Genomic DNA, 57,671 nt, shown 5'->3' on the forward strand with positions numbered 1-57,671 from the left:
ACGCCATGTTGCTGCGGCGCTGGAAACCGAAGAACATGAACTGACATCATCAATCCAGCCCCTGAAAGACAAACTCAGGGGCTTTTTTGTATCTTCCCTCCCTCCGGTTGACCAATACCGTTCTTTCTTAGAAGAACTCTGACCAATCATAAGAGCGCTAACTAGAAGAATAATGCTTCACCACATCTATCAGGCTGATGCAGTAGAAATAATTCAGTTAGACGGAAAACAAATAAGCTCTTCATAAGGTCAACCAATATATAAAATGGTTTGACAACTCCTCGAATCCATCCAATTCTTTCCGTTACATATCGCAGCCTCAGCATTCTATAGTTTCATCTCACGAATACATTCGCTGCGATCATCCGGGGGGAAGCATATGTTTACGAGAAAGATTGCCAAAGCCACAGTTCTGGGTGCAGCTCTGCTTGCAACAACTTCATTCGGCTACGCGAAGACATTGAAACTCAGCCACAATCAGGGACCAGAGCACCCTCTGCACATTTCCATGCAGCACATGGCAGACAAAGTTGCAGAAGCCACCGGCGGATCTCTCAAAATCCGCATCTACGGCAATGGCGCACTGGGAACACAAAGAGAATCCATGGAGTTAGTGCAAGAAGGCACCCTCGCAATGGCCAAAACCAATGCCAGCGAGCTGGAAGCCTTTGAAGAGTCATACTCAGCGCTGAACCTGCCTTACATCTTCGTAGACGAGAACCATTATTTCGATGTTCTCAGCGGCCCAATCGGTGACGACATCCTCGCAGCGTCAGCAGACAAAGGCTTTATTGGTCTGACCTTTTACGTGGAAGGTGCCCGCTCCTTCTACGCCAACAAAGAGATTCACTCTCCAGCTGATCTCAAAGGCATGAAGATCCGCGTCCAACCATCCCCCTCCGCAATCCGCATGGTAGAGCTGCTCGGCGGCAGCCCGACCCCAATCTCCTGGGGCGAATTGTACAGCGCACTTCAGCAGGGCGTGGTCGATGGTGCAGAGAATAACCCGCTGGCGCTGACCACAGCACGTCATGGTGAAGTCTCCAAGGTTTATTCCGATGACGGCCACACAATGATCCCGTCCATCGTAGTCATTTCAACCACGGTCTGGAATTCGTTAAACACAGACGAACAAACAGCAATTCGTGATGCTGCCAAGTCCTCCATGCACTTCCATCGTGCGCAATGGAACGAGATGACTAAGAAGCATATAGAGCAGGCAAAGTCCGAGCTTAATGTGAAGTTCATTGAGGTGGATAAAGCACCATTCATCGAAGCTGTTTTGCCAATGCATGCAGAAGCCGCAGAAAAATCTGAGAGAGTTGGCTCCTTGATCACACGCATCAAAGCATTGACCCAATAAGCCTTCTAATGGAATAAGAAAGGCCAGAGTACCAAGGCAAATCTCTGGCCTTTTGTCTCGCTTGCAAATCTGCTTTATTTAGTATCTTAAGCGTGCAGCAATCACTAAAAATCCGCCAAACCGCGCAGGCATGGGAGAATGAGCGAAATGGATGGTCAGCGTCGCCGCTATCAGGAAGTAGCTGAAGTCTTGCGCAAAGAGTTAGGCAACGGAACGTTCAAGGTTGGAGATCGCCTCCGCCCGGAGCGCCAGATTGCTGAAGAAATGAACGTCAGCCGCTCACTCCTGCGCGAAGCTATGATCATGCTTGAGATCGAAGGCTTGATTGATGTGCGCAAAGGATCAGGCACTTACGTTGTACGCCTGCCGGATGCGGAGCAAGTTACTCCCACTTCAAATCTGGAAGACATCGGCCCGTTTGAGCTCCTGCAGGCACGTCAGCTTATGGAAAGCAACATCGCAGCCTTCGCAGCCTCCATGGTCACCAAAGCCGATATCCTGCGCATGCGCGATGCTTTGGAGCGTGAGCGCGAAGACCTTGCAAAAGGCTCCGGCGGATATGAGGCGGACGAAGAATTCCACCTGCTCATAGCAGAAGCCACCCAGAACTCGGTACTGGTCGATATGGTCAGAAACCTCTGGCAACAGCGCACCCGTTCCAGAATGTGGGATAAGCTGCACGAACGCATCTTCGACAACACATACCGCGAAGAGTGGCTCAACGACCATCAGGATATCCTCGACGCTCTGAAGCGAAGAGACCCGCAAGCAGCAAAACAAGCGATGTGGCAACACCTTGAGAACGTCAAGAAACGCCTGATGGATTTATCAGACGTAGACGATCCGGCCTTTGATGCCTACCTGTTCCAGCAGGATCCGCTAACGCCCGCATAACCCGCCAACGGGCATTAATAGAGCACAATTCATAGTACCGTTGCCAAATGGGGATTATATCTTTGATAAATTCCCATAGACGTTTTGCACCCTTTACAGGCGGATGCGTTCGCGAGATGTTTACTACGTAAAATCAACAAGAGTGGGATGGAACAAGCTTCCACTTCGCACGCTGTGCATAGGGTGGCCCGGCAATCATGCACGAGATTGAGCTTAAGCTTTCTGTAGACGAAACAACTCTGGAGCAACTGGCCAAAGCAAAACCACCAAAAGGCTTTGCGGTCAGTGAGCAATCCGTGAAACGTCTCCGTTCCGTGTATTACGACACGCCGGACCACACGCTCAAAAAAGCCCGTATCTCGCTGCGCACGCGCCACAACGGCACCAACTGGCTACAAACCATCAAGCAAGGCGGCGGCATGCAGTCCGGGCTCTCCAAACGGATTGAGCTGGAACTGCCCATAGCCGGAATTGAGCCAGACTTCCATGTGATTTCTGATAATGAAATCAAGCAGAAGCTCTTATCTCTGCTTGAGGGCAAGCAATGGGGAATCCTGTTCGAGACCGCCATCACGCGCACTTTGACCTACTATACAGACAAAGCAGGTGCGAAGATTGAAGTGGCTCTGGATTCCGGCATAGCCAAAACAGCCACTAAAGAGCATCCGATCCATGAAGTAGAGCTGGAGCTGATGGAAGGCCCGGTCGAAAGCCTGTACAAACTGGCAGGCGCACTCATGAAAGATCGACCAATTCTGTTTTCCAGCAGTAACAAGGCAGGCATTGGCTATCGACTGGCAAGTGGTGAACCACCTGAGCTGCCCTCAGAAGCACTTCACTCCAACTACATAGAGTTGGAACCAGAAGACAACGCAGGCTCAGCCTTCCAAAAAATCCTCAGCGAATGCCTCAACCAGATTGTCGCCAACCGTTCTTGCGTCCTTCAGCAAAATATCTCTGAAGGCCCGCACCAACTACGTGTCGGACTGCGTAGATTAAGAAGTGCGTTCAATATCTACAAAGCAGCTTTCCCGGGCAACGAAACCATCGCAGCGCTGGATATCTCCGCAAAGCAATTGGCAACAACAGCAGGAAATCAAAGAGATATCGATGTACTGGTGGAAGATATCATCACACCGGTTATCCCGTTACTGCCAGACACGCACTCAGTCGAACCGCTCTTTGAAGCCATTAAACTGGCACATGTGGAAGCTCAGGTTGAACTGAGACAGGAGCTGATCGATCCAAAGCTCAACGGCTTCCTACTCCAACTGGGAGAACTGGCACACAGCTCAGCTTGGAAAGAGAACCTGGGACTAAGCGAGTTCAGGAAACTGGACCTACCAATTCAAACCTTCGCCCAAAATGCACTATCCAAGCGCTGGAAGGCCTGCGAAAAGCGGGCCGAGAACCTGCAGGACCTCACCATCGAGCAGCGCCACGACCTCCGCAAATCGCTCAAAAAAATGCGTTATACGGTTGAGTTCTTTCGCTCCCTCTATGAGCCAGAAGATCTGCGTATCTTCCTTAAGTGTCTGAAGCGCCTTCAAAATACCTTCGGCTATCTCAACGATGTGGCCATGGCTGATCGTCTGGTCGCAATGAAGCTTCCGCAATCCTTACAAAACAACGAAGTTTCAACGGTCATCGGTTTTGTCGCCGGTTGGCATCAGGCCAGAGCAGACAACGCATGGCTGGAAGCGCAGGAACGTTGGAACGCCGCCGTAGAAGCACCCAAGTACTGGCTCTAAACAAAAGACTAGTCATTTCTGACGGTTAGGTGCATTCGGTCAGCAGCCACATAGGCTCGACCAATTTGTATAGGCGCCCCACTCGCAATCACATTGATAGATTCCATCACGAGCACAGGCGATCCCTCGGAGATCTTAAGCAACTCCGCATTATGCGCACTACAAAGCGCCGCCGTAATCCGGGTTTCCTGACGCCGATAATCACCGAAACCATACTTCTCCATGATCTTGGTGATCGAGTTAGTCTCATTCAAATCTGAAGGCAGATTGGGAAAGCGAGACACTTCAAACCAGCGCGTTCCTGCGATAATTGGTGTGCCATCTGCGTAACTCACAGACTCACATTTAAACAGTGCAGTGCCTGGTTCAATCTCCAACAGTTCGGATGTGTAAGCATCTGCAATCACTTCGGTCGTGCGGAAGATATCCCCATAAACCTCCTGCGCCTGACCCGACAAGTTCTCCGAAAAGCGCGTGCGCGGACCGATGGGATAGACCAGCGGAGCCTTGGCAACAAAGGTTCCCCGCCCCTGATCTGAACGTAAAAAACCCTCTTCGATCAAAGTGGAAATCGCACGCCGAACAGTATGGCGGTTAACCTCAAAGCTATGTGCAAGCTCTTGTTCTGCAGGGATTTTCTCCCCCTCAGAAACCTCAGCTCGCGAAAGCTCAGAGCGCAGTACTTCAGCAATCTGCTTCCACATGGCAACGCCCGCACGTCGCTCAACAGGAGAGAATTCAAATTTCATCGCATTCGTCATGTCTTCGTCATGAAACAACACTAATCAGTTGGCGAGCAAAATATTTGTCTATACAACTAGACAACATTAGTTCTAGCTTAGCAACCAAATTCAGACGCGCGGATCCAATCTTTCGACAAACCCGCAAGGCGTCACCACACAATGCCAGAGAACCAGCGTGTTCCTGAAAGTTAAAGGGGCTGAAATGACGGCAAGTTCGCTCAAAGAGCAATCACCGGAAATTGCAGCTAGGCAGAATGCCCTGGGCATTCTGGCAAAGGCCTCAGCGCAAAACCTTGCAGAAGCCTGGAAAAACCTCGGTTTAGAGCCGAGCTACACGGTTATCCGCCCAGCAGAAATCGGGCTCGTGATGGTCCGTGGCCGCGCTGGTGGCACCGGCGCTCCCTTCAACATGTGTGAAGCGACCGTCACTCGCTGCGTCATAGCTTTGGACGACGGGACCACCGGTTTCGGTCAAACCCTTGGCCGCGAAAAACAAAAGGTTCTGCTAGCAGCTCTCATTGACGCTCTTTGGCAACAACAAGAACACCGGGTTCTTGTTGAGACGAAGGTTCTTCAGCCATTAGCCTCCGCTCAAGAACAAGCAGAAAACGAAACACGCGCTGAAGTCGCAGCCACCAAAGTTGATTTCTTCACCATGGTTCGGGGAGAATAATATGAGCACGCAAACAGCCTCCTCAATCTTCGCCAAAGCGCCTGCTCCGGGTCTGGCAGATCCAGTCCACGACGCCCAGTCCGTATTCCGCTCCGCCATGAACGCACTGGCGCAACCCGGAACTGTGCAACAGCTGGACAATCTCACACTTAGCCCTCCTGCTCCACTGTCTGTAGCTGCGACAGCGCTCGTGCTGACACTTTGCGATTATGACACACCGCTCTGGCTGGATCCTGCGCTCGCAACCAATGAAACCGTCAAGAATTACATCCGCTTCCACACGGCAGCACCCTTCGTTGAAAGCCCTGCAGAAGCCGCTTTTGCGCTGGTCTCGGATGTAAAACTGCTCCCTGCTATCGCAAGCTTTGCCGCTGGCAATGCGGAATATCCAGACCGCTCAACCACGATCGTTTTGATGGTCGATGAGCTCACCGAAGACGACGGTATCACGCTGAAAGGTCCGGGCATAAAAACTGAGAAGCAGTTCAGCATTGCTCCCGCACCAGCAATGTTTTGGCAGCAGATGCAAGACAACAGCACACTCTACCCACTCGGCATCGACATCATTTTTGCTGGAACCAATCAGGTCGTAGGCCTGCCTCGCTCCACTAAAATCACCGGTTTGGAGGCTTAACTCATGTATGTTGCTGTGAAAGGTGGCGAGAAAGCCATCCGAAACGCTCACAAGCTCATGGCACGGGATCGCCGCGGCGATACCAACGTGCCATCCCTGAGCCTCAAGCAAATCTCTGAGCAGCTTTACCTCTCTGTCTCCCGCGTGATGGCAGAAGGTTCTCTGCATGATGCAGAACTGGCAGCACTCGGCATCAAGCAATCTCGCGGCGATCTCATCGAGGCTGCCTTCCTGATGCGTGCTTACAGAACAACCCTGCCACGCTTTGGGTATTCCAAACCAATCGACACCGCTAAGATGCTGATCCGTCGCCGTATTTCCGCAACTTACAAGGATCTTCCAGGCGGACAGTTACTCGGACCAACCTTCGATTACACCCAGCGCCTGCTCGATTTCAAACTGGCAGCAGATGGCGAAGCTCCAGCACCAGAAGTGCAGGAGTTCGAGAAGGAAGAGGTCGTCCCACGCGTGACAGATCTCCTCAATGAGGAAGGCCTGATTGAACCAGATGAGCCAATCGCACCGGATGCTCCAGTAGGTGACATCACCCGCGAACCGCTCACCTTCCCAGCAGACCGTGATCTGCGTTTGCAGAATCTGGCACGCGGTGACGAAGGTTTTCTGCTGGCACTTGGCTACTCCACCCAGCGTGGTTTTGGCAGAACTCACCCGTTTGCAGGAGAAATTCGTCTTGGGGAAGTCGAAGTTGACTTCTTCATGGAAGAGCTCGGCTTCGAAGTTCCCCTTGGCACCATGACAGTCACCGAATGTCAGATGATCAACCAGTTTCAAGGTTCGGCTTCTACACCACCACAATTCACTCGCGGTTATGGTCTGGTTCCCGGACAGGGAGAGCGCAAAGTCATGGCAATGGCTCTGGTGGATCGCTCTTTGCGGGCTGAAGAGCTGGGCGAAGAAATAGACTCCCCAACGCAAGATCAGGAGTTCGTTCTGTCTCACTCAGACAATGTGCAGGCCACCGGCTTCGTTGAGCACCTCAAACTGCCCCACTACGTCGATTTCCAGTCAGAACTGGAGCTGATCCGCAAGATTCGCAAAGAGTGGCAAGGGAAACGTGAAGCGGCTGAACAGGAACTCGTAGCGGAGGCAGCACAATGACCGAGCGTGTTGAAACACAAGGCATCTCCGACGAGCACTACAACTTCGCTTATCTGGATGAGCAAACCAAACGCATGATCCGCCGCGCGATCCTCAAAGGCATCGCGGTCCCCGGCTATCAGGTTCCCTTCGCCGCCCGCGAAATGCCAATGCCATACGGCTGGGGCACCGGTGGTATTCAGGTAACAGCTGCAGTCATCGGCAAGCACGATTGCCTGAAGATGATCGATCAGGGGTCAGACGACACCACAAACGCCGTCGCCCTGCGCAACTTCTTTGTCGAAACAACAGGCGTAGACACTACCACAAAGACAAAAGACGCCAGCATCATCCAGACCCGTCACCGCATCCCGGAAGAAACGCTGACAAAGGATCAGGTGCTCGTCTATCAGGTTCCGATCCCAGAGCCACTCCGCTTTCTGGAACCGCGCGAAACCGAGACCCGTAAGATGCACGCACTGGAAGAATACGGCCTCATGCATGTGAAGCTCTACGAGGACATCGCAAAGTTCGGCCACATAGCAACTGCCTACGCCTACCCGGTCATGGTGCAGGACCGCTATGTGATGGACCCTTCCCCGACGCCAAAGTTCGACAATCCAAAGATGGACCAGATGGAAGCGCTCCAGCTGTTTGGCGCAGGCCGCGAAAAACGCATCTATGCCATCCCACCACATACCAAAGTGGTGAGCCTGGATTTTGAAGACCATCCATTTGAAGTGACCAAGTTCGACCAGCCTTGCGCCATCTGCGGGGCAGAAGAGGTCTATTTGGATGAGGTCATTTTGGATGACGACGGCAACCGCATGTTCGTGTGCTCTGACAGTGATTTCTGCGAGGAACGCCGCGAGGCCGGCCATGTCGGGCACCTTGGAACCAATCCTCTGGAAGCAGAAGGAAACGACTAATGTCTCTGGATATTCAAAGCTCTGAAGACTTTCCGCTGCTTCAGGTCAGTAACACGACAAAACTTTATGGCGGCCGCATCGGCTGTAAAGACGTCAGCTTCGATCTCTATCCGGGTGAGGTGCTTGCAATTGTAGGCGAGAGTGGCTCGGGCAAAACAACGCTGCTCAACTGCCTTGCAACGCGCCTCACCCCGACCTCAGGTTCGGTCAACTACCGCAATCGCATGGGCCAGATGCGCAACCTCTACGAAATGAGTGAAGCCGAGCGCCGCATGCTCATGCGTACCGACTGGGGTTTCGTCCACCAGCATCCAGCAGACGGCCTGCGCATGACAGTCTCTGCAGGGGCCAACGTTGGTGAACGCCTCATGGCAGTTGGCGCTCGCCACTACGGCAACATCCGCGACACTGCCACCGATTGGCTAGGCCGCGTCGAGATCGCAGAAGACCGCATTGACGATGACCCACGCGCATTCTCCGGCGGCATGCGCCAGCGTCTCCAGATTGCCAGAAACCTCGTCACAGCCCCACGACTGGTCTTCATGGACGAACCAACTGGCGGCTTGGATGTGTCTGTTCAGGCACGCTTGCTGGACCTCCTGCGCGGTCTTGTCGCCGACCTCGGTCTCTCCGTGATCATCGTGACCCATGATCTGGCAGTGGCCCGCCTGCTCTCACACCGTATTCTGGTGATGCGCCACGGTCATGTCATCGAAAGCGGACTGACAGATCAGGTACTGGACGACCCGCAAGAGAGCTACACCCAGCTCCTCGTCTCCTCCATCTTGCAGCCATAAGGACAAGACAATGACAAACACTCCGAAAACCAAGGTGCTTGTTTCCGACCTTGCCAAGTCCTTCAAGATGCACTTGCGAGATGGCTTGGAAATCCCTGTCGTCTCCGGTGTGAACTTCTCCGTTTCAGCAGGAGAATGTGTGGTTCTTGGCGGTCCGTCAGGTTCGGGTAAAAGTTCAATCCTGAAAATGATCTACGCCAACTACCGTTGCCAGAAAGGGCAGATCCTGATCACGGATGGTGATGAGATTGTCAACGTAGCCGACGCAACTCCACGCCGCATTATCCGCCTGCGCGAAACCACAATCGGTTACGTCTCACAGTTCCTCCGCGCAATCCCACGCGTCCCAGCACTCACGCTGGTTGCCGAACCTCTTATGGCGCAAGGCGTTGCAGAAGACGAAGCGTTTGAGCGCGCTGGCAACTTGCTTTCCCGCCTCAATGTGCCAGAGCGCCTCTGGCAGTTACCACCAGCGACTTTCTCGGGCGGAGAACAGCAACGCGTCAACATCGCCCGCGGTTTCATCGCGCACTACCCGATTCTTCTTCTCGACGAACCAACCGCCTCACTCGATGCAGCAAACCGAGCTGTTGTAGTTGAGCTGGTGGAAGAGAAGAAAACGCAAGGTGTAGCAATGGTCGGCATTCTTCACGATCATGACGTTCGCGATGCCATTGCGGACCGGATCATCGACGTAACTTCATTCGCGTCGGCTGCATAAAGCATATCCGAAAGCGGTATGCAGAGAAGGGAAACTCGCTCCATGATAAAGCACCCCAAAATTGCGGAGACGGTCATTGAGTCAACCGTCACCCATCGAGAGGCTGCAGTTGGCAAGCAATGCGAAGTGCTTGGCCCAACCTATCTGGAATATTGTGAGATTGGCGACTATTCCTACATTGGCCCGAACTCAACGGTTGCGGACACCACAATCGGCAAGTTCACGGCCATTGCATCCAATGTTCGCCTTGGCCCTCCCAATCATCCCCTGGAGCGGGTTTCCCAACATCGCTTTACCTACACCCCCGAATACTACCGCGAAGATAAAGAACGGGATCACCAGTTCTTTGCTGATCGCAGGGCTGCGCGTGTCATTATAGGCAATGACGTTTGGATCGGACACGGCGTAACCGTGCTACCCAGCGTAACGATTGGCGACGGCGCAATCCTTGCAGCAGGCGCTGTGGTGGCGAAAAGCGTGGAGCCCTACACCATCGTAGGCGGTGTCCCGGCAAAACCGATCAAGAGACGCTTCTCCAAGGAAGCTGCTGACCGGCTGATCCAACTCAAATGGTGGGACTGGTCAGAGGACATAATCTTCGAGCGGCTCCCTCTGTTTCAATCGATGACTGTGGAAAGGTTTCTGGAACACTTCGAACCAGCCTGAGGTGTCATAGGACTGACACCGTTTGCCCGGTACTTCGAAGCCCAAGGATATTCTGGATATGCGTTACTCAATCTATTTCACACACCCACAGTCAGCCACGCTCACGGAGTTGGGAAGCCAATGGCTCGGGCGCTCAGCCTTTTCCAATGAAAGCCTCGCACACCCGCACCTGAACGAGTTTGGGCCCGGGCACCTGCACTCAATCACCGAAGACGCACGTCGCTATGGCTTCCACGCCACCATGAAACCACCATTCCATCTGGCGGAAGGTAAATCGCAGGAAGATGCAAAAGCAGCTTTCAGCACGTTCGCCAAGCAAACATCTGCCTTCACCATCGAAGGACTTGCGCCAACCTTCCTCGGCAAGTTTCTCGCCCTGACACCGACGCAGCCGTCAGAACAGCTCAACGGACTGGCAGCGCAATGCATCAAACAGCTCGACCATCTTCGCGCACCTTTGAGCGAACAAGACATCGAACGACGCCGCAAAGCGAACCTGACACCACAGCAGGATGCCTACATGCTGGAGTGGGGCTACCCCTACATTTTCAAGCATTTCCATTTTCATATGACCCTGTCAAAACGACTTGAAGACGAGAACGAGCGCAAAGCTCTCAAAGCTGCCGCAGAAGACCACTTCAAGCCTGTCATTCATCAACCAATCTCCATTTCGCACCTCGCCCTCTGCGTTGAACCAGAGGCTGGGGCGCCATTTCAAGTCATTGAAATAAGACCATTGGAAGGACAAGTAGCATGAGCGATGTATTAGTCGGCGAAGCGCCACATCAGACATCAACAATGGTCGAGCCACACACACCAATGACCTTCACCAACGCAAAACTGATCCTCCCCGATCAGACGCTGGAAGGCACACTGGCAGTCGAAAATGGCATGATCAGCGACTTAAGCGACGGCAATACGTCCAATGCACTGGACTGCGAAGGCGACTACCTCATTCCCGGTCTTGTCGAGCTGCATACCGATCATCTCGAAAACCACTACAAGCCCCGCCCCGGCGTCACATGGAACGCAGTCTCTGCCGTTCAGGCCCACGACGCGCAGATTGCCTGTTCTGGCATCACCACCGTGTTCGATGCCCTGCGCGTTGGCATGGAAGACGACGCAGACCTGACTGCACAAGACATGCGGGCCATGGCGGATGCAATCGAGATCGGTCAACAAGAAGGCCGCCTGCGCGCTGACCACTACATCCACCTGCGCTGCGAGGTTTCCGCCGACAATTGTGTTGAAGGCTTTGAGCTGTTCAATGACGATCCACGCGTTCGTCTCGCATCCTTGATGGACCACACACCGGGGCAACGCCAGTTCACCTCTCTGGATCAGTTCGAGCTTTACTACAAAACCAAGAAGGGTTTCTCGGACGAGCAAATGCAGGAATTCATGCTGCAAATGCAGGCCCGTGCAGATCGCAACTCCGATAAGAACCGCCTTGCGATCGCAGACCGCGCCAAAGCTGCAGGCATGATGCTGGCCAGCCATGACGACGCGACCCTTGCCCACGTTGAGGAAGCAAACAAGTTTGGCATCAACGTCGCTGAGTTCCCAACCACCATGGAAGCGGCAAAGGCCTCACACGAAGCTGGCATGGCTGTGTTGATGGGGGCTCCAAACGTGGTGCGCGGCAAGTCCCACTCCGGCAACATTTCCGCCCGTGAGCTGGCAGAAGCCGGTTATCTGGACGTCTTGTCCTCGGACTATGTTCCAGTCTCCCTTCTGCAAGCAGCCTTCTTGCTAGCCCAGCAAATTGAGCGCATCTCCATTCCCGAAGCCGTACAAAAGGTAACCAAGATCCCGTCAGAGGCTGTGGGCCTTACAGATCGCGGCGCACTTGAAGTTGGCCGCCGCGCGGACCTGGTGCAAGTGCGAATGGTTGGCGACGTGCCAATCGTCCGTGGTGTCTGGCGCGAAGGATATCGCGTCGCATAGCACAGCTGATGAGAGGGGGATCTATCGTGACGGTTTTGGATACAGCTCAGGAGCAAGCAAAAAAGCTTGGCCCTGGCGCACTAATCATGGTCGTTGGGCCAAGCGGTGCAGGCAAAGATACACTGATTTATGGCTATAAAGAGCAGTGTGAAGGCGATACAAACATCATATTTGCCCGTCGCCTGATTACCCGTCCGGCAGATGCCGGCTCAGAACCGCACGAAGCAGTCTGCCACGAAGACATGTCGGAGCTCATCGATCAGGGACGCGTGGCATTGTCGTGGCCTGCTCATGGATTGACCTACGCTCTGCCGGAATGCGTCGATCACCACATCGCCAAAGGCGGGATTGCCATTGCAAATGGCTCACGAAAAGCCTTGGCAGAAGCCGTTGGCAAGTATGAGAAACTGCTGGTCGTACATATCACGGCACCAATCCACGTGCTCGCGCAACGCCTGTCCATGAGAGGCCGCGAAACCACAGAGGATATCGAGCAACGTCTGAGACGCGCAGATCTTTCGCTACCGGAACTACCGCATCTGGTGGAAATACAAAACACAAACGACCCTCAGGACGGCATCAAGCAACTGGAACAAGCAATCACGGCATTTATGCGCGGAGCTTTTTCATTGCCTCTAAGCCCAGCAGGTGCGCGGTGATCATGCCAAACAAAGCCGGAGCAAATTCGTACTTGAGTGGAGCAAATTCTGGCTCCTCGTAGAGTGTCACCAGAACTGGCGGTGGATTGGTCACAGGCCACAGTCCGGCAACGAACACATGAATGCTGAAGAAGACACTCATCGCCTCTTCCGCATCAAGCCACGGCAACCCTTTTTGCAAAGCGCTTGTTGCTCGGGCAGCTTCCACCAGCAAGGCGCGCTTGAAATCACGTACACAATCAATGGAGATATTCTTCTCCATTGTCGGAGCAATTTCACTCATCAGCTCACATAGCACCTGACGCGACGCGAACATTTCAGCAAGAAGCTTCGCCATATCAGCGGGAGCCATCTCACCGGGGACTTCCTGCTCCAGATCCTCAATCAGCTTGACAAAATCACGTAGCAGCAACTCAACCAGAATGGCTTCCCGCGTTTCAAAATACCGATAAATGTTGGATTTCACGATACCTGCACGGCTGGCAATTGCCTGCAAGGTCAGTCCATCTACGCCGTCCTGCTCAAGCACGCAGGTCGCGGCACGTATAAGATCATTATGGCGCTGTGCCTTCGCTTCGGCAGATCTGGCGCGCTGAAAACTCTGGTTGGTCATAGTTTGGTGATAGGTCTCATTCCAATCCATGTCAATTAAACTTGGCAAGGTCCATTGACAAACATCTGTCAGATCATAAGTTAAGAGAACAAAAGTCTCCTAACTATAAATTTACGGGATCGCCAGACAAATGTACCCGAAGATACCTCTGACCGTGAATGGTCAAAAACAAGAGATAGAAGCCGACCCGGAAATGCCACTTCTGTGGGCGCTTCGGGACATTATGGATATCAAAGGCCCTAAATTCGGATGCGGTATTGCAGCCTGTGGCGCATGCACCGTTTTGATTGATGGGGAGGCCGTGCGTTCCTGCTCGCAGCCGGTTGGAGAAGTCGAAGGTGAGATCACCACCATCGAAGGCATCTCCCAAGGCGATGAACTGCATGCCGTTCAGCAAGCGTGGATGAAACACTCCGTTCCTCAATGCGGTTACTGCCAGTCCGGCCAGATCATGGCTGCAGTCGCTCTATTGGAGGAAAATCCAGACCCGACCGATGAAGACATCAGCGATGCCATGACCAATCTGTGTCGCTGTGGCACCTACCCAAAAATCAAAGCCGCGATCAAAGACGCAGCACAAACGCTGGGAGCTTGAAGATGAGCCGATTGGGAAAATACACCCGCCGTGCCTTTCTCGGCCTTGGCGTTGCAGCTGCCGGTGGTCTTGCCGTGGGCTTCTATTTCTACCAAAAACCCTATGCAAACCCATTGGACGCCAAGAAGGCTGAAGGTGAAACACCGTTCAATCCCTATGTGATGATTGATCAAGACAACACCATCACTATCATCGCTCCACGTGCTGAGATGGGTCAGGGCATCCACACAACACTGGCAGCTCTGGTCGCCGAAGAGCTGGAAGTTCCACTTGAGCAGGTGGTTGTGGAACATGGTCCATCCAGCCCGGCTTATTTCAATGCTGCAATGCTGGAGGAATCCACCCCCTTCCCGTTTTATGATGAAAGTGTCTTGGCAGAACTTGCGCGCGGCTCGATGAAAATCGTCGCCAAGTTTCTCGGCCTGAACATGACGGGCGGCTCCTCCTCTACGACGGATGCCTTCGTGAAGATGCGTGAAGCCGGATATGCCGCAAAGTTCGTCCTGCTAAAAGCAGCAGCAGAACACTTCGGCACCTCAGAAGATAATCTCACACTTGCAGACGGTACCATCACAGACCCAGCCTCCGGCAAGTCTGTCACTTATGGAGAGCTGGCCAGCAAAGCAGCTGCGGTCTCACCTCCAAGCGAGATGAAGCTTAAGAAAGCCAGTGACTGGAAGATCCTCGGCAAATCGCAAAAGCGTGTTGAGTTGAAAGACAAAGTCACCGGAGGCCGCATTTTCGGCATCGACGTACAACTGCCAAACATGCTTTACGGCACCGTAAGAATGGCCCCGCGCAAAGGTGTCAGCCTCAAGAGCTACGACAAGACCGCAACACTCGCCATTCCTGGCGTCAAAGATGTCGTCGAAATCAGAACAATCACGGGTGAAGGTCTGGGCGTTGTCGCTGACAACACCTGGGCAGCGTTCAAAGGCGCTGAAGCCTTGGAGATCGAGTGGGACGATCCACTCTCCCTTCAAAACTCCGATCAAATGTGGTCCGCCCTTGAAAACGCACTGACGCAAGAAGCCACATTCGAGTTGGGTGGCACCGGATCTGATGCAGAGGTCTTTACATCTATCCCGGAAAGTGAAGCCGTATCAGCGCAATACCGTGTCCCATTCCTGGCCCACGCCACGATGGAGCCAATGAACGCGACAGCCCAGCACGACGAAAACACGATCCGTGTCTGGACTGGAACACAGGCTCCCGGCCTCATTCAGTCTGTTGTCTCCAGTCACTTCGACATGGACAGCGCCAACATTGACGTTACCACTACCCGTCTCGGTGGAGGCTTTGGACGTTGTCTGGAAGTCGACTTTGCGCTCTATGCTGCAGTCATTGCCAAAGCAACCGCACCAAATCCAGTAAAAGTGACTTGGACGCGCGAAGAAGACACGCAGCACGACACCTACCGTCCAATGGCGATTGGCCAGTTCAAAGGTCAGGTGACACCGGATGGCACGTTAAAGACCATGGACATGCAGGTGGCTTCCCCATCCATCATCCAGAGCGTAATGCCACGGATCTTCCCGGGTATCAGCCCTGCAGGTCCAGACAACACAGTACTCGATGGCGCCTTCAATCAGCCGCTGGATGTTGAAAACATCCGCTGTCAGGCTCACGTGGCAGATCTTCAGGTGCCTATTGGTTTCTGGCGCTCAGTCGGCAATTCCGTCAACGGTTTCTTTCATGAGAGCTTTATGGATGAAGCTGCACACAAAGCTGGCAAAGATCCACTTGAGTTCCGCTTGGCTCATCTAACCAGCGATGAATTCCGGCCAGCACGGGAAGCCTTGAAGCGCGTCGCAGAAATGTCCGGCTGGGGTACACCGCTACCCGCAGGCAAAGGCCGCGGCATCGCCCACGTTCTGTCCTTCGGTACGTGGACCGCACAAGTGGTTCAGGTTGATGTCACCGACAACACTGTCACTATTGAGGAAGTCTGGGCCGTTGCCGATCCGGGCATAGTTCTTGATCCGGGTATATTCAAGGATCAAATCATGTCCGGTATCAACTTCGGGCTCAGTCAGGCGCTGGGACAGGAAATCACATGGGTTGATGGCGAGATCGAACAAGCAAACTTCGACACGTTCGATGCCATGCGCATGCATCAAGCTCCCAAGATCACCATTGAGTTGCTGGAGAATTCTCCACGAATGGGTGGTGCAGGCGAACCTGGTACACCACCATCAACGCCAGCATTGGCAAATGCAATCTTCGCAGCAACAGGTAAGCGCATCAGGCAGATGCCACTCAGCAACGAGATCGACTTTATCTAAAGAGCGTTCCGTTTGATTGTATTCAATCAAACGACAAGAATTCGCTCAAAACAAAAAAAGCCCAGAGCATTCACCGCTCCGGGCTTTTCATTTCTGTATGGAGGCTTGATCAATCGGAGAGGAAGCCAGCTGGCATACCAAACGCTTCCTCCAGAGAGCTCAGTGTTGCATCAGGATCTGCGGTTCCATCAGCGACCGCTTCCACATTCACATTCCCCGGCCCACGCGGCACCACATCACGGCGCTTCAAGTCCCGCTTCGGAGCTGCGATCACCCGTGATTTCTTCGGTGTTGTAGCTGCAACCGCAGGCGTTGACGCCTCTCCCGGCTTGGCTACAGGCATGACAACCTTAGAGGTATCAGTGTTCGCAACGGCTCCTTCGGCAAGAGGAGGCAGATCACCATCCCCAACCGAGGCTGTAGTCACATCATTATCTTCTGCTGATGGCTGAGCAAGCACGGCTGGTTCAGCTGCCACATCCTTAGCAGCTTCAGGTGACGCAACAGCCGCATCTCTTGCAGCAGCAGCCCGCAAACGCTGCGCCTCTTCAACTGTCTTTGCAGTTTCAAGATCCTTCGCCAGCTTTTCAGAAAGCTTTTGTGTCTGCTTCACATCACCAAAAGACGCGCTTGCATACTCTTGAATATCGACAGGCTCAAAGCTCGGAAGGTTGATCGATCCACGGATCTTCAGCGGTGCCATATCCGCGGTCTGCGTCGTTGCAGCTCCCTCATCATCCAGCTTGGACTGATCGAGCAGGCTTGGCTGCAGATACCACAGGACCTCACCATCTTTGATGTTGATCGCACCGCGTCCTTCAACCAATGCAGTCTTGCTTTGCAACGTCAGTGCCTGAAATTCAGCAGTACCCTGATCAAAGATCACATCAGCACCCCAGCTGGAAAATTCAGTCTGATCATTGTCCGTAAACGGCCAACCCGTAATGCCTTTGCCCCCGACAGAGGCAACCAACCGATCCACATCCAATTCATGCAACATGCCGTTGCCAAGCTGAAAGCTGAGCGCTCCACCCATATTGACCCAGAGGTCACTCGGTGTCTTACCGGAGGTGTTCACATCCATTTCAGCATACAGATTACCATCAACCCGCGGCATATCACTGAGCGATGCAAGGAATGGAGCCGCATCAATACCTTTTAGCGAGAACTCAGCAGAGATACCCGGTTTAACCGTTGCGCCGTTCAGAAGAAGTTTGCCAGCACCCTCGCCTTGATAAAGGCCAACACGGGCAACATCCAAAGCCAATCGGCCATCAGACAGCGCTGCTTTCAGCTCTGCATTCCGTCCACGAAGCGCACCAAGCTTCAGGTCCTGAATGGAAAGCGCCAGGTCCAGATCAAAACTGCGCAAGACGGAGAAGTCATAAGCGCCCTCGCCCTTGGCATTCTTCTCATCACTGCGAGAGAACATCTTATCGAAAGACGCATGCGCAACTTCCAATTCACCACTGAGCTTTGGAACTTCACCTGTATCCAGACGGCCAGTTCCTTTGAGGCTTGTGTCATCCAGAACAAACCGCGCATTCTCAAAGGCGACACCGCTATCATCAGCTTCAAACTGACCAGAAAGCTCCAGCTTCTGACCGCGCAGATAGCGAGGGAGCGGTCGACCATACCAACGGGCAAAATTGCTGAAGTCATCTGTCTGGAAAGCAAAGATCCCATCAAAGCCATCACGCAATGAGTACGGACCAGTCAAACTCCCGGAAAACATCTCACTGGAGAACGCGAGATCTATATTCGCATCAGAGCGCAGACCACCCTGCAAAACAATCGGCTCACCATGCCAGCGCGCGGTGCCTTGCAGCTGTAGTGGCTGAGACAGGCCTGAGAAGACAAAAGTCAGATCCATGTCATCAAGAGCTTCGTCGCGCCCTTCAACCGCCAGCATATTTGGCAGGTGAATGTCAGCGACACGCCCCTTCCGCAGGATCGCACCACCATCAACTTCCAGCGCAGCAACCAACTCATCATAGGATTGGCCAACGCCGTAGAACGAAGCATCTACATTGGCAAAACCGGATGCAGGAACATCCAGCCCAACCAAGCGCAAAAGCTGCTCAAAATTCAATGACTGTCCGCTGACCTGCCCCTTCAACTCATAACCGTCTTCAAGGTAGTTCAGCGCAATGTTGCCGCCAAAGCCAACAGAGCCAGCAGTAATGGAAAGGTCTTTTGTGCGAACCCCACGTTGACGGAACTGCAGCTCACTTGTCAGTGCACCACTGCCAACACCTTCTGGCAAGTTCGCATCCTGTTGTGCAGCAACAGCAGCAAGGCTCGGCAACTCAACAGAAACTTGTAGTGTGCCAACGGGCCGTGCACCAAAGGCAAGCTGGCCATTAAAACGAACTTTCTCTTGAGCAGGTCCAGTTACATGAGCCTCAACAGACGTCGCGCGAGCCTCGCTCAGCGCGGTAACTGATCCAACACGCCCACCAACAACATAACGCTCGTCACTCTGATTAAACGCACCTTCTGCTGTCAGGCCATCACCGTCATGCTCAAAATTAAGCACGAGATCGATCTCAGAAAGAACTATTGGTGCTTCTTGCTCAGGTTCACTGTAAGAAACGACACCTTTTTGAATGCTGACGGTGTCCAAGTCCAACTGCTGCATAAAGGAAGCAACGCGGCCTGCAATATTTGCAGCAACCAGAGAGGCTTCCCCTTCGTCACCCTCAGAAAGCTGCGGCTGCCAGGACGCGCCGCCTTTCTGATCAAATTCAAGCGTCCACTCTGGCTCGACAAGCTCAATGTTGCGGATGATGTTGCCACCAGTCAGCAAACGCAGAGAGTTCAGCTCGAACCGGGCTTTCTCTACCCGTGCAAACTCAATCCCGTCAGCTCGCGCAACACCTGCAACGCCAACATTATCAACTTCAATCGCCAGTGTCGGAAACAGATCCACACTCGTGCGCCCGTCAAGACGCAGCTTCCATCCGGTTGCTGTCTCAAAAGACTCTGCAATTTGGGCTTTCAGCTGTTTCTGCGGAACGAGAAGTGGCGCAAGCACCAGACCACAAACCACAAGAGCGGCAAGAGCTCCAAAAATAAGAAGAGAGCGTTTCATTTAGTCTTAGTATCCTAGTGGACGGTTTCGTGAGGCCCGAAAAAGGACTCTCATGTAAGCAGCTTGTACTCAACAAATACAGGGCAAAAAGCCCGTAGAAAACGTCTAAATTATGATTGGTTAAAGCCTTTCAAGACCCAGAACAAAAGCACAACCTATCCTGAACCACTGCGTTCTATCATATTTGCTCCCAATTGTCGCAGTATCACGTGGCTTCAAATTGGCGTATTTCTGTCCTTTTCCTTGGCTTTTGTAATTGTTTTTGCGTATCAATAGTATTCCATTCGGATCTGAATCATCTTTAAGCACAACAGAAAAGCACTATTTTAAAGTGCAAGAAAACCAATAGTTGCACGGAGCACATGAATGCTGGACGCCCTGAAAAAGTTCTTCAAAGACCTGTCAACCGAGCAGGAAGAAGCAGGCCGCTTTTCCGAAGACGATGAACGGCTGGCGGTCGCAGCACTCATGTTCCATATCATCGCTGTAGATGGCGAGATTGAGCAGCAGGAGCTGGACCAGTTAAAACGCGTCTTACAGCAACAGTATGAGCTGAATGAGGAAGACACAAAAGAGCTGATGGACCTCGCCAAAGTACGTGATGAGGATGCAGTTGATCTTTATGGCTTCACATCAGTCCTCAAGCGCAAACTGGAGCCGGAGCAACGCCTGACAGTCATCGAGGCACTCTGGGAAATGGTCTACGCAGATGGGTCCGTCCATGAATTTGAAGACAACACAATTTGGCGCGTTGCCGAGCTATTAGGCGTGTCCTCCAGAGACCGCATGAAGCTTAAGCAAAAAGTAGCCAAACGACAGAGTGGCAATAGCCCTTCTTCGACCTGAAGGTTTTGATTTACAATGTTAGAGCGGAATAATCAGCACCCAGCCAAAATTCTGGTGGTGCTGCATCAGGAAACATCAAACCCCGGTCGCGTCGGGCAGCAATTGGTCAAGCGCGGGTTCGAGTTGGATATTCGCCGCCCTCGTTTTGGTGACCAACTGCCGGACACACTTGCTGACCACGCGGGCTCTGTCATTTTTGGCGGTCCAATGAGCGCCAATGACACCGATGACTTCGTGAAGCAAGAGATCGACTGGATCAGTGTTCCGCTCAAAGAAAACAAACCCTTCCTGGGCATCTGTCTTGGTGCGCAAATGCTCTCCAAAAACCTTGGTGGCCAAGTCACAGGCCATGATGATGGATTGGTTGAGATCGGCTATTATCCGCTGGAAGCAACTCAGTCCGGTACAGACCTAATGGAATGGCCACAGCAGGTCTATCAATGGCACCGAGAAGGTTTCTCTCTTCCCACAGGTGCAGAGCTCCTGGCTTCAAGCCCAACCTACAAAAATCAAGCGATCCGCGTGGGCGATAATGCATTCGGCATCCAGTTTCACCCGGAACTCACCTACGCCATGATGAGCCGCTGGACCACTCGCGCAGCAAGTCGTCTTGTATTGCCTGGAGCCAAAAAGCGCGGCGAACACTTCCGCGAGCGCTTTGTGTACGACCCGGCAGTTCTACATTGGTTGGAAAACTTCATGGACAACTGGATCGGCTACGCATCTGAACCCGCCAGTCACTGGTCATCTCATTCAGCTAAATAGCAAAAAGGCCCGGTCATTGCCGGGCCTTTTCATATAGGTTTGCACTTTAGTTATTCAGCTGCAACAGCCTCTGCGCCAGAAATCTTTTCTCCCGGCTGCAGGATTGGCGAACCAACTGGCAGCACATCACGACCACAAACATCCTTATAGATAATGTGCGCCATCACATACCATGCGCAGAAAGAGCACAGGATCAACACGTAACCGGCAATCACGTTGAAGACCGCTGGACCGAAATGCCCCAGAACCAGCAGGATGAAACCGAGCAGCAGGCTGCCGAAGATGGAAGCTTCTGCAGTGTGAATGTGCAGCGCGCCGTAGAACATAATGCCGGTATAGATGGTGAATGGCAGCAAGAAGAAGCCGATGTCAGAATGGGAAGATGTATAAAAGCCCAGTTTGTTGCCAACAAGAATGCCTGCAAACGCCAGCCAGAATGCACCGTAAATGGTGAAAGCGCTGTAACCGAAGTTATTGCCAGTCTTTCCTGTCTGGAAACCAGCGACCAACTGCGCAAGACCACCAACAAAAACGCCAAGCCAGAGCACTGGGCCCATGTTTTCCAGAAGACCAATGTTCACCATTTGCAGAACAAAAGTCGTCATACCAAATCCAGCAAGGCCGATAACTGCTGGGTTTCCTGTTTTAGTTTGCACGGTTGCACCCTCAATAAAAAACCCAACTCTGGCCTGGTAGGAAGGCAGTTCCTAAAGATCAGAAATTGGGAAACACATTGTTGAATTAGTTGGAGCGCTGAGTACAGAAGGACACAGACAGGAGCAACCGCACTACTACGGAACGTAGCAATACCTAACGTCATGCATCGCAGTTGAAAACATATAACATTCTGATAACTATATATAATTTCGTCACTAAAACAAAAAACCAGCAATGCATAGTGCTCATGCACCAAACGCATTGCTGGTTAATCCAGACTAGCAAATACCTTCAGGGCTTATCCCTTAAAGGTAACAATCAGATCTTTCGCATCAAGCTGATCACCCGGAGCCACACAGACTTCGCTGATCTCACCATCACGCTCCACATGAACAGATGTTTCCATCTTCATTGCCTCAATGGAGACAAGCAGATCACCAGCTTTCACAGCCTGACCAGCTTTCACAGCTAGTGTGGAAATAACACCTGGTACTGGCGCACCAACCTGAAGCTCATTGTCGTCATCAACTTTACGACGCGCAGGTGTGTTTGCAGCACTGTGAGTGCGGTCGATAATACGGATGTTCCGAGGCTGACCGTTCAGTTCAAAGAACACACGCTTTTCACCATGCTCATCAGTTTCACCAATCGCAAGACAAGAGATAACCATTGTCTTACCCGGCTCCAGCTCAGCCATAATCTCATCACCAACCTTCAAACCATAGAAGTAGGTTGGCGTTGGAAGCACGCTGGTCGGGCCATACTTGTCCTGAGCCTTGGCAAACTCAGTGTAAACCTTCGGATACATGAGCATAGAGGACAGTTCTTGCTCAGAACCTTTACGACCCAGAACACCTGTCAGCTCATTACGCTTGGCATCCATGTCCTCAGCTTCAAGCAAAGACCCAGGACGAACCGTAATCGGCTCTTGCCCCTTCAAAACTTTCTTCTGCAGTTCAACAGGCCAGCCACCCGGAGGAATACCAAGGTCACCGTGCATCATGTTGACGACGGATTCCGGGAAGGAGACTTCCTTATTCGGATCAATAACATCTTCCGGTGTGATGCCCTGAGACACCATCATCACCGCCATGTCACCAACAACTTTGGAACTTGGCGTCACTTTCACAATGTCACCAAACATCATGTTCACGTCCGCATAAGCCTTCGCCACTTCGTGCCAACGCATCTCAAGACCAAGCGAACGCGCCTGTTCTTTCAGGTTGGTGAACTGGCCACCAGGCATCTCATGCAGATAAACCTCAGAAGCCCCAAAGCGTAGATCGCTCTCAAACGCACGGTACTGTGTACGAACAGCTTCCCAGTAGAAGGAAATCTGCTGGATACGATCTGTGTCCAGACCGCTATCGCGAGAAGTTCCTTTCAGAGCTTCAACAACGGAACCCATACATGGCTGAGAGGTCAGACCTGATAGGGAATCCATCGCCAAATCAACAATGTCAGCACCACTCTCAACAGCCGCCAGAACAGTAGAGGCCGCAATACCGGAAGTGTCATGCGTGTGGAAGTGGATCGGAATATCGATCTCATCTTTCAGCGCCTTGATCAGAACCTTCGCAGCCTGCGGCTTCAACACACCGCCCATATCCTTAATACCAAGAATATGCGCACCCGCAGTTTCAAGCTCTTTCGCCAGATTGACGTAGTACTTCAGATCATATTTCGGACGCGCACTGTTCAAAATGTCGCCAGTATAGCAAAGCGCTGCTTCACACAGCTTGCCCTGCTCCTGAACAGCATCCAGGGACACACGCATGTTCTCAACCCAGTTGAGGCAGTCAAACACACGGAACACATCAACACCAGATTCAGCAGCCTGACGCACAAAATGCTGAACTACGTTATCTGGATAGTTCGCATAACCCACACCGTTGGAACCACGAAGCAACATCTGCATCAGCAGGTTAGGTGCTTTCTCGCGTACGAGACGCAGACGCTCCCAAGGATCTTCAGTCAGGAAGCGCATGGACACATCAAAGGTCGCGCCGCCCCAGCATTCCAAAGAGAACAACTCAGGCAAACCCTGGGCATAGCTATCAGCAACCTGCGCCAAATCGTAGGTACGCATGCGTGTGGCAAGCAAAGATTGGTGCGCATCACGCATCGTCGTGTCGGTAACAAGCACTTGCGGCTGAGCTTTCACCCACTTGGCAAATTCTTTAGGACCAAGTTGCTCCAGCTTTTGGCGGGTCCCGTCCATTACTGGCAACTTGAACTTCGGCGCCACAGGTGCCGGTGCATCAGCTGGTGGTTTCGGGCGTCCCTTTGTTTCAGGGTGGCCGTTTACAGTGACATCAGCAATGTAGTTCAGCAGCTTCGTCGCACGGTCAGCTGTTTTAATGTTCTCAAACAGCTCAGGCGTGTCATCAATAAAGCGCGTTGTGTAAGAGTTGTCCTGGAAGGACGCATGCCCAATGATCCGCTCAAGGAAAATCAGGTTGGTCGCAACGCCGCGAATACGGAATTCGCGCAGCGCACGATCCATACGCGCGCATACTTCCTCAGGCGTTGGCGCCCAGGCGGTCACTTTCTCAAGCAGTGGATCGTAGAAACGGGTGATCACCGCGCCAGCATAAGCCGTGCCACCATCAAGACGGATACCAAACCCGGTCGCACCGCGATAAGCACTCAGGCGGCCATAATCCGGAATGAAGTTGTGCTCAGGATCTTCAGTCGTAATACGGCACTGAAGCGCATGACCATTCAACTCAATCGCGTTCTGCTCAGGAACACCGGTAACCGTTTTATCGCCAATACGACCACCTTCCGCGATGCGGATCTGTGCGCGAACCACATCAATGCCGGTGACTTCTTCAGTAACGGTATGCTCCACCTGAATACGCGGGTTCACTTCAATGAAGTAAACCTTGCCGGTATCCGCATCCATCAGGAACTCAACGGTGCCTGCACCGCAGTAATCCACTTCGCGGCCAATCTTCAGGCCATACTCGCAAAGCTCACGGCGCTTTTCTTCATCAAGATATGGTGCAGGCGCACGCTCAACCACTTTCTGGTGACGGCGCTGAATGGAACAATCGCGCTCAAACAGATGTACGAGATTGCCATGCTGATCACCAAGGATCTGAACTTCAACGTGACGGGCGCGCTCAACAAGCTTCTCGAGGTAAACCTCGTCCTTGCCGAACGCTGCTCTCGCTTCACGTTTCGCTTCAACAACTTCGCGAAGAAGCGTCTCTTCATCACGGATCACACGCATGCCGCGGCCACCACCGCCCCATGACGCCTTGAGCATCACCGGATAGCCGATCTGCAAAGCAAGACGCTTCACTTCTTCCATGTCTTCAGGAAGCGGATCCGTCGCAGGCATAACAGGAACGCCAGCTTTAATCGCCAGTTCACGTGCTGCTACTTTGTTACCCAGGCGGCGCATTGTATCAGGCGATGGGCCGATAAAGATAATGCCGTTCTCACCGCATGCCTCAGCAAACTCTGGACTCTCGGAAAGGAAGCCATAACCCGGATGAATTGCATCAACGCGTTGCTCTTTCGCGACGCGGATAATCTCGTCGATAGACAAGTAGGCCTCGATTGGACCCAGGCCTTTACCCACCTGATAAGCTTCATCAGCCTTAAAACGGTGTAAAGCCAGCTTGTCTTCTTCAGCAAAGACAGCAACTGTCTGGAGACCAAGTTCATTTGCAGCTCGAAAAACTCGAATTGCAATCTCTGAGCGGTTAGCAACCAATATTCGTTGAATAGCCAAAGTTAGGTCCCCCAGTCTCTATGTATTTTGGGGCTTTATAGTCGAGCAAATCCCTCTATGGAAAGATTAATTTATAGTCACATGAGCCATTACTATATTTACCGGGTCACAAAACATTAAGAAAACGGGGAAATTCTAAGGAATTTATCGTACAATTGAGAAAAACTAAACACGTAAAAATATATACACAAACACCGTAAATTTTGACTTCTCTAATATATCTCACGAAAAATTTTCTACTTTTACGACTAAAGGTGCAACTTTTATCCGATCGCTCATGTGCAAACAGCAGGATTCGCGATGCGAACCCTGCCGAGAGCATAGGTAGGTGTCATTTTGGCTTAACGAATTAAGCCCAGCCGGAAACCCTCGGCCACAGCATGTGTTCTGTTTGCAGCGTGCAGTTTTCTGGCAGCGGAAGCCAGATACCAATCTGCTGTATGCTGAGAGATACTCAGGATCTGACTAATCTCCCAACTTGTCTTCCCTGCAGCAGACCATTTCAAGCATTCAAGTTCACGAGGGGTAAGGCGATGGCGGGGCCGACTGGTATTAGCACCAATCAATTCGCGCACCTTATTGCTCGAGTAAATGCCAACGAGATGAAGAACACTGATTTCGCGTTCATTCAGACGTACTTCCGGCCCACCAAAGATCAACATGCCTTGATAGCCTTGAAGGCCATGCACTGGCACGCAGACGCCGTCATACATTCCGTAATCGCGCGCTTCTGACAGAACTTGCTGTGCAGCGGCAGTAATATTGCGATCACGAGCAACGCTTGACCATAAGAATGGACGACTTGCAGTACGCGCCTTCGCAACAATCGGATCGTTTTGTACGTAATCACGGTCGAGATAACGTTGTTGCCACTCAGGACGCCAACCACTCAACATAATTGACCCATCAAAAGATGCGCCAGCTTCGGGGATCGCAGCGAGACAGAAGCTTGTAAAGCCAAAAGACTGGCCAAGTTCAGCAATACGCTTAGAAACACCTTCGGATGTTTCTTCATTATTAATAGATTCAACAAATTCTAGTGCAGCAGTCAACGGATTCATTTTATACACCCCTACATATTATGCCTCCAACAACCTTACTCTACGCAATATCCACTCAATATAGAAGGTGTATCTATCACCCATCTTCTATTCGAGGCTCATTGTTTTCATATTGGGAAAGAAATCTATTCAATTTAACTTCTATACCAATAGAATTACGTCCATATATATTGACATTGTTAAATTGCACTATGTCTTTTTCGAAAAGCTCAGAAGGAAAAACTTTAAACTTAAAGATCGAATTAGTATTTCTTTGGAAAAAGCTATTGTTAGGAGCAGGTTAATAAAACGTTAACCTTAGATTGCACACCCACCAATACGGATGCGTATGTAATATAGGAAAAATATTCCAGCAATTAGCAAGGTATCGCAGTTAGATTCCGTGTTTCTTTTCATTCTGCATAGATGCAAAAAACTTAACGATACGGCTGAGGGGAAAGCGGGGATAACTCCTCCCCGATGAAACTCACTGGTTAAAACAGAAGTGGCAACAAGCCTCATCTAACACTTATCCGCGGCATGTCTGGGGGCAATTAGAATTGGCAAAATTTATGCTAATACAAGACATTTACTAATGAAATCGGCTAGTAACAACGGCGAATGTGTTACACATAACCCGCAAAACTTCAGGCTTCTTGTAACCATTTAACACGATGTAACCTACCCAAAACGGCACATACTGCACGTTATAGTCATGCATCTTATTCAGCGAAAGCAGCAGGCGAACAATAACGTATACGCAAAAAACCCTTTTATGCCGGTATGAAACTGAAACTTCATTCCAGCACTCATCATCAGCATTTTTCGTCTTTATTCATTCCAGAGCTTTACAGCGATTTTCTCTGCCATATAAATGCCACTTCATTGGGTGAGGCACCGCACGGGCATTTTCAGTATCCCAACCGAAGAATTGGGTACCGAGATACGTTTGGCCATAGACTACGGAATTGCACTTCTAGATGAACAAGAACACGCTGCACCGAACAACAAGATCACGGTCTGTCACTGCGATTTTGGGGCCAACGAACACTGGTAAGACGCATCTGGCTATCGAGCGGATGAGCGCATACTCGTCTGGCCTTATCGGATTACCACTCCGTCTGCTGGCCAGAGAAGTCTACGGGCGTCTTGTAGAGAAGAAGGGGCCAGATCTTGTCGCGCTGATTACAGGCGAAGAAAAGATCATCCCGAAGAACCCACGCTTCTGGGTCTCTACTGTAGAGGCAATGCCAAAAGATCTCGACGTGGACTTCGTTGCCATTGATGAAGTGCAGCTGGCTGGCGATCTGGAACGTGGCCATGTCTTTACAGACCGCATCCTGCATTTGCGTGGCAGAGAGGAAACTCTGCTGCTTGGTTCCTCGACAATACGCCCCTTGCTCGAAAAGCTGATGCCGGGTCTGAATGTGATCACGCGACCGCGCATGTCCATATTGACATACGCAGGTTCTAAAAAGATCACGCGCCTCCCGCGTCGCTCTGCAATCGTCGCCTTCTCTTCCGATGAAGTGTACGCCATCGCAGAACTCATCCGCCGTCAGCGCGGCGGTGCAGCAGTTGTCCTCGGCTCTCTTTCTCCAAGAACGCGCAATGCTCAGGTTGACCTGTTCCAGAACGGCGACGTTGACTGGCTCATTGCCACCGACGCTGTAGGTATGGGTTTGAACCTAGATGTAGACCACATCGCGTTCGCCGGGCACCGCAAGTTTGATGGCTATCAGTACCGCCAGTTGACCCCGTCAGAGACTGGCCAGATCGCCGGACGAGCAGGCCGACACCTGCGAGATGGTACTTTTGGTGTAACGGGCCGCGTACCCGGTTTTGACGACGAACTTGTCTATCAACTCGAATCTCACGAGTTTGAGCCCCTCAAAGTGCTGCAATGGCGCAACCCAAATCTCGATTTTTCCTCGATTCGCGCACTTTTGCGCAGTTTGGAGCATTCTCCGCGAGAAGAGGGCTTGACCAAAGCCCCTCCGGCGGAGGATATCGGTGTTCTCGAACTTGCTAATCGTGACAGGGACATTCTTTCCCTCGCGACGACGCAAGAAAGAGTTTCATTACTGTGGGATACCTGTCAGGTTCCAGACTATCGCAAGATAGCTCCGGCAAACCATGCAGATCTCGTAACAGGGATTTATTCCCATCTGATCCGGGATGGAGCCATTCCGGATGATTGGTTTAACAGTCAGATAAAACTGGCAGACAAAACCGATGGGGATATAGACACACTGGCGAACCGGATAGCACATATCCGTACGTGGACCTTTGTGGCAAACCGTGCCGACTGGCTGAACGATCCTGCTCATTGGCAGGAAGTGACGCGCGGCATAGAAGATCGATTATCAGATGCCCTTCACGAACGGCTTACACAGCGGTTTGTGGATCGGCGAACCAGCGTATTGATGCGACGTCTGAGAGAGAACAAAATGCTCGAAGCGGAGATCACCGCAACCGGAGATGTCCTTGTAGAAGGACAGCACATTGGCCAGCTTCACGGCTTCCGCTTTGCTCCGGATGCAACGGCAGAAGGACAGGAAGAAAAAGCTGTCCGTGCTGCGGCCCAAAAAGCACTAGCTAGCGAGATTGAAAACCGTGCAGAACGGTTATCCCGCGCGCCCAACGAAGAGTTCATCCTCTCCGCAGACGGCACATTAAGATGGCAGGGTGAATCTATCGCCCGCCTGATAGCTGGTGAACAGACCCTGCGCCCATCCCTGATCATTCTTGCTGATGAGCAGTTGACGGGACCTGCACGCGATATGGTGCAGGAGCGCCTTGATCTATGGATCAAGACACACATCGAAACACTCCTGAAGCCGCTTTTCGACCTGGAACAGGGCGAAGAGATCGAAGGCATCGCTCGTGGCGTGGCATACCGCCTGACCGAGAGCCTTGGCATCCTTGAGCGTCAGGAAATTTCTGATGACATCCGTCAGCTAGACCAGCAGATGCGCGGTTCACTCCGCAAGCTCGGAGTTCGCTTTGGCGCCTATCACATCTATGTCCCTGCTCTTCTGAAACCAGCACCAAGCCAGCTGCTCGCGCAGCTCTGGGCGCTGAAAGAAGGCAAAGGCGAGATCAAAGGCCTGACTGAACTTCCTCAGCTGTCCGCATCTGGCCGTACGTCCGTTCCTGTAGATCCGGAGATCGAAGGCGCGCTGTATCGCGTCGTAGGCTTCCGCGTTTGTGGTCCACGGGCTGTACGCGTCGATATTCTGGAACGCCTGGCAGACATCATTCGTCCGCTGGTAGCCTGGAAACCTCTGGAAGAAGGCATTGAGCCGCCAGAAGGTGCCCTGACAGAAGGCGGCGCATTCACCGTCACTGTTTCCATGACCTCCCTGCTCGGTTGTGCAGGCGAAGACTTCACAAACATCCTGAAGTCTCTTGGTTACCGTCTGGAAACACGCGAAGAACAGCGCCCTGTCGCCAAGAAGCCTGAAGCTCCAGTTGAAGCACCTGAAGGTGCGGAAGCAGAACAGATTGAAGGCGAAACTGCAGCACCGGTAGCGGAAGAACCTGCAACCGAAGAGGCTCCAGCTGAACCAGTTGAAGAAGCAGCACCTGCTGAAGCTCCTGAGGAAGAAGCTGGCGAGCCAGAGATGGAAACAGTTACTGTTGAAATCTGGCGCCCGGGTCGTTTCGGTGGACGTCGCAACAACAACGAACGTCAGCGCAATACACGCAGTGGCAACGAACGTCGTGGCGGTCCTCGCAACAACAACACTCAGCAGCGTCGCAATCCTGGTAAGCCTGGCGGTAAAGGCCGTGGCTTTAGCAAAGACCAGAACCGCGGCCAGCAAGGCAAGCCTGCTCCTCGCAAAGACAAGCCGTTGGATCCGGATTCTCCGTTTGCAGCACTGATGTCCTTGAAACAGAACTTGGAAAAGGGCGACAAATAGTCGCCCCTTCGGGCTAACTGATATGGCAATACCAGAAGCACAAGAGTCTCTTCGCATCGACAAATGGCTCTGGTATGCCCGCATTACAAAATCCCGGACACTGGCACAAAAACTGGCAGTGTCCGGGCATGTTAGATTGAACAAAGATAAGATTGCGGCCGCCAAAACAGCTGTAAAGCCCGGTGATGTACTGACCATCACAATGCCGCGACGCCTTTTGATCCTTAAGGTTTTAAAAATTGGCACCCGGCGCGGTCCGGCCCCTGAAGCACAGCTGCTTTATGAGGACATGTCTCCCCCTCCACCACCCAAGGAAACACAGGTCCAGGTTGCCAAGCGCGAGGCCGGTGCAGGACGCCCAACGAAACGAGATCGACGCCAAATCGCCCGGATTCGGGGCTTCAACGAAATTGATCCTTTTTAGCGGCAACTTTACGCAAATTTTGCCCCAATATTGCAATCTCTTCGCCTATGACAGCGCTTGCACTACCCACTGAAAACCGGTAGCAAAGAGCACAAGTTTAAAGGACGAGAAAATCGTCAGGGCCACGAGAGCCCGTGCCGTTTGTCTTCAGACAAATTTGCAGCGCCAGAGACTAAGAGGATTGCGATGACATACGTCGTCACAGACAATTGCATCAAATGCAAATACACCGACTGTGTTGAAGTTTGCCCGGTCGATTGCTTTTACGAAGGCGAGAATATGCTCGTCATTCATCCAGACGAATGTATCGATTGCGGTGTGTGTGAACCGGAATGTCCAGCAGATGCAATTCTCCCAGATACTGAGCCTGGCTTGGAAAAGTGGGTTGAGCTTAATGCTGAGTACGCAGAAAAGTGGCCGAATCTGACTGTTAAGAAAGATCAGCTTCCAGAAGCTGCTGAGTTTGATGGTGTTGCAGAAAAACTCGAAAAGTATTTCTCTGATAAGCCGGGCACTGGTGATTAAGGTCCCAAAAGCTTAGAGCTACCAAATATTTATTATTTGCCAGACAGTATCCGCGGATGTCTTAATTCCTCTCTTGCTTGAGAGAGGTTGGAAATCCGTGGATAATGTGCTATACAGTTTTTTACAGTCATTTGGCAGTCTGGTTGCACCCTCCCCACTCGGAGGTTTTTTTATGGTCGCAGTTCAATTGAAGTGCGCACAATAATTTACTCCAGCATTCGCCGAAGTAGCCACAACATAGAATTCGACTGATCACATTTGAACGCGGAACCAATTGATGCGAGAAGTAGCTTTCCGCATACATTGGACTTTTCACGTTTTTCCAAAGAGAAAGATGCGGCGAACGCGCTGCATCTAGGTTGCTTGCGTCTCCCAGACAGCAAACAACCACTGCGCAGGAGAAGTATAGCGTATGGCCACACCCGCAAAAAAGACCGCGCAGCGTCAGGGGTTTAAAACAGGTGAGCACATCATTTATCCATCTCACGGCGTTGGATTGATTACTGCAATTGAAGAGCAGACCGTAGCTGGATACTCTCTTGAACTCCTCGTAATTGACTTCGAACAGGATAAGATGACGCTCCGTGTTCCAGTTGCAAAAATTGCTTCTGTAGGAATGCGTAAGCTGTCTGACGCATCTACCGTTAAGAAATCTCTTGAGACCATCGCAGGTAAACCTCGCGTGAAGCGTACCATGTGGAGTCGCCGCGCACAGGAATACGAAGCAAAGATCAACTCTGGCGATCTCATTTCAACCGCTGAAGTTGTTCGTGACCTTTATCGTTCTGATTCCCAGCCTGAACAGTCTTACTCTGAACGTCAGCTTTACGAAGCCGCATTAGACCGTATGGCACGTGAAATCGCAGCTGTTCAGAAACAGACTGACACAGAAGCAATCAGACAGATCGAAGGCGTTCTTTCCACGTCTCCAGGCCGTGCTGCCAAAGTTGCTCCAGCAACTGATGGTGAAGGCGGAGGTCAGGAAGAGGCAGCTTAATCAGCCTCTCCTAATCTAACTGATTAAAAGAAAGCCCTGCTCCAAGCGGGGCTTTCTTTTTTTGTCAAAAGATCCAAATGAACTTCAGCGCCGTATCTCAGTTTAATCGAGGGAGGCGTAAATGGCTCATTATGAAAGAGACCAAAGTCTCGGGCCTCTTGCCCGTCTGGCAAGAAAAGCCCCATATCTGTCAAAAGAAGAAGAATACAAGCTCTTGGAAGGCTGGATTGTCAGAGGCGATCACAGGTCACTCGATAAGCTCTCCTTGTCTCACTCCCGCTTGGTCATCGCTCAAGCACTTCGGTTCAAGTCCTATGGTGTCCCGCTCTCTGATCTAATTCAGGAGGGCCATATCGGCCTTATGGAAGCAGCCAACAGGTTCCAGCTCTCCAAAGACGTCCGTTTTGCCACCTATGCAACTTGGTGGATCAAATCATTCATTCAGGACTATGTGCTCCGCAACCAGTCGATTGTTCGCGGAGGAACCTCCTCTCGCCAGAAAATGTTGTTTTTCGGCTTCAAACGTTTGCGCGCAGAACTCTCAAGCAAACATCCTGACTTGAATGAAGAACAACTGCATCAGCAAATCTCAGAAAAGACAGGAGCAAAACTGAGGGATATAAGAATGATGTCTTCCAGATTAGGCCGGAAAGACACATCCCTCAATGCGAGCCTGAAAGGCAGCGAAACGAACCTGCAGCTTCAGGACACTCTCGCGGCTGAAGAACCTCTGCCAGACGAACTCGTCGAAGTGCACCTAGACCAGGAACGCGCAAAACGTCGTCTTTTCAATGCGATCAAAACATTGCCACCACGTGAACAGCGCGTCATTAAAGATCGCAAACTAAAAGACGAAAGCGTTACATTGGAAGCCCTTGGCAAGAAACTGGGTGTTTCAAAGGAGCGTGTTCGGCAAATTGAGTCACGAGCAATGCAGAAATTGAAAGACGCTCTCACGCATTCGGATGGCTATGAAGCCAGCGGCTCATAACACATTACATTGCCTGAAAAACGAGCTTCTTTAGTCGGTAATGACCTTCAGGAGCTCACCTGGCTTGAAGCGTTGGTTCGCCTTAACCTGATTGAGGATCGTGAACAGCTCCAACCGACGGGATGGCTCAATGCCGCTCATGCCAACAGCAAGCTTACGAGCCGTCTCTCCACCCTTCGCTTGAATGATCTTAACTCGAAGTGGGTTAAGTCGGGCTTGTTCCGTCGGGCTTAACTGTCGGAAGCTACCAAGAGACTTCTCAAAATCACGAGTAAAAACAGCGGTTGGCGAACGATTTGCAAAGATAAACCGATATCCAGTTAAGCCGATACGCACAACACCGATGCGGAAAGACCAACCATCTGTAATTGCAGAGCCAATAACGGCTGGCAGACCATTGATCGTGGTTGGGCGAACACTGTTATCAATCAGGCCATTGATCCAGCCAGATAACATGTAATCGGTTAAGCTGGCATATCCCGTCAGATCAGCACCATCAAAACGCATGGCAGTGCCGGAGTTATTACTCGCCAATACTGCCTCAGCAGAGTTCTCAAGCACAAAACCCTTTGGCACACTGAAGGAGATGCCAAGGCCTTTGTGAAGGAACTGCCGCGCACGGACATACCCTTCCAGTGGATCATCACCAAACAACATGCCATCCAAGCTGGTCAGATAGTCTTCACGACCATTCAGACCAATCCCCGGCGCACCGATCTGCCGTGCACTACGCACAGCGCGTTGAATACGATCAGGCGTGTTTGGATGAGAAGAAAGAAAATCTGGCGCTGAACTGCTTTGCCCGCCAAGCTGCTGATAGCGTGCAAATTGCCCCATTGTGTTCAGGAAGCGCGCTGCGGCGTAAGGGTCATACCCAGCGCCAGCAAGTGTTCTCACACCCACATCATCAGCTTCAAGCTCCTGCTCCTGAGAAAAGCGCGCGAACTGCACCTGCTTTTCTTTGACTGCTGCATCAATGGTCTGCTGATCTTTGCCGATATTGGTCATCACTTTGGTGACGAACTCGGCCTCTTCAGCCTGACGTTGGCGCTTGATCGCATGACGCGCTGTCACGTGTGCCATTTCATGAGCAAGCACAGCAGCAAGCTCTGAAGTGTCGTTGGCAAGCGCCAGCAACCCGCGCGTCACATAAAGATAACCACCAGGAAGAGCAAAGGCATTGACTGCAGGGCTGTTGAGCAAAGTAATGCGGTAGTGCGCTTCAGGATCTTCCGAAGCTGCAACAAGACCACCAACAACACGTGCAATAGCTGCTTCAGCCTTACCATCCTTATAGACACCGCCATAAGTCGCGACGACACGCGGATGCTCTCGCGCCCCAACGTCACTCCCAAGCCCGGTTCGCAAGCTACCAGGTTTTTGAGCGCCTTGATTGGCAGAGCCGGTCAGCTGACACGCAACAAGAGCTACGGTCACTGCAGATATCACTAGCATTCTCAGGCTTGTCTGAAGTCCAGACAATGCACTACTCAAAGTCATTCGCGTTTCCGGCTCTTTGCTTTAGTCCAGAAGCTCCAACTGCGCTGGGTGCTTTAGCTCTATTAATGGTCCTTGGTTCAGTTGCATAACGCCCCTGAGGCGAACTCGCTTACCTTTCATCACTGAAAGATCATGCCCGAACTCCGAAAAATCCGCCAGCGTTCCCCTTTGAATAATCCCGGTTAAATCCTCTGTCCAGCGCTCACCAAAATTCAAGTATGTTTTGGATCTTGTTTGCCCAACAGAAATCAGCTTGGCTTCCACAATTCCATAAAGGCCGATTTGCTCGTAGCTAATTGACTTATAATCATTAATTACATTTTTAATGACCCATAATCCAACATTTTCCTCGCGAGCCATACTCTCCAAATTAATAAGGAATTTCAAGCAATTGAAAGCTCTTAATTGTGGCCTAACAATGGCCATTCCAGCTTTGACCAGCCTGACCGACAAATCACCCAATTCAGGATCAACCAGAATCGCAGGTCGGCGTCCCCACCGATCCTTTTGCTCAATCAACGCCTTTACCCTGACTTCCCGTTCCTCAAAAAAGTCATCAGCAAGCAGCAAATCCCGCTCTGGCATTGTCAAATCTGCGAGATAATAAAACTCACCATCGCTCGCGATAAATCTCAAAGGATTTGCGAGCACCTCCTCCATCATGATGGTCGGCAAGCTCTCATCAAGAACCGAACGCTCATCACACGGCGTCGCCAACACGGTTCCTATACAGCTCAGCAAAAAGCAGAAAAAAGCAACAAATCCCCGGAACACAACAACCCACCAACAAAGTCCTATTTGGGAATTATATCAGGTCGATGCAGTCGGAACGCCCCCGAGAACTCTCTGAGAGCAAACCTCAAAGACACCGGTTGAGCAAATTCTCTTGCTTGAACTGATACCTAGCTTGTTCACAGAGAAGCAATCTATCTCGCCTACAGCCAAATTTCATGATATTTGAAAACGCGCTGCATCATCAACGGATGATAACATCTTAAGCGGATCGATCCGGTCACGGATCAAGACACGCCTAAAGGCCCCGTAGCTCAGCTGGATAGAGCGGCCGCCTCCTAAGCGGCAGGTCAGTGGTTCGAATCCACTCGGGGTCACCATTTATATGAAATTATAATGACCCGGCATGAGAAAATAATTGCTACGGGAACAGGCCTCTTTCTCCCTTCCGCATACGATTAATTCTTTGATTTTCTTGAACCTAAGACTGTATATAGAAACAAAATTTTAATCAGTTTTGCGGTATCTGCGATCACTCTTGTTCCTCAGGTACTTAGCATTAAATGCCGGTACATATCCAATGACTGCAAAGTACTTCTGGCGAAGAGCATTCGCGTATCTACTAGATCTGTTTATCCTCGGCTTTGTCATTACCGCTATTGTCGTCGCATATAACAGTGTTTTTTCTACACGATTTCTTGCGCCAGAACTTCTCAAGACAACTGCCTGTGCACCCCAATTTGACATGATTTCGCAAGAGCGTATGGATGAGATCTTACCGCTCGAACCAGGCCATCAACGCCAGCAAATTCTCTGTAAGCAAACAAACATGTTTGCAAGTAGCTTCCACATAACGGCTCTTCAGAAAATCTGGAAAGAAGGCAATGTCACACGTTCTGTTTCAGTGAGCTACTACTCTGATGAATACGGTAATCAAAGAACTTACCTCCCATCAGAGCCGTTCTTCTATTTGCTCGCCCCATTCGTATTTGCCTTGTTCCTTGCTAGAATGGGTCAGACCCCAGGAAAGCGTCTACTCAATTTGAATGTATATAATGCCTCTCTTCAGAAGCCTGATCTAAAGTCAGCATTAAAGCGTGAGTACTTTAAAGCGACAGTTCTCATCATCACAGCCTTGTTTGGGCTTTACTCACTCTATCAGATCATCACGTTAGATTTGGTAGAAGCAGGAAAACAAGCTCAGGAACTACTTCAAAACCTCGGACAAGGAAATTTCTGGCTTTGGATCGTAGGCGGGGTTGTTCTCAGTCTCGCTGCCTTTTGGTTTGAGTTCGGCTCATTCATACGATGGAGAGGCCGTACTTATTGGGATCAGTTCGCAAGTCTTACGACGAGTAAGACAGAAGACTTGGTAATGAGAAAAGCCGAAGCCGACAAGGTTATCGCTGATAAGTAAACCGCCAATTGGATGGTGAGCTCTCTTCGGCTTGCCATCCAAACTTAAATCTTGAAGCAGTTCTTTCATTTGCATTTAGCTAATTGAGCCCACCATTGAGGCAGCCAAAACTGCACATGGAGGGTAAGCCATGAACTATATATCCAATGTGCTTAAACGGTGCGGAGATAACCTTCGGAACTGGTTTTACAATTGGATGGCCTGGATCAGCCGGCAGAAGAAATAAGAGCACGAAGCTTCGCTGATCCTCCCATACAGATACTCGTAATGAGAAGCAGCACTTCCGCTTCCCACCGGTCCAGCTGCGCAAAATCAGAAGAGCTCATCGCCCGGATTGCTCAACGAGACGGCAAGACCAGCACTCACTGTATACGCCCTCTTTTATAGCATCGCCTCTCTCATCTACGTTCGCTCTTACATGAAATTTCTGGCCCCCACCCCACCAACACGCCCTCACAAGCTACGTATTTTCACTCACCAACCTTAAACTTCGAGCATCTGCAAAGTAAGCTTATGTCGCTTTTTTGAGATATATTTCAGTTACATATCACAAATAGCACCCAGGCAAGATGAAGTCTCAACCAGACACTCGCTAAACGTTTAGGCAAACAAACAAAACAAGCAAATTCAGATAGTTATTTGACTGTTACGCTTTAGTCAGCACCGTCAATTCAAAGATATTTCAGAGTACTTACGGCATTCATAGATGAATGCGAATAACGCTTTTCCCAATACTGGTAGACTGAAGTCGTATACATGTAATGTTGACATATCACCGATACGTGCAATCCCTCTATACATAAAAACTAATGTTTCGGGGGGAGGCCCGTACATGGCACCAATACTAGAAATCAGTGACCTCAAAGAGCGCGCTCGCAGACGCGTTCCAAAGATGTTCTTCGATTACGCGGACTCAGGTTCCTGGACTGAGAGCACCTATCAGGCAAACGAGAGCGACTTCGCGAAGATTAAGCTGCGTCAGCGCATCGCGGTTGACATGACAGATCGCACGCTTGCTACCAAGATGGTCGGACAGGATGTCTCCATGCCTGTCGCACTGGCACCAACTGGCCTGACCGGAATGCAGCACGCCAATGGCGAAATTCTCGCCGCACAGGCAGCTGAGAAATTCGGCGTACCTTTCACGCTTTCAACCATGAGCATCTGCTCTATTGAAGCTGTTGCAGCGAAGACCACGAAACCATTCTGGTTCCAGCTTTACGTGATGAAGGATCGGGACTTCATCAACGCCCTGATCGATCGCGCAAAGAACGCAGGCTGTTCTGCACTGGTTCTCACATTCGACCTGCAGATCCTGGGCCAGCGCCACAAAGATTTGCGCAACGGCTTGTCTGCCCCGCCAAAGTTTACGCCAAAGCACATCTGGCAGATGGCAACACGCCCAATGTGGTGCATGAAAATGCTCACAACGCCAAACCGCACCTTTGGCAATATTGTCGGCCACGCAAAAGGTGTTGGCGATCTCTCCTCCCTGTCCTCATGGACAGCTGAGCAGTTTGACCCGCGCCTGAGCTGGGATGACATTGAGTGGATCAAAAAACAGTGGGGCGGTCCGCTAATCCTCAAAGGCATTCTGGACAAGGAAGATGCACGCCACGCAGTCGATTCTGGCTGTGATGCGATCATCGTCTCCAACCACGGCGGACGTCAGCTCGACGGTGCACCATCCTCCATCGAGATCCTGCCGGAAATCGTGGACGAGGTCGGTGATAAGGTGGAGATCCACATCGATGGTGGCATTCGCTCAGGTCAGGATGTGCTGAAAGCCATCTGTCTCGGCGCAAAAGGCACCTACATCGGCAGACCGTTCCTGTACGGTTTGGGCGCAGGTGGAAAGCAAGGCGTGACACAGTCACTGGAGATCATCCAGAAGGAACTGGATACCACCATGGCACTGTGTGGTCGTCGCGATCTCAATACACTCAATCGCGACAACCTCTATTCCATCAGAGGCGAAAAAGTCTAGAGCGCATTCCGTTTGAATGTATTCAATCAAACGACAAGAATTCGCTCAAAATAAAGAAGTTAGGGCATGAGGCGTGAATGCAAACAAGCGCAACATGCTCTAACACCAGCAAAACACTCAGTCGGGAGACCCAACGGTCTCCCAGCTGTCATTGCGTTCAGAGCGGACAATCGCATCGATGATTTCCATGTTCTGGATTGCATCAGCAACACCGTAAGGCAGCTCTTCTTCACCTTTGACCACACGAGAGAACAGCTCTCCCTGCAGTGTGTACTGATCACAGGCAGCAACGCGTTCAACCTCAATCGCACCATCCCCCGGCAAACTGCCAGAATCGAGGCGCAAGATAGTCTCTTCACCAGCAGGTGCATTGAACGGGATGAGAATTTCCAGACGCTTGGCAGTCCCCACCAGATTGATACGCTGATACGGAGCAGACTGGGTTGAAACCGTAAATTGAGCCTGACGTCCTTCTCCAAAGTCCATCATCACAGATGTCAGACGGTCCGTGCCAAAATTTCTGTCACGATCAACAAGGCTCACAACACGCTCAGGTTCAGCATCAAAGAAGTAACGCGAAGCCACAATCGGATAGCAGCCGATGTCCATCAGGCCGCCCCCGCCAAGCTCTGCTTTATTGCGAATGTTCTGCGGGTCCTGATTGCTGTAACCAAAGAACGCCTGAATGCTCTGCAGCTTGCCCAGCTCACCGGATTCTACAATCTCAAGCGCTCGCTGCCACTGCGGATGCGCGCGCACCATAAAGGCTTCCATAACAAAGCGATTGTCAGGCATTTCCAGCAGAAGACGCGCTTCATCTGCATCAAGCGCAATCGGCTTTTCACAGAGCACATGCTTTCCAGCTTTCACAGCCTCAATCGTCATCGGCACATGCATGTGGTTTGGAAGCGGATTGTAAATCACGTCAATATCAGGATCAGCCAGCAGCGCCTCATAGGAACCATAGGCTTTCTCGATACCCAGTTCAGCAGCAGCTTTCTTCGCATTCTCCTCATTACGAGAAGCAATTGCGACAACCTCAACGCCTTTGGCTTTTTGAAGCGCAGGAATAACCTTTTCGCGGCCAATCCGTGCAGTCGAGAGCACACCCCATTTAACCATTGTAATTCTCCCAATCTATACTGCAGGAACCGTTATTTAGCGCTCTCAAAAGTAACCACTTTCTCCCCGACCTCAGTTTTTGAAAAACGGTCAAGTTCAGAAATGGCCGAAATGATGTGATAGAGCGAGCTTGCTGGCGCCGCTTCTTCCACAAAGCTACCATCCGGCAAAAACTTGTCTTTCCAGAGACCAGCAGGCACGTCCTCAAAGAACAGTTCCAACGCCTTCAACGCATCCTGCATGGATTGCCGATACCGAGGCCATTCACTCTCAGGAGCACTCTCTAACATGGCGATAGAGCCTTTAAGCCATTCAGCCTGAGACCACAGACGCGCCAGTGGGTCACGCATGGAAAAGTCATCATTGATGCCCATCACCGCAACACCGCGCTCACGATCTACGCCATAGACCTCCGCAATCTCAAAGAGACGCGCAGCAGCAGCCTTAGCGCGATCATCACCACGCAGCTTGTTCCAACGGCTCAGCAACCATGCCCATTCAAAATGATGTCCCGGCTCAAGCGCTCTGCCCTCATCACCTGGCATCGGAGACCAGTCCAGCGCAAAGAACTCACGCAATCCGCCCGTTTTCTCACAGATGAAATACTTCAGACAAAGCTCACCAAGCTCATCTGCCAACGCAGACCAGACGGCTTTCTGCTCAGAGCTCAGGTTCTCAGAGCGTTCCCATTCAAGACACATTTCAAACAGATGCATATGCGGGTTGGCACCCAGTGGCGCACGCGCAGGCTCAGCTTCCTGAAAGCCAGCAACAGGATGCTTGAAGCGGCTCTTCAACACATCAAGCAAAGCAGCAGCTTTCGCGCAGGCTTCCCCGCGCTGTTCACTGTTTACATCAGCAATGCTGGAAAGAGCCAGTAGCGCAAAGGCCTGATTGTAAAGGTCAAACGAAGTGTCGAGCAGCTCACCATCGGGCGTCGCAAGCGCACCGATATACCCATCAGCAGTGCCGTACACCCGCTCCACATAGGCTTGCGTGCGTAGCGCGACATCCATCCACGGGCCATCCCAGCCCAGACGTCCCGCTTCGCAATACACAAACACCATACGAGGGTTGACGCGACCACGTCTGTTATCCGCGCTGCCTTCACAATCCAGTGTGATGGTCTCAGCAAAACCACCATTTGCAGCGTCTTCGCCAGCTTTCAACCAAAGCGGCAATGCATCTTCAAACAACCACGCGCGCAACTTATTCAGGTGATCGACAATCACTTCCGGTACTCCACACCATCATCAGCCCGCTCCCACGAACCCCCGATGGCCTCCATATGTGCAAATGAAATCAATGCGCTTAAAGGTTCGACTAAAGGACCAAAAAACACAAATCCGAACCTACGACGAGTAGGCGACAAGACAAAGCTAAATGAGCAAGTTTTTGGGGGATTATAAAGTATCAGAGAGTTAGTGGTGCCGCTGAAAGGACTCGAACCTTCGACCCCATCATTACGAAATATGAGACAACCGATTTCAGGACATTCCAAGATATTTCACTATTCACAACGTATCCAACTGTTTTTGCTAAATAATAGTTTCGTCTCTGGTCCTTTCCCGTCCCATATGTTCCACTGCCAGCACCTTCAAAAGGTACACCCCAGGGTACACCCCAGATCACCCTAAGATTTTATCTTGCCTCTGGGTGCACCTGAGCGGAGATAGCGGAACATGGTCAACGCATTAACGCAGATTGGAATTGACGCACTGGTCAAACAAGGACCACCGGACAAACGCAAGGAGTTGGCAGACGGACAGACTCCCGGCTTGCGTTTGGTTGTGCAACCCACCGGAGCAATGAGCTGGGCCTATCGTTACAAAGCCATAGACGGAAGCCGCAAGAAGGTTACTCTCGGCCCCTATGCGAAGAGGAAGGGAGCAGGTCTAACCCTCTCAGAGGCTCGCAGGAAGGCGCAACAAGCCCAGCGACAAAGGGTTGAAGGCATTGACCCTGCCAACGCCCAGAAGATTGAGCGGCAAGAGCAGGTAGCTGCAATAGCGAAAGCCGACCTTCAAGAAGCAGATCAGTTTGAGAAGCGGTTTAACGAGTACATGAGGCGGGAAGCCTCTCAGCTTCGCTCTGCTGACACAATTCGCGCTGTGATCGACAGGAGGTTCTTTCCAAAGCTCAAGACGCGCCCGGTCACAGAGATCAAAAGGAAAGACATTCAAACCATCATCGACAAGATTATGGATGACCAAGAACCCAGTGCAGCAATTCAGGCGTTTGCATTCATCCGGCGCTTTAGCAACTGGCTTGTAGAGCGGGGTGTGATTGAAGTTAGCTTCTGCAATGGCATGAAACCACCTGCCAAGCCGAAAAGCTGCGACAGAGTGCTTTCAGAACGCGAAGTAAGATGGTTCTGGGAGGCTACAGGCAAGATGGGGTATCCCGGTGGCACATGGGCGCGTGTCCTTGTTCTAACGGGCGCAAGACGCAGCGAAGCTTCGCACATGGTGTTCTCTGAGTTGGACCTCGAAAGGGCAGAATGGTCGCTACCCGCAGAACGCTCCAAGAACAAGCAGGCAATTGCTATCCCTCTTTCCTCTTTGGTGATTAGAGAGCTTAAAGGCGTATCCCCGCTGGGCAGCCCTCCGTCCTATGTCTTCTCTACGGGCACGGGAAGGAACGGCAAGATAGCCCCTATCAGCGGCTACTCGAAGTTCAAGAGCCGGATCGACGAAGCCATGCTTGAAGAGGCTCAACAAGAAGCTGCAGAGCGTGGTGTAGCCGCAGATGACATTGAGATACCCAACTGGACCTATCACGACTTAAGGCGCACCTGCGCAAGCCTTATGGGCGCACTGGGTATCTCGCCTCATGTCGTAGAAGCAGCGCTCAATCACAAGACAGGCCAGATACAGGGCTTAGCCAAAGTCTACAACCGCTATGAATATCTCGAAGAGCGGAGACAGGCTTTTGAGGCTCTGGCGAACCACATTGAGGAGATCGTTACAGGCGAAGCAGCTCCGTCCAATGTTGTGCCGCTGAGGGGGTAGGCATGCAGCGCATAGAATTTGAGTACTCATTGGACCAGCAATACCGCATTAAAGCTGCAATGGCACCACTTCAGCTATCTGGCGAGGATCAAGAGTTTGCATTTCATGTAATCAAAGATGCTTTCTTCCTTGGCTTTTCTGGGTCCGAAGCTGATGACGAGCTCTTGAATGAGCAGATATCCATTCGCTCCAACTTAGATAAAAAAAATCAACAGGTTAGATAGAGTTCTGAGCCTCAAAGAAAGTCAGAAAGAGAAATACAATCAAGATTTTGACGATCAATTCTTCAAGCAGGTGCATTGCCTTAGGGAAAATTGCATCGAGGAAAAACTGCGAGTTGAGTTATTAATCACCGCACTAAAAGAAGGGAAAACCACTGGAGGAAGCTACAAGCTCTTCTTAAACACTCTGAGGTTTGCAGTGGCCACCATTTGGTTCATCGGTGGCCGAGAAATTGATGCATCAAATGAGTTCAAGGCGCTCTTTAAAGCTATCGTTAAACCGCCGCTAACCGACAGCGAAGTTATGAAAGAAACTAATTGCGGATGGTCAGAAAACGCGGCTCAATCTTTCTACAACGCAGTCCGCACGGGAAAATTTAAACTCCCCCCCACCAACATCGTAGAAACGAATTAACTCCTTGATTATAAAATTCATTTTTTGAACCATCTTTTTTTGCATCAGATATGATTTTACCAATACCAACGCTGCCGTTTAATTTACTACCGTTTCATTGCAAAAGCATATTGAGGTTTTGAATGGCAGAACAGGTTACTTTCCTCACAGCTTCAGGCGTCCGCGCACGGTATCAGATCGGTAACACTACCCTTTGGCGTTGGGCTAATGGCTCAGCAAACAATAATTTCCCCGCTCCTCTCAAAATGGGAAATCGAAAGCGCTGGCGTTTGTCTGACCTAGAAGCTTGGGAGCAGTCGCTAGAAGCAGACAACGACAGCAAGCAGCAAGAGACAGCGGCTTAGCTAACCTAGGTCGCCATGCGCGGCCTACCCGCCCCGAGCACCAATATTTCCGAACACATTGCATAGGACTTTTTATGACGGAACTGAATACAGTTGCGGCAAATGATGCTGGCCACCTCGTCAGCCCAAAGAGCCCTCCAAGGCGAACACCACCCGCACCTAGTAAACAGGAAAGCCACGCAGATTATGCAGGCATTGTAGTTCAGCAAGGACGTTGGCGTGTGATTGTTTGCAGGGATGGTATTCAATGGATCATCCAAAAAGGCGATTTAACGCGTGATGGATGGAGGTGGACAGGCAAGAGCTACTGTCGCACCAGAAAGGCCCTGTTACGCGACTGTGTACGCCGCTCTGCCCTTCCAGCGCCCCCTGAACTGCACCGGCTACCGGAGCGTATCAACCTGCAAGTCGCCAAAGTACCGGGCCAAAGCAAGCTGCCAGATCAGCTACACCCGGCGAATGACAGCAACACCAAGGCCGCAGCTTAACTCCCACCCATGCATTTTGGAAAGGCAATTTAATGAACCTGGAAGAGCAATTGTTATCACGCATTGAATACCCGGAACTTACCGATGAAGAGTTTGTAATCTGTCTTGAGAACACTCCAAAAACAAGCGCCCTTGAGCTAGCTGCGAATGCTCAGACTTGGCTCACAGAAGCGCTTGGCGACGGTAATACCCATCCGGCTAGCTGGGTGACTGGGCAGATGGAACAAGTCCAAAAACTTCAGAAAGACTGCTGGAAAGCCCAAACTGAGCTTGTTTCCCACCTACGCCTGCTTTTCCCGGCGCTACTCGACCCAGCAGAGGATGGAGAGACCGTAGAGTTTGCTCCAGAGCTAGTGAAGGAAATCTTGCTGAATCGCAAAACCAGAGAAGCAGCCTAACAAAAGGGCCGCGCAAGCGGCCTTCCCCTTTCATTCGTAACAAAGGTGATGAATGGGCGCAGCATTACAATACCAAGCCAATCAGCTAAACATCTTTCAAGAGCATGGACCAAGACTGGCAGAGCTGGGCCTATGCGTTATCCCTTTAGGCGGTGAAGATGGGAAAAAGCCGCTTGTACAGGGGTTTGATAAGCTCGAAGCCCCTTACTCTATCGAGGCGATTGTGGGATGGGCTGAAGGAGCTTTTAGAAATGCAAATGTTGGAATTGTCACAGGGTGGCCTAGTCAGGTCTTTGTCGTTGATGTGGACGACAGCTCTTTGGTTCCTGAGATGCTCAATAGGTACGGCGAAGCCCGTTTAGTAACCAGCACTCCAAGCGGCGGGTTCCACCTTTGGTACCGCTATAACGGCGAAGCATGTGGCGATCTGCGCTCAGAAGGGCTTGGGGTGGACTTGAAGGGGAAAGGCGGAATAATCGTTGTCCCGCCTTCAGCCCGCCCGGACCTTGGCGGCAAGCAATACCGCCTTGAAAAAGGCCGATGGGAAGAGCTCGCGCATCTAACTAAAGCAAAGCCCCAAATCCCGCAGATCCAAGACAACGACAATGACCCAACAGTGCAACCCACAGCCGGAGCAATCCGGAAGGGCAGGCGAAATAAAACCCTCCATAGGGAAGCCTTGAAGCTCGCTAGAGGCTGTTCGAGCTTAGAGGAACTCCTAGCAGCAGTTAATCAGAACATCGCCCATAGATTGGAGACAGACGCGAGCAGGCCGTTCCCAGAGAGGGAGATAGTCAGAGCGGTTAAGAGTGCTTGGAAGTACGAAGAGCAAGGCACCAATTTTGCAAATGTGGGAGGCATAAGCTTGACCGGTGATGTAATCGACAGACTTAACCACAACGCAAACGCCTTGCAGCTTTACATCCATTTGCGCCGGTCACACGGCGCAAGCCGTAAGCAGTTCTCAGTCTCACCAAAGGCTATGGCCACTAACAAAGTTCTGCCAGGTTGGAACCACCAAAGGTACCGGTCGGCAAGGGATTGGTTGACGGAAAACTGCTTCCTGAAGCTCATTCACAAAGGCGGGCGAAAAAAAGGCGATGCTGATATGTTTGTGTTTACAGACGGGACGTGAACAAGGTCCGTTTGTAGGGTACGGAAACTGTACCCAATATAATAAACACGCCCCTTTTATTCAGACAGCTTTATCCGTCAGGTGATTGGAGAATTGAAAATGGCTAGCGTGATCGATTTTCGAGCAGCAGCACAGCAGCGTGGAGCAAAGATCCGGGTAGTCTCAGGTGTGACCGGTCCCAAGCGCCGATGGACTGAAGAAGACGATGACACATTGCGGATTGGCTGGCATGACGACATCAGCGCGGAAGCTATTGGCAAACGACTTGGCAGAACTGAAGCAGCAATCCGCAATCGAGCTGGACAGCTCAAACTACAGCGCCCTACTGCCTTGGAAATGTGGGAGTGGGATCAGGTAGCCCTTAAGCAATTGGGGTGGAGGCACTGGTAGTCCAGAGGTCGCGCCTCTGGCGCTTGCTCCGCAGCCTCGTCGCAAACCTCAACACAAGGACATAACGATGCAAGAACAATCTTCCAAGCTCACAGCAAAACAGAAGATGATCGTAATCGAGTAGCCCCTTAAGGCCCTTACAATATCATCAGTAACCTGCGCTATCGCATGGTGTCAGCGCAAAACTACGGAGAGGCCAAGCGTGGTTACTCAAATGGCGAGTAAGGCACACCAGTCTTTCGTTTAATGATGCGAGCGAGCTCTAGTTCAGGTCACCGATAACCAGCCTAAACTAGAACATAGAACGGCTAAGCAGGGGAAGGTTCTTGCCGCGCGCGCCTAGCATCATAAGGGCATAGGGCTGAGATTGTTTGCAGCAAACCACTACAGCCCGCAAGAATGATTGGAATGTGTGTCGTGCCCATCACCACTTTTACAGATGGTTCAAACACAGATATGAGGAGCAGTAACGAGCTAGCGAATGTTGCGGCCGCATATAGCGTATCATGCTTTGTTTTTAAGGCGCCGATTGTAAACTTATCAGTCGCTTTAGAGAAAAAGTCCCACACAATATTGATGAACATGAAAAGCAAAATCCAAAATAGATAGTATTTAGCTAAATCAACATTATTACTGGGAAAAAAAGCTACGATCACTACACGTTCCAACATCGCAAACCAGTGATATCTTATCTAAAAAACACAATCTTAACTGTTTGGCCAATAGCGCCAAACACGCCGCCTCCAATTGCAAAATAATCGAAGAACAACTCAGACTTAGTTTCATTCAGCCACTGCACTGCCTCAGCTGCATGGGTTACATTCAAAGCGCCAAGAGTTGCTAAACCAAGAGTTGCACCGACGATTGCGGCCTTTGATATGGCAGCAATTCCCATGATCATTTTCCACGACATTGAGTCCGAACTTTCAAATGTATATGAATAATTACGCATTAAATCTGCCTCAAATTAGCAATAGCAGTCTCTCACAGTCAACGCTACTTGGGGACAACTTAAAATTGCTACCATGGAAACTAGCAGAACAATTGGAAACAAAGAATGAACTTTAGCTTCCATAAGTGCAGCAACAAAACGCAAATTATGAAGGCACTCTAAGCACCATTCTTAGGTTTGATTCTAACCAGCCCCCCGGTTTAGGGACCGTATTTCGCTTTTTTCAGTTTGCTGCGGTGGCGGAGCCCACGTTATGGCCCGTTACAGCTGAAAAAATAGCGGGGTTACATGACAGGTTCAGACGAAAAAGATTAAGTAAATCAAAGCCCCAACCTTCAAAACATGTAAAACCGCCCCCTTTTAACGTACTCGCCCAGTTTCGCATTTTGGCTGCATTTGGCCGATCTTCCCTCTATCCGCTTGGCGTTGCTTTCCAACCGCTCTAAAAAGCGAGTGAGAAGCAGAGGACAACTCCCTCACCCAAACAGGTGTAATGGATTGATTGCATATCCTTTTTCTGCTTCTACGGGCCTTTTAAAAAGGGAAGGTAAGCAAGGCCTTTAAAGCTGAAAAACGACAAAGTTCAGCCCTATCACGGCATCCGCTCCATTTTGCCCCTCAAGAGCACTTAAGCAAAGAGGGAAGCTGGACTACACGCCCTGAGGCTTAGAAAGCGCGTATAGAGCAGGAAACACTCTCAGACGCCAACAACCATAGGCAGAAGTCCGTATCGAACTGCAGCACGCTTTAAAACACCCAGCGTAACACAGCACAAGCGCCAGAAGCCATAATGAGGCGCCTTCAAGGCAAATGAACTGGATTAATCAAAGCAAGGATGAGAAAGCGCCCAGAACAGGCCTAAAACGGCTAGTGCGGACTTTCTGGTGCTCTAGATAGAGCTAGCATCAGAATAGTGAGTTGGATCAAGGGGACTGTTGTAAGAAACCGAAAAATTGCTCCAACACTACGTCATCACCAATATGAAAACCAACTACTGCTGTATATAAAATATGCCAGCAGTAGAATGTCGATTATTATAAGGATTAAAAATTTCCACTTCTCATCCGAGATAGTTCTTCGGTCACAAGCTGCATTGGCAGCTCAAAAAAATCAAAAAGTCCATAAAGCGGTGACAAAAGTGGCTGCACAATCTCCGGCAGATTAGGATCAATAGAGTTTGCATCTATATGTGTGCTTAGTTCAATTGTGTTCTGACGAGCAACTCTCCTTTGCCGCATCAGCCTTCGACCTTCGATACTAGTCAATGCTCTACCCGCCAAGCCTGAATAAATAGCCGAGAAGCGGATTGTAGCTGTTCCTTCAAAAAGATTATTTGCTAGTCTCCTAGCATGAAGAAGCGTTTCACCAACCCGCCAAATAGGGAGCGTGACATCAAACGCTGTTGCGGGTGGAAGATCAAGGTCGTCTCCATCTTCTTGAAACCCTCTCAGCAAAAAAGCAAAGCCTTCAGGACTAACACGCCAATAATCCGAGTGAGCGGGATCGTTGTCTTGAATGCGCATTTGGGGGTCGCCGCCAAGCCAACATTCAACAGAACCATCTATTGGGTAAGGTTCAATCCCTTCTCTTGTCGGATACCAAAAAGGAGGCCATCCGGTATATCGCGTCTCGCTTCGCTTTAGCAACTCAGAAAATTGAGCTGGAGTAATATGTCGACGTTCACCGATAATTTCATATGCAAAGCAATAGCTTCCATGCGGAAATCGAGGGCCAGAATTTTCTGCCAACGGCTCTACGAGGTGTTCCCATCGCAAGTGACTCGCATTGGTCCACTCTTCAAGAGCAGCAGGCTCTGCCTCACGCTCTATTTGGGGAACAGCCCCAGTGATCAGATCCCTTATCTGATCGAACATGTCATCACGTCGATTACGCAAGCAACGATCAAGAAGAGCGTCCCATTCCTGAGCACTCTGAGGTGTTTCACTTCGGGGGCCAGGCTTCCTGACATAGATTGCATTGCTAGTTACGATGTTTCCATGAGGCCCCGCCCGACGAGCGCGGACGGGAACGCGATGTCCCCCGGGAACAACCACGATTGGATACAGAGCACCCTCAGGGCTTGGGACAATATGGACGGCGCAATGGAAGGGAGGATCACAGTAATTGTGAACGATGCCATTAATTAGGTCTTGGCTATATCCCTCGAAATCAGCAGGACGTCCTTCTGCCTCGACAACACCTGCATCCGTTTCAAGAAGACCTAAAGCTACAAACCCTCCTCCACTATTGGCGATAGCGAGAATAGCTTTGGCCACAGTAGCCTTATCCTCATTAGACCCTTGCAAATCAAGCCAGTTTTTCACCTCAAAGTCAGGGGATTCTCTTGGGTCGACGAGCAAATCCTTTAGTCTCTCACGACTGACCTCAATAACCATGATCAATACTCACGTTTTATCTTGAAATGTAAATTACACGAGATGTGATTTGATCTGTTAATTATAGAGAGTTCAATGCATTTCTCGCTTACTGACAACAAACAGCAGCTCACTGTGAGCCACTAAGAAACTGTTGCTTACTGGAACGTTGGGATATCCTAAAACGCACAAGTTTTGTGGAGCGTGCTTGATAAATGCTTGGAACAAGAGAGTGGTTAGCAAATGTTCACTGAGTACAGTACGGCTCAAACGAAAGCCTGCTTACTGACTTCTGTGGCTCTCTGGTGCTCTTGGCACTCTGAAGCTCTGTTCAATTCATTACCACAGCAGCGGTGAAGCGCAAACCAATTCCTCGATCAGATAGGAGCGACCACCTTTCAAGGCGAGGTGCGCTTTCTGAAAACGAGTAAGCGGCTAAAGCTGCGTGGTTACAGTGAGTTGTATAATTTTAAGCCAGCCTGCGACAAACCAGACCGCAAACCAATCAGCAAGCGGAATAGCAAACACCCTCTAACAATGTGCAGTCGCGAGCTTGCTGAGTATACAGGCAAGCAGCACAAACACGTCTTTCGTGACATTGAGAAGATGCTGAATGACCTGTCAGAAGATCGGTCCAAATTTGGGCACATCTCAAAAGACAGCTATGGGCGAGCCCAAAAGGGCTACAAATTGCCCAAAGACCTGACCTTCACATTGATTGCTGGCTACAATGTTAAACTGCGCAAGGCTAGTAGACCGGTGGCAGGAACTTGAAGAGCTTGCATAAACGTCAATTAATTCAATGTTCTACTTTGTTGAAGGGTAATTTGGGGGATACGAAAATAATTCGGCACCCCGATTCCTGCTGAAGGTTGAAGAGGAACGAGGAGATGACTGCTGTTACCCCGTGGGGGAAGAGCGAAGCAGGGCAGATGGCAACCGGCAAAGCAACCAGGTATGAGCAAATGAAATCAATATCTAAGCCGCGCTCTTGCCACCGGGGCAACCAGCTGATCAACCAAGCTTAGGTAGCCGGTAGCCGTGCCTCAAAGCGGCACAGCGGGAAGCCCGACAACTATTTGTAATTACACTCGATATCAGGACGCAGAAGCAGGAAGCGGCCCAGAGGCAGAACACAAACAGGCACGCCCATGCATTTGAGGCATGAGCCAGCCAAGGAGTTAGCAAAGTTCTTGCCTTTACATGCGCGACAGACACCCACCGGATATCGCGACAAAAGAGAACCCGATATACCCCTTCAATTTCACGGGCTAATAACCTCCAGTTTCAGCGAAGTGCGACAGAGGCACGACAGCAACTCAACCAAACAACAGAAGGTCAGAACAGGGACACGGGAACTCACTCTAACCTTATGCCGTTGAAAATAAATTTAAGCCGCGAGGACAGCATAGGGACACCAAGAGGACGGCAAAGCATACAGTATCTCCCCCTCAGAGTGCTGCCCAAACGCTGTTAGTTGTCAGGCAGAGTGAGCAGACAATAAGCACACACAGAGTCTACCACTTAGACAAGCACCAACATCTCTGACCTGCGCATAGCTATCAGGATCTTCCAGCTCAGCAACCATCGTGCCAACGAGCGCTAGCCGCTCCATTCCCCCCCCCTCAAGAGCACTCAAGCAGAGAGGGAAGCAGGACTACGCTTCCTAAGACTTAGAAGCCCGTATAGAGTAGGAAACGCCCTCAGATGTCACAACCATAGGCAGAAGTTCAAATCGAACTGCTGCACGCTTTAAAACGCCCCCTCAAGGCACATCACCAGCATCAACAGTTTGCCTCTAAGTATGCGATCAAACCAAGCTAACAGCACAAGTCAGAGCTTAGGAAGCCAAGTAACATTCTGCTAAGCCCCGCTAAAAAAGGCTGATCAGTTTAATCCGCTGTTGAACTCAGCCTTAACAAGAGTCCATCATACAAAAACTACTTCTACGAACATCGCCTTCTGCGCGACAGGTGAGATCAAAATGTCCAGAAAACAAAGGTTACTTGCAGGTGATGATGCATATGCGTTGTGGAAACGTGGTGCTGTTGAATGGAACCGTTGGGCCAGACAAGAAGGTAAAGATTGGGAGGTTCTATTTGAAGGCAACATTCCAAAAAAAGAAGAAGAAGGGTCGGCGAACTTTGAGAACTTCGTTTTTACTGGAAAGGTAAATTTTGCCAATGCAACATTACTAAATGCGCGTTTCAAAAATGCGACATTCCAAGGAGAAGCACGCTTCAATGGCGTGCAATTCAAGTCTGAAACAGACTTTGCTAATGCTCAGTTCATACAGCCAGTTTCATTTCAGCATTCGCGTTTTGAAGGAAAAGTCTACTTTCCTCAAACCAAGTTTAAAAAGGTATGTACTTTCGCTCAGGCCCAATTCAAAGAGGATGCCAATTTTAAGCAAACCATCTTTTCTGGCGAAGCAACGTTCCACAAATCAAAATTCTGCCATTACGCTTCATTCATCGAAGTACTATTTTGGAGGGAAGTTAACTTTCAAGATGCGGAATTTTTTAAAAATTGTCGCTTTGAAAGCACTACATTTCATAAATCAGCCAACTTCCCGGGCACAGTTTTCAGAGCTGGTTCACAGCTTGTAGATTGCGACTTTGAAGGCATAACCTCTCTTGGCCACGCACAATTTCACGCCGATACAAGTTTTGAGCTATCAACTTTCGAAATGCTCGCCTCCTTCTACGCGGCAAGGTTTGAGAGGCAAGCTACATTCAGGCATAGCAAATTCAATGGAAGCCTGGACATATCTAGAGCAAAGTTCCTTTGCATTCCAGATTTTCGCCAGACAGCCCTTGGGCATCATGTGACCTTACGTGGTGCAACAATTGAACGACCAATCGAGTTTGCTGATGAAGATGCAGATCGTCTACGACGCCTGAAGGAAATGGCAACCCAATCTAAAGACCACGAGCTTGAACAAGAATTCTTTGCTCAGGAAATGAAGGCTGCCCGGTCTACTGAGATTCCAGAACATTTGCACACACAGCCTCTTATGAAGCTACGAACTGCAATCCGGCCCATTTTCAATTCCAAACAGTTCGGTAAAGTAAGGTTACACCTAATTGGCGAACTCCAGCGACGTCGGCTTGTACGTTTGCTCCGTCTGATGCCCAACTACGTATATGAAGTTTTCAGCAACTTTGGGCGCAGTATTAGCCGTCCATTAATCGGCTTGCTAGCCACATTGCTTGCGTTCTCTGGTGTGTTTCAATTGCTTGCAATCAAAGAAGGTGCGAGCTGGTCTAGCGCGTTTGTTTACTCTGCAAGCTTGCTACTTCCCTTTTTCGGCTTTGCTCGCAACGAAGGCAGGCTGGCAAGAGAGGCGCTATTTGGTGAAGACTATCATTCAGCAGTGCTATCATTGACTGGATTTACCGAAGGAACCCTAGGGCTCGTATTTGTTTTCTTGATTGGCTTAGCACTCAGGAACCGTTTCCGGATCTAGCAAAGCAAATAGCAAAGTTCACTTGATGAAGCCTGCAGTAATTAAGTGGGGGATCGGCTCTCTGGTGCTCTAGGCACTCTGAAGCTCTGGGCGGACCAATACCACAGCAGCGGTGAAACGCAAAGTGATTGCTGGACAGCTAACTCAAGGCTGATTTGAGCCCATAGCGAACGCTTTACCTTTACGTGTCACAGCCTTAATAGGAGCAAGATTGCGACTTCAGGGCGCCCACATTTAGCTTGTTGCTTGAGGTCAGAAAGCGAAAATTCGTAACGGGCGCAAACTCCCTGTTCAGTAACGTAAAAAGCAAACATCAAAGTTCGTCAGGCGAGGGTTCCGAAAATGTCATTTTCATTTTATCTGATCGAAAATCGCCAGCCACAAAAGATTTAACTCTGGAAATCGTTCACGTGCCGCTACACTGTTATCTGCGACGGCGATGTCTGCAAAGAATGCTTTCTGAACTCTTTCTTTTTCCGAAATCTCACCTTGATATGACTGTGCTTTAGAAAAGTAGTGCGTCCATCTGATCGGAAGCAATTCGCCTCTTTCATTACAAAGGTTATGTCGCCCCATAAACATCTCGATACCAACAGCATCCCCATTCACATCCACTGTATGTACGCCTTGAGGTCCGACAGTTGGATACGAACGTCCCAACTCAATCTCTGGCAAGCAAAGCGCGCGGATATTGGATGGGAGCGCTAACTGTTTGATTTTTTCGAACTCCAAACGCCCAGCCGCGTCATTATCAAACAGCGCTAGGATCTTCATCGGCGTACGAGCTGCAGCAAATGCCTTCAAAAATTTGAGCAGAAAGCTGGCTCCGCCATCTACGTTCAATGTGTCATGATCGAAGAAGGAAAACAGCTCTGAAACATTAGGATAGAGCGCAGTCAGCGATGCCTTAAGCACCTGCATGTCGGTCTTGCCTTCGGCCATTATCACTACGGGTTCTAAAATTGATCGTTTGAGGGCGTCAGGCTTGCGAGCTTCCGCGATCAAACAAAACCCTTCGTCGTAGTAACCCCCGCCAACCAATGCTGAAACATCGAGAGATATCAGTTCCACGTCCGAGCAGGCCTCTAGAATCAACCTGTAGACAAATCTAACATCATCACACGAAAAGAAGAGCCAACTTTCGTTGGAAAAAGTATCCAACATTTGTCGTTCCACTTCGTCTTCAGGCTCTTCGTCACGGTCCAAAGAATATCGTTTTTTAATGACTGATCGGCAGCGCCGCATCCACTCATCAAGAGAAAATTTCTCGAGAGCTTTTAGGGTTTCTGCTGCCCAGTCACTGCCATCAGCTACCCACTCCTTGTAAGTATATAGCTTTGCAGTGTGCCATTCTTGGAATGCAGCCTTGGAGTTTTCAAGAGTGATACCCATGAGCTCAAGCCTAAGGAGTACATCCTCCTTTTGAGCTTCGTAAAGGATACTATCCCACCCTGCTTCCGGATCTTCTTCGTCAGGTACGACCAACCGCTCGTTTTCCTGAAAAAGTGATATCATGTCGTCTGGAACGCTCGACTTCCAAGTGTCGATATAGAGATCGTCAAATCTTAGTTCGCAATAACTTCCCATGCCGCTGGGTAGCACGCTGAACGAGCCAAAGTATAGTTGAAAAAATAAAGTGAGTAGCAAAATTTGAACCCGAATGCCATCTTGGGCAAACGACCTGGGAGCTTCTCATTCCGCTTTATTCGTATTTCGCTCCAAACTGTTTGACTGTCCGCTTCTACCAATGCAGTTGCTTGGCTCGCAACACGATGCTTGACACTGCAAGTGAGGGCTAGTGAAACGCACTAAAAATAGATCTTAGCAACTGATCTAACTCGGAAAATTCAGTCCGAAGGGCAATCGGATCTCCACCTTTCTTCATTCTGGTCAAAAACCGCTTCGTGATGTCATCTTTGTTTTCTAACGCCCCTTGATAACGTTTGATTTGAGTGTTCCACCCCGTCCAACGAATAGGATGAAGTTCACCATTCCGATCAGTCAAAGCTATCTTTCCTAGGAACAATTCAATCGAGCTAGCAGCGCCGTTTACATCCATGTGCCGCTCCCCTTCAGGCCCGATCGTTGGATAATCTTTAGCAAGTTCAAGCTCTGGGAGTACCATCGTTTTGATGTTTTGCGGCAAAGCCTTGATGCGATCGACATGTTGCCGTTCCGCCAGTCCTGCTGCATCATTGTCAAACAGGGCTAATATGGACTGATCCATCCTGACACCTGCAAACGCCTTGACCATCTTGGTAAGCATAGATGCGCCACCTTGAATGCTAAATTCCTGAAAATCTACAAACTGGAATAGATCAGAAAACTCTGGATACATAGCCTGAATAGCTATCGACAATACTTCGGTATCAGACTTACCCTCTGTCAAAATGAGGACTGTACCGGTTTCACGAATGAACTCTTGATGCTCATCTTCAAATTGATGCAATCGCCTGAGATTTTGATGGACCGTCAGTTCCTCGGCGAAATCATCAGAAAAAGATGCGAGGTCAGTCCAAACGTACTCTGGATTGAAATACTGGAGCTCTAACGCCAAGCTGGCATACATGTCGTTCAAATCAAACTCAATGACACCGCGTCGCGCCCAGTGATCTAGATCCAACTGGTTGGCCCGTTCTATCCAGTCGTCGAACGAAAGACCTTTTTGAGCAGCTATTTCATGTTGCAGATCATGTTTTCCGCTCATCTCTTCAAGGTAAGCAATGTGCTTTTGGTACTCCCGCTCCCAAAGGTCGCGGCAACGCTCATCAGTGTAGCCTTGTATATGGAGCCTGCGCCGAACATTTTCGCCGGGAGCGAGTAGATAGCTTATTTCGGTATCTGGATCATCGCACCATTCGAGCATCTTTTGCCTAACTACGGGGTGCGCTGTTTTCACAGTTCGGCGATACAAATCACCGTTGGCAAAACATAGAGTGCATGCGTGGTGCCAAGTCATAGACAGATCACCGAACGATTTTCCATCCAAATAAATGTCGTTCACGTCGCTCAAATCATCACCTCTAGTTTTGACAAAAACTCATGCGATACCGTTTAGGTCCAATATCACCAATGGGCGAGGTATTTCGACATCCTAAATGGCCACGCAAGAGATTAATCTCCAGCTCTGCCCCCTTGACACTAGCGGCGGACTTTCATCTGCCTAAGCCCCTGCAGTGCAGTAAAGTCCGCATAGCAATTTTTGAAGTGGCATTTGCCCCAAGCCGTAGACCACCCCAAGGACCCTTTAAGTTCATGGAAAGATACGCTTCAATAATCGCTGCAAGTATTGATAGTCAGCAACTTACTCATAGCTGTCAGGATCTTCCAGCTCATCAACCATTGCACCAAAGAGTGCTAGCCGGTCCATTTCATCTTGGGTGAGGATCACATGTAGATGGATCATCTCTCCCACAGAGTTGACCTCACAGCGCTGGGCAACGAAGTCTACTGCCACTTGGAGCAAGCTGTTTGTCTGGTCTGAGAAATCGCTTGAAGTATGCATAGCCGGTTTCCTTTTGATTTGAAAACCCGACGAAAGAAACGCCAATTTCTGGTGGTCGGGCAGAACAAGATTGGCGTTACCGCCCAAAAGGAAGCGGCGCACATACGTGCTCTCATTCGCCCGACCATAGAAAACCACGCTCACAAAGAGTCGTGGCGTGGTGGGAACGCCTTTTGGTTAGTAGGAACGCCAATTCCCGCGCACCTCTGTTTGATGCGCTCACCGACCTTAGGCCAGCTGTGAAATAACATGGTGTGAAATCTTGGAGCTGTCAATAGCGGGGGAAACAAGCGCAAGCCCCTACAAGTAGCACTATAGGATTCATTCAGAGACTAAGCAGTGGGTTATAACTCAAATCCGTAACGGCCTTTCAGAGCGAGCTTCAAACCTCCCTCGGAACAGTATGAAGTTACTCAACTTGACCTGGAACAAAGCCAGGACTTTGATACCGGAGCAGTCGCTAATTTCACTTAGTTTCTTTATCTAAACCCGAACGAAATCTTTCTAAAAATAGATTTAGCATCGGTTGGGGGATTTTTCCTTCTTTGATGTCCTTTGAGGGAATGAGTTTATCAGCAGGATTGAAGGCAAGTTGTTCCAAGACAAGAGCTGCGATTTCGTTCTCATAGCCTTTAGCTTGCTTCTGGAAACCTTCAACAGAAACGGCCATCGAGTACTTGTAGGCATAGTGCTCACGAAGTCGGAACAAAGAAGAATGGCGTATCGCTGAAAAGGAAACAAACCACGCGGCAGGAAGCAAGATGATGAAACGAGCCATAACCTGACCTAGATACTGCCATCCTGTAACTTCGGTTTGCGGACTGTTAGTCGA

General features: G+C 50.6%; 52 protein-coding genes and 1 tRNA gene (2 of these 53 running past the window's edge). 36 read left to right on the plus strand and 17 right to left on the minus strand.

What is annotated here, in order from left to right; translation table 11 throughout:
- The 4 genes from DHN43_RS15385 to DHN43_RS15400 all read left to right on the plus strand — a co-directional run.
- Window positions 1-44 carry the 3' end of a heavy metal translocating P-type ATPase gene (locus DHN43_RS15385; protein WP_108819160.1) on the plus strand. Its footprint begins 2,182 nt before the window's first position, so the window shows 44 of its 2,226 coding nt (coding positions 2,183-2,226); its start codon lies beyond the left edge, outside the window; its stop codon occupies window positions 42-44.
- A 335-nt stretch (window positions 45-379) separates the two neighbouring features.
- The gene (locus DHN43_RS15390; RefSeq protein ID WP_108819161.1) at window positions 380-1,363 is read left to right on the plus strand and encodes a TRAP transporter substrate-binding protein; all 984 of its coding nucleotides are present in this window, start codon (window positions 380-382) and stop codon (window positions 1,361-1,363) included.
- Between the two features lie 147 nt (window positions 1,364-1,510).
- Complete coding sequence (locus DHN43_RS15395; RefSeq protein WP_057461877.1) at window positions 1,511-2,257, plus strand: FCD domain-containing protein; 747 nt, start codon at window positions 1,511-1,513, stop codon at window positions 2,255-2,257.
- 197 nt (window positions 2,258-2,454) lie between these two features.
- Window positions 2,455-4,008 carry a CYTH and CHAD domain-containing protein gene (locus tag DHN43_RS15400; protein WP_108819162.1) on the plus strand — a complete coding sequence of 518 codons (1,554 nt, stop codon included), beginning with the start codon at window positions 2,455-2,457 and terminating at the stop codon, window positions 4,006-4,008.
- 8 nt (window positions 4,009-4,016) lie between these two features.
- Here DHN43_RS15400 and phnF read toward each other — a convergent pair whose 3' ends face one another.
- On the minus strand, window positions 4,017-4,769 hold the full coding sequence (gene phnF / locus DHN43_RS15405) for a phosphonate metabolism transcriptional regulator PhnF (protein ID WP_208995441.1): 753 nt from the start codon (window positions 4,767-4,769) through the stop codon (window positions 4,017-4,019).
- Between the two features lie 184 nt (window positions 4,770-4,953).
- On the opposite strand from phnF, the gene phnG reads away from it, so the two are divergent.
- Genes phnG through phnN form a run of 10 tightly spaced genes read left to right on the plus strand, consistent with a single transcriptional unit; the run spans window position 4,954 to window position 12,875 of the window.
- The gene (phnG, locus tag DHN43_RS15410) at window positions 4,954-5,424 is read left to right on the plus strand and encodes a phosphonate C-P lyase system protein PhnG (protein ID WP_199914816.1); all 471 of its coding nucleotides are present in this window, start codon (window positions 4,954-4,956) and stop codon (window positions 5,422-5,424) included.
- Window position 5,425: 1 nt separating this feature from the next.
- Window positions 5,426-6,058: a phosphonate C-P lyase system protein PhnH gene (gene phnH / locus DHN43_RS15415; RefSeq protein WP_108819165.1), complete on the plus strand. Its 633-nt coding sequence runs from the start codon at window positions 5,426-5,428 to the stop codon at window positions 6,056-6,058.
- Window positions 6,059-6,061: 3 nt separating this feature from the next.
- On the plus strand, window positions 6,062-7,177 hold the full coding sequence (locus DHN43_RS15420) for a carbon-phosphorus lyase complex subunit PhnI (protein WP_108819166.1): 1,116 nt from the start codon (window positions 6,062-6,064) through the stop codon (window positions 7,175-7,177).
- On the plus strand, window positions 7,174-8,085 hold the full coding sequence (locus DHN43_RS15425) for an alpha-D-ribose 1-methylphosphonate 5-phosphate C-P-lyase PhnJ (RefSeq protein ID WP_108819167.1): 912 nt from the start codon (window positions 7,174-7,176) through the stop codon (window positions 8,083-8,085). Before DHN43_RS15420 ends, DHN43_RS15425 begins: the two co-directional genes overlap by 4 nt.
- Window positions 8,085-8,882, plus strand: coding sequence for a phosphonate C-P lyase system protein PhnK (gene phnK / locus DHN43_RS15430; protein ID WP_108819168.1), 798 nt, complete (start codon window positions 8,085-8,087; stop codon window positions 8,880-8,882). The genes DHN43_RS15425 and phnK overlap by 1 nt, the downstream gene beginning before the upstream one ends.
- Window positions 8,883-8,892: 10 nt before the next feature.
- Window positions 8,893-9,603, plus strand: a complete 711-nt coding sequence (gene phnL / locus DHN43_RS15435) for a phosphonate C-P lyase system protein PhnL (protein ID WP_093519906.1) — start codon at window positions 8,893-8,895, stop codon at window positions 9,601-9,603.
- A 42-nt stretch (window positions 9,604-9,645) separates the two neighbouring features.
- Complete coding sequence (locus tag DHN43_RS15440; protein WP_244306764.1) at window positions 9,646-10,269, plus strand: DapH/DapD/GlmU-related protein; 624 nt, start codon at window positions 9,646-9,648, stop codon at window positions 10,267-10,269.
- Window positions 10,270-10,327: 58 nt separating this feature from the next.
- Window positions 10,328-11,026 (plus strand): DUF1045 domain-containing protein, encoded by a 699-nt coding sequence (locus DHN43_RS15445; protein WP_108819170.1) that lies wholly within the window; start codon window positions 10,328-10,330, stop codon window positions 11,024-11,026.
- A gap of 41 nt (window positions 11,027-11,067) precedes the next feature.
- A complete protein-coding gene (locus DHN43_RS15450; RefSeq protein WP_108819268.1) occupies window positions 11,068-12,216 on the plus strand; it encodes an alpha-D-ribose 1-methylphosphonate 5-triphosphate diphosphatase in 1,149 nt (382 codons plus the stop codon).
- Window positions 12,217-12,242: 26 nt separating this feature from the next.
- Window positions 12,243-12,875, plus strand: coding sequence for a phosphonate metabolism protein/1,5-bisphosphokinase (PRPP-forming) PhnN (gene phnN, locus DHN43_RS15455; protein WP_108819171.1), 633 nt, complete (start codon window positions 12,243-12,245; stop codon window positions 12,873-12,875).
- Here phnN and DHN43_RS15460 read toward each other — a convergent pair.
- A complete protein-coding gene (locus DHN43_RS15460; RefSeq protein ID WP_208995443.1) occupies window positions 12,826-13,518 on the minus strand; it encodes a TetR/AcrR family transcriptional regulator in 693 nt (230 codons plus the stop codon). The two genes, phnN and DHN43_RS15460, sit on opposite strands and share 50 nt — an antisense overlap.
- A gap of 100 nt (window positions 13,519-13,618) precedes the next feature.
- On the opposite strand from DHN43_RS15460, the gene DHN43_RS15465 reads away from it, so the two are divergent.
- Both DHN43_RS15465 and DHN43_RS15470 read left to right on the plus strand, forming a co-directional pair.
- Window positions 13,619-14,083, plus strand: a complete 465-nt coding sequence (locus DHN43_RS15465; RefSeq protein ID WP_082827038.1) for a (2Fe-2S)-binding protein — start codon at window positions 13,619-13,621, stop codon at window positions 14,081-14,083.
- Between the two features lie 2 nt (window positions 14,084-14,085).
- Complete coding sequence (locus tag DHN43_RS15470) at window positions 14,086-16,368, plus strand: xanthine dehydrogenase family protein molybdopterin-binding subunit (protein WP_108819173.1); 2,283 nt, start codon at window positions 14,086-14,088, stop codon at window positions 16,366-16,368.
- 109 nt (window positions 16,369-16,477) lie between these two features.
- Here DHN43_RS15470 and DHN43_RS15475 read toward each other — a convergent pair whose 3' ends face one another.
- Window positions 16,478-19,462 carry an AsmA family protein gene (locus DHN43_RS15475; protein WP_108819174.1) on the minus strand — a complete coding sequence of 995 codons (2,985 nt, stop codon included), beginning with the start codon at window positions 19,460-19,462 and terminating at the stop codon, window positions 16,478-16,480.
- 366 nt (window positions 19,463-19,828) lie between these two features.
- Between DHN43_RS15475 and DHN43_RS15480 the strand changes: the two genes are divergently transcribed.
- Complete coding sequence (locus tag DHN43_RS15480; RefSeq protein WP_108819175.1) at window positions 19,829-20,308, plus strand: TerB family tellurite resistance protein; 480 nt, start codon at window positions 19,829-19,831, stop codon at window positions 20,306-20,308.
- A 15-nt stretch (window positions 20,309-20,323) separates the two neighbouring features.
- Window positions 20,324-21,073 (plus strand): glutamine amidotransferase, encoded by a 750-nt coding sequence (locus tag DHN43_RS15485; RefSeq protein WP_108819176.1) that lies wholly within the window; start codon window positions 20,324-20,326, stop codon window positions 21,071-21,073.
- A gap of 50 nt (window positions 21,074-21,123) precedes the next feature.
- Here the strand turns inward: DHN43_RS15485 and DHN43_RS15490 are convergent, their stop codons facing one another.
- From DHN43_RS15490 to DHN43_RS15500, 3 genes are all read right to left on the minus strand, one after another.
- Window positions 21,124-21,729 carry an acetate uptake transporter gene (locus DHN43_RS15490; RefSeq protein WP_108819177.1) on the minus strand — a complete coding sequence of 202 codons (606 nt, stop codon included), beginning with the start codon at window positions 21,727-21,729 and terminating at the stop codon, window positions 21,124-21,126.
- Window positions 21,730-22,028: 299 nt separating this feature from the next.
- Window positions 22,029-25,475, minus strand: coding sequence for a pyruvate carboxylase (gene pyc, locus DHN43_RS15495; protein WP_108819178.1), 3,447 nt, complete (start codon window positions 25,473-25,475; stop codon window positions 22,029-22,031).
- A 341-nt stretch (window positions 25,476-25,816) separates the two neighbouring features.
- The gene (locus tag DHN43_RS15500) at window positions 25,817-26,536 is read right to left on the minus strand and encodes a LuxR family transcriptional regulator (protein WP_057461895.1); all 720 of its coding nucleotides are present in this window, start codon (window positions 26,534-26,536) and stop codon (window positions 25,817-25,819) included.
- 959 nt (window positions 26,537-27,495) lie between these two features.
- Between DHN43_RS15500 and DHN43_RS15505 the strand changes: the two genes are divergently transcribed.
- The 5 genes from DHN43_RS15505 to DHN43_RS15525 all read left to right on the plus strand — a co-directional run bounded on the left by DHN43_RS15505 (window position 27,496) and on the right by DHN43_RS15525 (window position 33,378).
- The gene (locus DHN43_RS15505; protein WP_108819179.1) at window positions 27,496-30,441 is read left to right on the plus strand and encodes a helicase-related protein; all 2,946 of its coding nucleotides are present in this window, start codon (window positions 27,496-27,498) and stop codon (window positions 30,439-30,441) included.
- A 22-nt stretch (window positions 30,442-30,463) separates the two neighbouring features.
- On the plus strand, window positions 30,464-30,865 hold the full coding sequence (locus DHN43_RS15510) for an RNA-binding S4 domain-containing protein (RefSeq protein WP_108819180.1): 402 nt from the start codon (window positions 30,464-30,466) through the stop codon (window positions 30,863-30,865).
- Window positions 30,866-31,051: 186 nt separating this feature from the next.
- A complete protein-coding gene (gene fdxA / locus DHN43_RS15515; protein ID WP_057461898.1) occupies window positions 31,052-31,390 on the plus strand; it encodes a ferredoxin FdxA in 339 nt (112 codons plus the stop codon).
- A 412-nt stretch (window positions 31,391-31,802) separates the two neighbouring features.
- Complete coding sequence (locus DHN43_RS15520; RefSeq protein WP_057461899.1) at window positions 31,803-32,387, plus strand: CarD family transcriptional regulator; 585 nt, start codon at window positions 31,803-31,805, stop codon at window positions 32,385-32,387.
- A gap of 121 nt (window positions 32,388-32,508) precedes the next feature.
- The gene (locus DHN43_RS15525) at window positions 32,509-33,378 is read left to right on the plus strand and encodes an RNA polymerase factor sigma-32 (RefSeq protein WP_063291770.1); all 870 of its coding nucleotides are present in this window, start codon (window positions 32,509-32,511) and stop codon (window positions 33,376-33,378) included.
- A gap of 30 nt (window positions 33,379-33,408) precedes the next feature.
- Here the strand turns inward: DHN43_RS15525 and DHN43_RS15530 are convergent, their stop codons facing one another.
- Together DHN43_RS15530 and DHN43_RS15535 are read right to left on the minus strand one after the other, a co-directional pair.
- Window positions 33,409-34,815, minus strand: coding sequence for a M48 family metalloprotease (locus tag DHN43_RS15530; RefSeq protein ID WP_082827061.1), 1,407 nt, complete (start codon window positions 34,813-34,815; stop codon window positions 33,409-33,411).
- Between the two features lie 84 nt (window positions 34,816-34,899).
- Complete coding sequence (locus DHN43_RS15535) at window positions 34,900-35,652, minus strand: thermonuclease family protein (RefSeq protein WP_208995444.1); 753 nt, start codon at window positions 35,650-35,652, stop codon at window positions 34,900-34,902.
- Window positions 35,653-35,913: 261 nt separating this feature from the next.
- Between DHN43_RS15535 and DHN43_RS15540 the strand changes: the two genes are divergently transcribed.
- From DHN43_RS15540 to DHN43_RS15550, 3 genes are all read left to right on the plus strand, one after another.
- A tRNA-Arg gene (locus tag DHN43_RS15540) sits at window positions 35,914-35,990 on the plus strand.
- A 200-nt stretch (window positions 35,991-36,190) separates the two neighbouring features.
- Window positions 36,191-37,027: an RDD family protein gene (locus tag DHN43_RS15545; RefSeq protein WP_108819182.1), complete on the plus strand. Its 837-nt coding sequence runs from the start codon at window positions 36,191-36,193 to the stop codon at window positions 37,025-37,027.
- 832 nt (window positions 37,028-37,859) lie between these two features.
- On the plus strand, window positions 37,860-39,014 hold the full coding sequence (locus DHN43_RS15550) for an alpha-hydroxy acid oxidase (RefSeq protein ID WP_108819183.1): 1,155 nt from the start codon (window positions 37,860-37,862) through the stop codon (window positions 39,012-39,014).
- Between the two features lie 117 nt (window positions 39,015-39,131).
- On the opposite strand, the gene DHN43_RS15555 is transcribed toward DHN43_RS15550, so the two are convergent.
- Window positions 39,132-40,136 (minus strand): Gfo/Idh/MocA family protein, encoded by a 1,005-nt coding sequence (locus DHN43_RS15555; RefSeq protein WP_063290339.1) that lies wholly within the window; start codon window positions 40,134-40,136, stop codon window positions 39,132-39,134.
- Between the two features lie 32 nt (window positions 40,137-40,168).
- On the minus strand, window positions 40,169-41,368 hold the full coding sequence (locus DHN43_RS15560) for an AGE family epimerase/isomerase (protein WP_108819184.1): 1,200 nt from the start codon (window positions 41,366-41,368) through the stop codon (window positions 40,169-40,171).
- 450 nt (window positions 41,369-41,818) lie between these two features.
- Here DHN43_RS15560 and DHN43_RS15565 point away from each other — a divergent pair, with 450 nt between their 5' ends.
- The 8 genes from DHN43_RS15565 (at window position 41,819) to DHN43_RS15600 (ending at window position 46,538) form a co-directional block, all read left to right on the plus strand.
- A complete protein-coding gene (locus tag DHN43_RS15565; protein ID WP_108819185.1) occupies window positions 41,819-43,147 on the plus strand; it encodes a tyrosine-type recombinase/integrase in 1,329 nt (442 codons plus the stop codon).
- 2 nt (window positions 43,148-43,149) lie between these two features.
- Window positions 43,150-43,371, plus strand: a complete 222-nt coding sequence (locus DHN43_RS15570) for a hypothetical protein (protein ID WP_108819186.1) — start codon at window positions 43,150-43,152, stop codon at window positions 43,369-43,371.
- A gap of 196 nt (window positions 43,372-43,567) precedes the next feature.
- Window positions 43,568-43,783 (plus strand): hypothetical protein, encoded by a 216-nt coding sequence (locus DHN43_RS27050; RefSeq protein ID WP_159096865.1) that lies wholly within the window; start codon window positions 43,568-43,570, stop codon window positions 43,781-43,783.
- A gap of 122 nt (window positions 43,784-43,905) precedes the next feature.
- Window positions 43,906-44,127 (plus strand): helix-turn-helix transcriptional regulator, encoded by a 222-nt coding sequence (locus DHN43_RS15580; RefSeq protein ID WP_108819188.1) that lies wholly within the window; start codon window positions 43,906-43,908, stop codon window positions 44,125-44,127.
- Window positions 44,128-44,201: 74 nt separating this feature from the next.
- Window positions 44,202-44,615, plus strand: a complete 414-nt coding sequence (locus tag DHN43_RS15585) for a hypothetical protein (protein ID WP_108819189.1) — start codon at window positions 44,202-44,204, stop codon at window positions 44,613-44,615.
- Window positions 44,616-44,665: 50 nt separating this feature from the next.
- Window positions 44,666-45,013: a hypothetical protein gene (locus DHN43_RS15590; protein WP_159096866.1), complete on the plus strand. Its 348-nt coding sequence runs from the start codon at window positions 44,666-44,668 to the stop codon at window positions 45,011-45,013.
- A 52-nt stretch (window positions 45,014-45,065) separates the two neighbouring features.
- Window positions 45,066-46,148, plus strand: coding sequence for a bifunctional DNA primase/polymerase (locus DHN43_RS15595; protein WP_108819191.1), 1,083 nt, complete (start codon window positions 45,066-45,068; stop codon window positions 46,146-46,148).
- 99 nt (window positions 46,149-46,247) lie between these two features.
- Complete coding sequence (locus tag DHN43_RS15600) at window positions 46,248-46,538, plus strand: hypothetical protein (protein WP_108819192.1); 291 nt, start codon at window positions 46,248-46,250, stop codon at window positions 46,536-46,538.
- Window positions 46,539-46,846: 308 nt separating this feature from the next.
- Here the strand turns inward: DHN43_RS15600 and DHN43_RS15605 are convergent, their stop codons facing one another.
- From DHN43_RS15605 to DHN43_RS15615, 3 genes are all read right to left on the minus strand, one after another.
- The gene (locus DHN43_RS15605) at window positions 46,847-47,194 is read right to left on the minus strand and encodes a hypothetical protein (protein ID WP_159096868.1); all 348 of its coding nucleotides are present in this window, start codon (window positions 47,192-47,194) and stop codon (window positions 46,847-46,849) included.
- Window positions 47,195-47,226: 32 nt separating this feature from the next.
- A complete protein-coding gene (locus DHN43_RS15610) occupies window positions 47,227-47,490 on the minus strand; it encodes a hypothetical protein (protein ID WP_159096870.1) in 264 nt (87 codons plus the stop codon).
- Window positions 47,491-48,533: 1,043 nt separating this feature from the next.
- Window positions 48,534-49,886 (minus strand): AlbA family DNA-binding domain-containing protein, encoded by a 1,353-nt coding sequence (locus DHN43_RS15615; RefSeq protein ID WP_063319711.1) that lies wholly within the window; start codon window positions 49,884-49,886, stop codon window positions 48,534-48,536.
- Between the two features lie 438 nt (window positions 49,887-50,324).
- Between DHN43_RS15615 and DHN43_RS15620 the strand changes: the two genes are divergently transcribed.
- Window positions 50,325-50,639 carry a Rha family transcriptional regulator gene (locus tag DHN43_RS15620; protein WP_199914817.1) on the plus strand — a complete coding sequence of 105 codons (315 nt, stop codon included), beginning with the start codon at window positions 50,325-50,327 and terminating at the stop codon, window positions 50,637-50,639.
- A 1,210-nt stretch (window positions 50,640-51,849) separates the two neighbouring features.
- Entirely contained in the window at window positions 51,850-53,334 is a 1,485-nt protein-coding gene (locus DHN43_RS15625; RefSeq protein WP_108819195.1) for a pentapeptide repeat-containing protein, read from the plus strand.
- Window positions 53,335-53,685: 351 nt separating this feature from the next.
- Here the strand turns inward: DHN43_RS15625 and DHN43_RS15630 are convergent, their stop codons facing one another.
- From DHN43_RS15630 to DHN43_RS15650, 4 genes are all read right to left on the minus strand, one after another.
- On the minus strand, window positions 53,686-54,921 hold the full coding sequence (locus DHN43_RS15630) for a HEPN/Toprim-associated domain-containing protein (RefSeq protein ID WP_108819196.1): 1,236 nt from the start codon (window positions 54,919-54,921) through the stop codon (window positions 53,686-53,688).
- 208 nt (window positions 54,922-55,129) lie between these two features.
- Window positions 55,130-56,347 carry a hypothetical protein gene (locus tag DHN43_RS15635; RefSeq protein ID WP_159096874.1) on the minus strand — a complete coding sequence of 406 codons (1,218 nt, stop codon included), beginning with the start codon at window positions 56,345-56,347 and terminating at the stop codon, window positions 55,130-55,132.
- Between the two features lie 291 nt (window positions 56,348-56,638).
- Window positions 56,639-56,839 carry a hypothetical protein gene (locus DHN43_RS15640; protein WP_063319715.1) on the minus strand — a complete coding sequence of 67 codons (201 nt, stop codon included), beginning with the start codon at window positions 56,837-56,839 and terminating at the stop codon, window positions 56,639-56,641.
- 466 nt (window positions 56,840-57,305) lie between these two features.
- On the minus strand, window positions 57,306-57,671 hold the final stretch of the coding sequence (locus tag DHN43_RS15650; RefSeq protein ID WP_063319717.1) for a hypothetical protein. The gene runs 1,137 nt beyond the window's last position; only the last 366 of its 1,503 coding nucleotides appear in the window; its start codon lies off the right edge, out of view; it ends in the stop codon at window positions 57,306-57,308.

It is taken from the genome of Pseudovibrio sp. Alg231-02, from assembly GCF_900143565.1.
In the GTDB taxonomy this organism is placed as follows: domain Bacteria; phylum Pseudomonadota; class Alphaproteobacteria; order Rhizobiales; family Stappiaceae; genus Pseudovibrio.

Coding starts and splice junctions, on each gene's coding strand:
- phnL (WP_093519906.1), top strand. CDS start 8,893: ATGACAAACACTCCGAAAACCAAGGTGCTTGTTTCCGACCTTGCCAAG.
- DHN43_RS15420 (WP_108819166.1), top strand. CDS start 6,062: ATGTATGTTGCTGTGAAAGGTGGCGAGAAAGCCATCCGAAACGCTCAC.
- DHN43_RS15600 (WP_108819192.1), top strand. CDS start 46,248: ATGGCTAGCGTGATCGATTTTCGAGCAGCAGCACAGCAGCGTGGAGCA.
- DHN43_RS15400 (WP_108819162.1), top strand. CDS start 2,455: ATGCACGAGATTGAGCTTAAGCTTTCTGTAGACGAAACAACTCTGGAG.
- DHN43_RS15580 (WP_108819188.1), top strand. CDS start 43,906: ATGGCAGAACAGGTTACTTTCCTCACAGCTTCAGGCGTCCGCGCACGG.
- DHN43_RS15510 (WP_108819180.1), top strand. CDS start 30,464: ATGGCAATACCAGAAGCACAAGAGTCTCTTCGCATCGACAAATGGCTC.
- phnG (WP_199914816.1), top strand. CDS start 4,954: ATGACGGCAAGTTCGCTCAAAGAGCAATCACCGGAAATTGCAGCTAGG.
- DHN43_RS15390 (WP_108819161.1), top strand. CDS start 380: ATGTTTACGAGAAAGATTGCCAAAGCCACAGTTCTGGGTGCAGCTCTG.
- DHN43_RS15630 (WP_108819196.1), bottom strand. CDS start 54,921: ATGGGAAGTTATTGCGAACTAAGATTTGACGATCTCTATATCGACACT.
- DHN43_RS15480 (WP_108819175.1), top strand. CDS start 19,829: ATGCTGGACGCCCTGAAAAAGTTCTTCAAAGACCTGTCAACCGAGCAG.
- DHN43_RS15500 (WP_057461895.1), bottom strand. CDS start 26,536: ATGAATCCGTTGACTGCTGCACTAGAATTTGTTGAATCTATTAATAAT.
- phnK (WP_108819168.1), top strand. CDS start 8,085: ATGTCTCTGGATATTCAAAGCTCTGAAGACTTTCCGCTGCTTCAGGTC.
- DHN43_RS15425 (WP_108819167.1), top strand. CDS start 7,174: ATGACCGAGCGTGTTGAAACACAAGGCATCTCCGACGAGCACTACAAC.
- DHN43_RS15520 (WP_057461899.1), top strand. CDS start 31,803: ATGGCCACACCCGCAAAAAAGACCGCGCAGCGTCAGGGGTTTAAAACA.
- DHN43_RS15585 (WP_108819189.1), top strand. CDS start 44,202: ATGACGGAACTGAATACAGTTGCGGCAAATGATGCTGGCCACCTCGTC.
- DHN43_RS15475 (WP_108819174.1), bottom strand. CDS start 19,462: ATGAAACGCTCTCTTCTTATTTTTGGAGCTCTTGCCGCTCTTGTGGTT.
- DHN43_RS15485 (WP_108819176.1), top strand. CDS start 20,324: ATGTTAGAGCGGAATAATCAGCACCCAGCCAAAATTCTGGTGGTGCTG.
- DHN43_RS15555 (WP_063290339.1), bottom strand. CDS start 40,136: ATGGTTAAATGGGGTGTGCTCTCGACTGCACGGATTGGCCGCGAAAAG.
- DHN43_RS15460 (WP_208995443.1), bottom strand. CDS start 13,518: ATGGATTGGAATGAGACCTATCACCAAACTATGACCAACCAGAGTTTT.
- DHN43_RS15565 (WP_108819185.1), top strand. CDS start 41,819: ATGGTCAACGCATTAACGCAGATTGGAATTGACGCACTGGTCAAACAA.
- phnF (WP_208995441.1), bottom strand. CDS start 4,769: ATGACGAATGCGATGAAATTTGAATTCTCTCCTGTTGAGCGACGTGCG.
- DHN43_RS15625 (WP_108819195.1), top strand. CDS start 51,850: ATGTCCAGAAAACAAAGGTTACTTGCAGGTGATGATGCATATGCGTTG.
- DHN43_RS15595 (WP_108819191.1), top strand. CDS start 45,066: ATGGGCGCAGCATTACAATACCAAGCCAATCAGCTAAACATCTTTCAA.
- DHN43_RS15570 (WP_108819186.1), top strand. CDS start 43,150: ATGCAGCGCATAGAATTTGAGTACTCATTGGACCAGCAATACCGCATT.
- DHN43_RS15505 (WP_108819179.1), top strand. CDS start 27,496: ATGAACAAGAACACGCTGCACCGAACAACAAGATCACGGTCTGTCACT.
- DHN43_RS15640 (WP_063319715.1), bottom strand. CDS start 56,839: ATGCATACTTCAAGCGATTTCTCAGACCAGACAAACAGCTTGCTCCAA.
- DHN43_RS15545 (WP_108819182.1), top strand. CDS start 36,191: ATGACTGCAAAGTACTTCTGGCGAAGAGCATTCGCGTATCTACTAGAT.
- phnH (WP_108819165.1), top strand. CDS start 5,426: ATGAGCACGCAAACAGCCTCCTCAATCTTCGCCAAAGCGCCTGCTCCG.
- DHN43_RS15445 (WP_108819170.1), top strand. CDS start 10,328: ATGCGTTACTCAATCTATTTCACACACCCACAGTCAGCCACGCTCACG.
- DHN43_RS15525 (WP_063291770.1), top strand. CDS start 32,509: ATGGCTCATTATGAAAGAGACCAAAGTCTCGGGCCTCTTGCCCGTCTG.
- DHN43_RS15440 (WP_244306764.1), top strand. CDS start 9,646: ATGATAAAGCACCCCAAAATTGCGGAGACGGTCATTGAGTCAACCGTC.
- DHN43_RS15615 (WP_063319711.1), bottom strand. CDS start 49,886: ATGGTTATTGAGGTCAGTCGTGAGAGACTAAAGGATTTGCTCGTCGAC.
- DHN43_RS15395 (WP_057461877.1), top strand. CDS start 1,511: ATGGATGGTCAGCGTCGCCGCTATCAGGAAGTAGCTGAAGTCTTGCGC.
- DHN43_RS15470 (WP_108819173.1), top strand. CDS start 14,086: ATGAGCCGATTGGGAAAATACACCCGCCGTGCCTTTCTCGGCCTTGGC.
- DHN43_RS15610 (WP_159096870.1), bottom strand. CDS start 47,490: ATGCGTAATTATTCATATACATTTGAAAGTTCGGACTCAATGTCGTGG.
- DHN43_RS15465 (WP_082827038.1), top strand. CDS start 13,619: ATGTACCCGAAGATACCTCTGACCGTGAATGGTCAAAAACAAGAGATA.
- fdxA (WP_057461898.1), top strand. CDS start 31,052: ATGACATACGTCGTCACAGACAATTGCATCAAATGCAAATACACCGAC.
- DHN43_RS15450 (WP_108819268.1), top strand. CDS start 11,068: ATGGTCGAGCCACACACACCAATGACCTTCACCAACGCAAAACTGATC.
- DHN43_RS15550 (WP_108819183.1), top strand. CDS start 37,860: ATGGCACCAATACTAGAAATCAGTGACCTCAAAGAGCGCGCTCGCAGA.